The following is a 57,671-nucleotide window of genomic DNA, read 5'->3' as shown; positions in this document are numbered from 1 at the left end:
CAAAATACAGTGGTAGTCAATGCGAGGACCAAGCTGGAAAAAGATTTAAAATAAAGCGAAAGTAACAGGAGATACTGTACCACCGCAAGAAACAACAGTCAAAGTTCCAATTCAATCATTTATACAAATTGAATTCAAAAAATAAATACTGCTAATTTAAATATGAAACTGAAAAACTATTTTGCTCCAAATTTTAGAAAAAGATAATAAAGAAGTCGTGAAATCGGAAAAAGATGAAAGCGATACGGCTATTTTTGAAACACTATGTTTTGAAAAGTACAAGGTGGAGGAAATTCAAGTGCTCAATTAAACATTTAATTGAGAGAAAGGTCTTTTCATCAACTAAAAATAAAAATAAAAAACGAATGGAATATTCAAAAAATGACACTATATTACTGGTCGTAACATTAGTTTTACTTTCCACAAAAGAGGAAAAAATATAGAGACTTTACAAATACTAAGAATAGCAAACTAGATAGTTTTATTACCACATCACATAAAGTGAAACTTTAATCAGTGGGGGTTTTGTTCATCCCCCACTGATTATTAGCCCACACCAATCGGGCTTTTACGGGCAGTAAGACTCCCACCTAACTTCTTTGCTTCCGCTGAATTTTGAGGTGGGGTCTTACTGCCCGGCAAATAGCGAGATAAACTTATTAATAATTTCCAAATACAATAGTTGTTAATCAACAAAAAACTTCAATAACCAAGGTGCACAGTAAATTGACCTCAAATCAATAATTACTACAATATCAGGTTTTGCTTATTCTATAAAAAAGAAATATCACTTAAAAACTATTCCTTTATATCGATTTAGACATAAAACATTTTATTATATCGGCTTAAGTATTATGGAATTAAAATTACAAATAACATCAAAACCCTTTTAAGGGCTTATACATCGTTCGTATCGAATTTATCACCTTTCGATACCTATGTCATTAACACAACTAAAAAAGATTATTACAAAGGAATCTGAGAGGTTTTTTCAATTTCGAAATTTATTTTTTTGTAAATTAAAGGAAAAATAATCCGTATATATACGGATTATTTTCTTAGTGTAATCTGTATTGACCTGTTAACTGTTTTTCAGCCATTCAAACTAAGCGTTTTGTAATCTCTCCACCGATTCGAACCATTTGCAGATGATGTGATGTATCAGGTCCCAGTGTGACTCTTAGTTCAAAAGCAATTTCATACTTCATTTGCTCAATAGTACTTGTAGTAGCAGAAATAAGAATTTCATTTGTATTACTTTCGTATCTTTGAATATTTATAAATAACATGTGCCTAATTATGCTATTTACGTATGAGTAACCTAATTTCTTCTAGTATTTTTATGGGAACCCTTTCCCTCCCCTTATTCCACCAATTAAATTTGAAACACAAATGTACATTGCATTCAATATAACAATAAAAGCTACAAAAGCAACGAATTAAGTACTTTAAAGTTAAGTGTTTAAGCTTGAAGTACTTAATTCTTTTTTCCAGATAAAGCATACATTATATCTTGATGCTTTATTGTCCTCTTATAATTATGTGGTATCGGGAATTTATTTCGGTGTTCTTTCATTATAATTAAAGTTTGAAGCTCTATGCTCAATACTTTTGCGAGAACATGATAGTTATATCCATTGTTTAACAGAGAAATTATGTCATAAAACATAGTTTTTCCGCCTACTAATTTTACTAATCTATTCTTTAACTCATCCCTTTTTTCTTTAGCTTCATTAATTTCTAACAACATGGATTTTTTATTTGTTTGCTTAATGTATTGAGTATATAACTCTGGGAATTCTTTTTGGACTTCTTTGTTTAATACTGGTTTATATTTAATCATATAAGTAACTTGTAACAATGAGCGTTTTAACAAACTATCTTCAATGAGATACGCTACTTTATTAAATAAATGTACATATTCCTTAATATTGGAATAACTATTAAAATGAGCTAATACTCTACTTTTTATACTAAAAGCCTTGCCTACATAAATAATATTGTCATTATAATCTTTAATGAAATAAATACCACTATCAGATTTTTTCAATTTATTATCCAATTCTTCTATACTCATAAAATGCAATTCACTCATACTTCTCTCTCCTTAGCGGTTTTAAATCGTAAAAAACAAGCAAGGTTTCTAAAAAAGTACTTAGCTGCCCTAGCATCTCTTATTTTATCTCTTGCTAAATGTCAAAAAACTGTTTCTATGTTACTCAACTATCAATATGATTATTAATAAAATTTTCGATCGTTATTATCTCGCAATTTTATCATGTAATTTCGAGATCGTTTCCTCATTTAAATTACTGTGTTTTATCGAATAAAGGAAATATATTACTACCCCAATAGTAATCCAAATACTAAAGTACACCCATGTCCTTAACGGTAAATTTAGCATTAAAAACACACAGCATACAATTGCAACGCATGGTAATACAGGTACAAAAGGTACCATAAATCCACGTTTTAAATTTGGGTGTGATTTACGAAGGATAATAACTGATAGACAAACTAACGCAAACGTCACCAAACTACCGATATTAACTAAATTAACTAATTCTTTCAAATCAATAAACCCAGCTATTATAGAGCTCCCAATTCCTGCCAATCCAGTTATAAAAGTGGGTGCTCCAGTTTTCTTATTAACTTTCGCAAATGATTTCGGTAACAATCCATCACGACTCATTGCAAAGAATACTCGTGTTGCCGCATACATATTGGAAAAAATAACAGCCATAAGGCCAATTACAGCACCTGCAGCAATTGCACCAGCGACTTTTCCTTGTCCTACAACTTCCATTACATAAGCCATTGCCTCAGGGACATTTAATTCTTTATAGGAAACCATTCCTGTCATAACAAGGCATACCATAACATAAATAATTGTACATATGATTAATGATGCAATAATACCGATCGGAAGATTACGTTTCGGGTCTTTTACTTCTTCTGCTGAAGTTGCTAATATATCAAAACCCGTAAAAGCGAATAAAATAGCTGCTCCACCCGTAAAGACTCCACTTAAACCGTATGGTGCAATTGGTATCCAGTTCATTGGTTTTACATAGAATATACCAACCGTAATAAACAACAAAATCATTCCAATTTTAATCGATACCATTGTATTATTGATTCGTTTACTTTCCCTCGTACCACGGGATAACATCCATGCTAATATCAATGTAATGATTACCGCTGGTAGATTCACAATACCACCATGCGAAGGAATCGTTACTAGAGCTTTAGGTATCTCTAATCCAAATCCCTTTATTAAATTGTGGAAATAGCCTGTCCATCCAGCAGCGACAGCCGCTGTTGCCACGATATATATTAACAGCAATGACCAACCTACTAGATGAGCAACAAACTCACCAATTGTTGCATATGAGTACGTATATACACTACCAGACGCCGGGAGTGTAGAAGCAATTTCCGCGTAACATAATGCTATAAATCCACATATAATTGCCGCAAGTATAAATGAAAAAACAACTGCTGGACCAGCATTTCTTGCTGCTACTAATCCAGTTAACACAAGAACACCCGTTCCAACTATCGAGCCTACCCCTAACATAATTAAATCAAATGCTCCTAATGTTTTCGTTAAAGTCTTGCTTTGATTATGCTCTAACAATTGTGTAACGGATTTCTTTTTTAGTAAATTACTCATATTTTCTGTATCCCCTTTAAAATAAGGTTTGTTCTTCTCGTTAGTGTTGTATATAAATTTACTTAGTTATTAACTAGCCTCATAATATTTCTTTTACATTAAATAGATTTGAAATATTATATAAATTCGCTTCTCACTTACTAGTTAAACTAGACATTTCCATAGATTTTTGCGTACAACGTTTCATAGCTGAAATGATAGCTGTTCTTAAACCTTTTTCTTCTAGCGTTACTACAGCTTCTATCGTCGTTCCACCTGGAGAACAAACCATATCCTTCAATTCACCTGGATGTATTCCTGTTTCCAATACCATTTTTGCAGAACCTAATACAGCCTGAGCCGCAAATTTATAAGCTTGTTTTCTCGGCATACCGCCAAGTACAGCAGCATCTGCCATGGCTTCTATAAACATATACACATATGCTGGAGAAGAACCACTAATAGATGTAACAACATCCATTAGTTTTTCATTTATGACCTCCGTCTGGCCGAAAATATTAAATATGTTCAGTACCTCTTTTATATCTTTTTCTGTAACCATTTCATTAAAACATAACGCAGACATTCCTTCTCCAACAAGTGCCGGTGTATTAGGCATTACTCTAACAACTTTCAACTTTCTACCAAATTCATTCTCAGTGCTCTTAATACTTTTTCCTGCAGCAATAGTTACAACGATTACATCATTTTTTATTTGATCTTTTATTTGGTTAATTACCGATGAGTATAAATCTGGTTTGATTGATAAAATTAAAATGTCAGCGCTGTTAGCGACTTCATTGTTGTTAGTAGTTATAGTTATGCCATATTCATTACTAGCATTTTTTAAATTAATGACATTTAAATCTGAACAAATTATTTGATCTGGAGAAACTATATTTTTTTTAATCATCCTACCTATCATAGCAATACCCATGTTTCCACATCCGATAAAACCTATTTGTTTATTCATAATAATTTGCTCTTGCTCCTTCTACTCTAAATTTTATTGATTTTGAAATTATTATTCTAAATAAGGGCTATTACAATTACTTGGTTTATCAATAGAATTTCAAAATTCTCCTTCCTATATAGAGCTTACATATACCTCTAATAACTTCTTTGCTTTCGCTGAATTTTGAGGTGTGAGTCTTACTGCCCGGCAAATAGCGGGATAAAATCATTTCTTTAATCTATAATAAGAAGGACATAAAAAAACAAAAAGTTACAAAAATTTTCAAATTAAAACTTTTATAACTTTTTGTTTTGATTCAAATATAATTTCAATTAAGGTATCTCATCGTTTTAAACTTGACGCTCCATAATCTTGTATAGTTACATTTATATGATATTTAATCGGTACTTTACTAAATGTTTGATCCCAATCTTTTTTGACTTTCTCCCATGTTCTCGGGTGTTTAATTCTTAATTGGTTGCCAAAACCCGCAATATCGACTTGATATTCTTTTTGTATTTTTTTTGTAACATGATGTACTAAGTGCTTTACTTCTTTTTCAATAGCTTTTTCTTCCTTTTTTAAAAATTCATTTTCAAAATCTTTTCCTGATTGCATCCAATTTTCAGACAAACGCCCTACTGATTCAATGTTTACATCAAAGGAAATATTATTTCCGTTAACATGTGGTATGATTTTGCTTTTTATTGACTTTATTTCGTATATAATGAGTTTCTTTGATTCTTTATCAAAAGTTTTTACCACACCACCATTCCTTTTTCCGTTTATCCATACTACTCCTTCCAATTCCTGTTCATTTAAAAAGCCCATCAACTTTTTTGTCTTCCCTTTAATTACAGCAGCTCCTGCAAATTTTGTTTCCCCTTTTATCGAGATTACATTTTGCAAAAGAAAACTGGACCCTGACCGCATCTTTCCTTCCAATTTAGCGAGCGATACAGGAGGTAAAATCCTTGTTGTTCTATTTCTATTATCTGCAATTCCAGACAAACGAAATGCTGGAATTTCTCCTTTTTTGTTTGATTCCAGTACCTCCTTCGCTAGCCCCTTGCTAATTAAGAGCATACAGCTAAGCCGAACTTCATTGTCACGGAGATACTGTTCAAGTAATTGTTCTAAACTGTATGTACGTACAAGACTATCACTAATAACAATGTTTTTTAAATGTGGGCTGAACATTGTGCTCTCTCTTTTCAATGAAAACTCACGAACAATTTGATGAATGGAATCACCTGTCTCAGAAACATTAATATAACGTTTTTGTTGTCCATTTCCTTTACTTTGTGCTTGCGAACTAACAATTTGATAAGTAGCTGTTATAAGATTTCTTTTAGGATAACCTCCTTCCTCATCCTCTTTCTCAATTGTTGAATCCTTCCCTTTATCTAGTGCTATACCTGCAGTTAAACTCAACTCTTCTACTTCTTTACTGCTCCAACATCCTGTTAAAAATAGAAGCAAAAGCGTCCATAACAAAGCAAAATAGAACCGCATATAATTAAATTTATTTTTCACACTACTCCTCCTTTTAATCGCGTAATAATAAGAAGAAGCAGTGGCAGTAAACCAAATAAAAATAAAGCAGCATTACCGAGCATATCCCCCAATTTAAGCAAGTCATTTATATTTTTCGAAGTCATAGCAATGATGTAAATGATTGGAATCAAAGCAAAAATAAACGGATGAATACTCTTTTTAAAGAGTTGCGCTAATCCTAATGCAGCTGCATAATAACTAATCGTATAGGTAGCAAATATTTGCATAATCCATATTACAAGCAGTAAAGATTCAAAACGTTCAAATATCAATCCAGAAATTTCAAAACTGCGCATAAGGTCAATTGTCGGCCATGTTCTTGTTACAACCCCATCAATTGATAATGCACCAATGACCATTACAACAGTTATTACATAAAAGATTAACGGAATAGAAATTCCAACTAAAATAGCTTTTACTGCTTTATTTCGTTGTTCCATAAATACCAAAAGAATTAACATAATTTCAGGACCTGTATATGCGAGAGACGTTGTTTTTATCCCATCTAATACTGGTTTAATTCCCAAACCTAATACGGGACGGAGATTATCTATCTCGAATATTCCGATGCTCATAAAGGAAATGATTAAAAAAATAAAAACAGTAATAGGAAATATTATTTCAAACATCCGTGCAATTGAATTAATACCACTCATAATCAAATAGAGACCTATCCACATAAAAGGCATAACAATAGCCCATGTGGGGGTTCCTTCGAGCAAAAAAAAGCTTATTACTTCTGCCATTGAACGAATTTGAAATGCTGAAGTTGTAAGAAAATACCCTATAATAAGAAAACTAAGCAACCTGCCTATCCATTTCCCTACAATATCTTGACTGTATTGGTAAAATGTTTTTTCTGGAAACTGCTGACTTAATTTGACCATAATTACTCCTGAAACCATTGCCAGTATTCCACCTAATATCACACTTATCCATACATCTGGTGTTTTCACTTTTTCCACAGATGCTCTAGGCAGAGTGAGAATTCCTGTCCCAAGTATGTAATTTACAATAATAACAACTGCCTGTGAAGTTGTTATTCGGTCTTTAAGTTTAGTAATCACTGAAGGCCACTTCCTTTCGTCATCAGCTACCTTTTGCGGATATTTTTTTTGGTATGCATTATTTTTGGTCGACGTCTCATTATTTTTAATGGCATGCGAACCATAAAATCTTTCCAGTCACTGAATCGATATGGAACAGCAGGACTGGTATAAGGAACGCCAAAACTTTTCAGTTTCACTAAATGACTGCAAAGTAAAAGAAAGAAGAGAATAACTCCATACAAACCAAATATCGCAGCACAAAACATAGCTACAAAACGAAGAATGCGTAACGTAATTCCTACACTATATTGTGGAATAGTAAAAGAAGAAATAGCTGTTACCGCAACAACGATAACCATTATTGGACTAACAATTCCTGCTTCTACGGCAGCCTGACCAATTATTAAACCGCCCACAATTCCCATTGCAGGTCCAATTGGTTTAGGCAGACGTAAACCTGCTTCTCGCAAAACTTCGATAGCTACTTCCATAATTAACGCTTCTATTAAAGCGGGAAAAGGAACTCCTTCTCGCGATCCGATAATAGAAATAGCGAGCTTAGTGGGAATTAATCCTGGATGAAATGAAATAAAAGAAATATACAGTGCTGGAGCAAATAATGAAACAAAAGCTGTCATGAAGCGTAATAAGCGGAGAAGCGTACCAGGAAGCCACCTTTCATAATAATCTTCTGGTGATTGCAGCAGCATACTAAATGTAACTGGAGCAATTAAAACAAATGGTGTTCCATCTAACAAAATAGCTACTCGACCTTCCATTAAAGCACTAATAACACGATCAGGTCGTTCTGTATTTTGAATCTGTGGAAAAGGACTTAGATAATTATCTTCAATGAGTTGCTCTATATAACCAGATTCGAGTACACTGTCTATGTCAATTTTCTGAATTCTGTTTTTTACTTCATCCACCAATTCTGTACTAGCAAGATCTCTAATAAACGCGACAACTAACTCTTTCTTTGCACGTTCTCCTACTGGTAGCTTTACTAATGATAAACTCTCATCCGCACAATGTCGTCGCAAAAGTGAGGTATTATCACTTAATACTTCAGTAAAACCGACCCGTGGCCCTCTGACTAATGCCTCCGATACTGGTTCTTCAATGTTTCGTTTATTTGCTTTTGTTGTACCAAGAATAAACACATCTGCTAAACCATCAATTAAAAGAGCTGTTGAACCTATCAATACTTTGGGTATTAAATCTTTTATGTAATGGACTTCTGCTACTTCACTAATTGTAAGAACTTTATTTTTAATATATTCTTTTGAAACAGTCCCCTCCACATAAGAAGATTCATTTTTATATTCATCAGAAAAATCATCCATTAGTAATTTCATAATATGTTTGTCAATTATCTCTTTATCTGATAGGCCATCAACAAAAACGATCCCAGCCTGAATATCTGTGCGTCCAATATTAAACTTCCGAAAGCGAACATCAGAATTATGTCCGATTTGTTGCTTTATAAGTTCTAAGTTAGAGGCAAAATCATTTGTGAAATGAACGATTGCATTTTGAGAAGGTTTATGCTCTTGTTTCGTTTTACTTTGAATATTATTTTTTTTCACTTGTTTGTCTCTTGACTTCCACCAACTCATTCTTCCCACTCTTTCTCTGACATACGAACCCAATGAAAAACTCTTGAGATAGTATACGGAATTAAAAACAAGATAAAAGCTTGTACAAAGACTTTCCAATCTGGAAGATAAGAAGTAATTATGTTCCACATTTTTATCACCCAATTTATATACTCTGCTAGGATTGAGATTTCTAAAAAACGATATGTACTTAATAAAAAATAACGATAAGATTAAAGAGCAGAAAAGCGAGACATTATGCTTGTTTAGTACCAATAACCTAATTAGTATAAAAACATTTCTGACCTAAAATACCATTTCCAATTATAATTTGTTAAATATTATCTCCTTTTCCGTTATTTATATGCCCGCATTTGAATTTCAAATAATATAAGGATCAATGATATTTCCTCTTAAAGAAAAAAAGATGCTAGAAGATAGCATCTTTTTTTAAATTCAACTTACTATGTATTTATATTTTATTGTGAAAATACTCGTTTTTTTAATGAATATTAATGTTTAAAAAAATAAAAAATACATATTCTTTTGTTCTAAGTTCATACACTTCTACCAAATCGATACGGAATTTTCTGATTTTAAAACTAATATGAAATAAAGGAGAATAAAAAGAAAAACTATTATCAATCTATCAATTGAAAATAATACTTAGCAAGAGTTTATCATCTTAACTCCAAGTGTATTCGTTTTGCTTCAAAATAAAGAACTTGAATAAATTTTTTCGTATCAATACGAGCAGGTAATGTTGGTTCATTATTCAATTCTGTCATCTTTCTCCTTACGGTAGTAAAATCAAAAAATCTAGAAGCATAATTTTCGAACTTCGGGTTTAAAAAATCAGTAAGTCCAAGGGATGCTAAATGGTTTAATGATTGATAAATTGCTCTCCGAATCCGTTGTTTGGAAGCTTCTATGAACCTTTTTAATTCGGCATCTTCAGCTGAATCCCCAAGTTTTTTTTGAGCCAAATTCATAAAAATCTCTTTTAGTGAGGGAAAGCCTTGTTCCAACGTGTTATCTTGTTCATATTTATATAAATAATCTAGCATATCCATTAAATCTTTACTTCCACTTTCACTGGCTATTCCTAATTCAGACAAAAGAAAATGAATGGAATTTTGAAAATGATTAAAAGTATTTAAATGTTTTTCATTACGGTATTTTTCTTGCGCACTTGAATTACTATCCAATTTTAGTACCATATTAAGCGATTCTTGAATGTTTTTTATTGATTTTTCCAAACGAATTCGTTCAATAACTTTCCGAACAACTGTTAATACTTCAATCCGGTTAATTGGCTTAATAATATAGTATTCAACACCAAGCGAATAAGCTTCAGCAATTAATTCTTTTGATTCTACTTGAGAGACCATGATGATTTTCCCTTTAAACGAAGGGTTTATTTGACGGATTGTTTTTATTCCATCTTGAATCGGCATTAACAAATCGATAAATAAAATGTCTATATTTTTAAGGATTAGCATTTGTTGCTCTAAAGATAAACCATCCTCAGCTTCACCTATAACCTCCCCAAGATCTTCATCCTCGATAATTTGAGCCAACATTGAGCGAACCGCTTTTTCATCATCTACTATATAAAAATACATAGAATCACCCTTTCGAAATTATATGATCAATCCCTAATCTAATTATAAAAATTGATCCTTTTCCTTCGGTTCTGTCCTCAAGCGTAACATCACCTTCAAGTTGTTCGACCATTTCTTTAACATACGATAATCCGATACCTGTCGATGGATTGCCTAAATCATCATATTTAGAAGTAAACCCAGGCTCAAAAATTGAATCTTTATATTTTGAAGAAATACCAGGACCATTATCGCCTATTTGAAATTCAACAAAATGGTGGTCTTTATTAATGTCAATTGTGATGGTTCCCATACCTTGGATAGCTTCTACAGCGTTTGTAACGATATTATTTATAATAGATAAGATTGTGTAAATATGATAATGAGGATGCACACCATCAATTTTATACACAAATTGGATGTCTTTCTCTAGCAACCGTGCATATTTCGTATTTGCCCGTATAATGATATTTACTAGTTCATGTACAGACATATAATCTGTAAAACTTTCATCAGAAATTAGTTTTGAAAGCCCCGCAAAAATACGTTGGTTATCCTTTTTAACGTCATGGACCTCACCAGCAATTTGTAATGCCTGTTGCCTTAAATCCCCAAACTGAAAATCCATCTGTTTGTGCTCAAAAGAGTCTAAGGTTTTATATAAATCATAGGATTTTTTTGTTATATTCTCAGCATCTTGTAATGTTTTTTTTAAATGAACAGCATCTTCATATAAATTAGAGATGAGCATGAGCATGTGTTCATTTTGTTTCTTTATGTGTCTCTCCCTTGATTGCGCTTCATACAATTTCATCATATTGAAAAAGCTTAGAACTATAAAACTATGGGAACATGCGATAACAATGATCTCATTTATTGCCTCGGATGTGATTGATGTTTTTAATACGAAATATTGAATCATTAATTCCACACAGTCTGACAGTATTTCAATCATGCAACCAATAAAACCAATCATTAGTGGTTGATGATAAAAACGTTTAATTTTTGCTAAATGAAAGAGATACGAATAAGTAAAATAAAAGAAAAAACTAGGATAGTGAGTATGAAAAGCGGCTAGCCAATCCATATTTCCCTTTATAATGACATCCATTGAGATACGAAATACTACAACGACTATCGCTGTTAAAAAACCCGGTAAAAATGCTGGAATTCTTCGAAACAATAACAAAAAAAAGAAAAATGTTGGTGCACCAAAGCTCATTCTAAATGTTTCATTTAAAGGAAATGACTTTATTTCACCTACTAAGGGTACTGTAAGTATCATTAAAACGAGAATATAGATGTCTTTTTTTACTAAATTACTAAGATTCAAAATAATCACTTCTCACTTTCGCCTAACAGTCAGTATACAAACCTATTTGCATTAATACAATACTTACTCTATTTTTTTCAAAAACTGATAAATAAGATATAAACGAAAGTATTATAGATTGTGAGTATTCATTACACCCTTCTACTTTAGAAAGATACTTTATAACTCAAAAATGTTCAGACACAATATAAGGTCTGAACACTTTTGGAATCGTTCTTACACCAAAATATCTGTGCTCCTTTTTAAAATATACTTAAATCCCATTCTTTTGCAATATGTTCTAACAACATAATTCCTGGTAAACTATTCCCATATTCATCAATGGCCGGTCCGTAAATACCAATACCACATCCATCTTGGAACGATAAATCCTTCCTAGATTTTGAGGGAACAAGTGTCATAATTCCGCCGGATACCCCACTCTTAGCTGGTAATCCAATGAAAGCAGCAAATTTTCCAGAAGCGTTGTACATTCCACAAGTAAGCATTAAAGCTTTTGTTAACCTAGCTACTTCTTTAGGGAGCACTTGTTCTTTGCGAATAGGATGATATCCATCATGTGCTAGTATAAGCCCTATTAAGGCAATATCTTCAGTATTTATTTCAATCGAACATTGTTTTAAGTAAACCTCTAGTGTCTCCTCCACATCTGATTCTAGAAAACCATTCTCCTTTAAATAGTATGCTAATGCTCTATTACGATGAGCGGTTTCCCATTCTGATTGAAATACTATTTCATTAATAGCGGGACGCTTCTCTATCATTTTTTCAATTAATACGTATAGAGATTCTAATTTTTCTTGCACCGATGTCCCTGGCAAAAGTGAAGCTATCGTAATCGCTCCAGCATTGATCATAGGATTAAAAGGTTTTCCTGGTTTATGTATCTCTAAACGAATAATTGAATTAAAGGCATCTCCAGTTGGCTCTACGTCAACTCGTTCTAATACATAAGAAATACCACGACTTAAACAAGCGGCTATAAAACCGATTACTTTTGATATACTTTGTAATGTGAAAGGTATCTCCCAATCTCCTGATTTTATCATTGTTCCATCTGGCTTTACTATACAAATACCTAACTGCGATACATTTATTTCCCCCAGAGCGGGAATATAACTGGCGCTTCGTCCCTTAGCTGCATACGCTCGATAATGAGCTACCCATTGATCTAAGCAAACTTTTTCTTGCCCCTCAACTTGAACGCTAGATTCCTTTATCATTTAATCATATTCCCCCGTACTATTAACTTTATATAGAATGATTTTTTCTTTACTATAATCAATACTATTTGCACTAGAACCAAGAAAAATATTCAGACATATTGCAGTCTGAATATCCTTCTTATTACACACTTTTCTTTTTTGAAGTTTTCTCATAACTATCCCAACATTCAATATTTTCAAGCCCTTTAATGTTTTCTTTATAAAAAATAGGATCTTTACCAGCTTTTTTCTGGTTTATATAATCTTGTAACGCCGCAAATGCTACTTTTGAAAGTAAGGTAATAGCAATTAAATTAATAATAACCATAAAGCCCATAAATAAGTCCGCTAAATCCCATACAATTTGAATCTTTGCAACAGAACCAAATACAATCATAGCCAACACACTTATTCTGTATATCATTAACCACACTTTACTTGTATGTAAGAAGCGAATGTTTGTTTCACCATAATAATAGTTGCCAATTAACGCACCAAATCCAAATAAAAAAACAAAGATAGCAAGACAACCCGATGCCCAAGAACCGATGTGTTCACTTAATGCTGCTTGTGTAAGTGCAATACCATTTAACCCCGGTTGTTTATATGCATCAGACAGCAAAATAATAAAGGCAGTGCTAGTACAAATGATCAGTGTATCCGTTAATACACCAAATGCTTGAATCAGTCCTTGTTTCACCGGATGACTTGTTGTTGCTGTTGCGGCAACGTTTGGTGCACTTCCCATACCAGCTTCATTTGAGAATAAACCGCGTTTAACTCCATTCATAAGTGCTGCACCAATTGAACCGCCTGCTATTTGTTTAAAACCAAATGCGTTTTGAACAATAAGAGAAAGAACTTCCGGCATTTTTGATATGTTGGTAACTACAACAAATAATGCAACTCCAATGTATAATACCGCTAAAAATACCACCTTGTATTCAGCCATCTTTGCAATACGTTGTACACCACCAAAAATAATCGCAGCGAAAGCAATGGCCATGATTATCCCAACTGTTAGACGATCTGTACCAAATGAGTTTTGAAAAGCAATTGTAACTGTATTTGATTGTACTGAATTGAATACAAGACCAAAAGTAATTGTGATTAAAATAGAGAATAATACTCCCATCCAACGTTTATTCAACCCTTTTTCCATATAATAGGATGGACCACCACGGAAACCAGTTTTATCTTTTACTTTATATATCTGTGCTAATGTGCTTTCGACAAAACTGGATGCTGAGCTAATAATAGAAATAATCCACATCCAAAATACAGCTCCAGGACCACCTAATGCAATTGCAATCGCAATTCCTGTGATATTCCCTGTTCCAACGCGGGCTGCCATACCAATACAAAACGCTTGAAAAGGAGAGATTTGATCTTTAGAACCACTTTTCCCCTCCATTAATACACGGACCATCTCTTTTAACATTCGAAACTGTACAAAATTCAATTTAAATGTAAAATAAATTCCGCAAATAACAAGCATAATAATTAACAATTTAGACCATAAAAAATCATTTGTTGATCCGACTAAGTCTAAAAAAAGCCTTTCCATATCATCACTCCATGCCAAATTTTGTATATCATAATCTATATAAAATCACCTATATTTCCTGGTATAAATACCTCTTTTATATTCAAATACAACAAGGATAAAAATTTTCTATATTAATCGGATTGGCCTGTTTAAGCAAACATCACAACATGTAACCGTAAAACTGAAATTTTGAAGTACTTAACGCTTATACAAACGGATGCTCTACCCCTTTCTGCAAACTAATATTTTTATCCACTAACATTGTTGTACTATTATGTTTGTTTCGTTTACCGGTGATTTAAATCATAATAATCAATAGTGGTTAAGTGTTTTTTTGTTAATTGTCTCAAGAACATGGAAATATCTCCTTTCTCACTACTAATCTCAAAAATAGGCTAGGTAAAAACTTCGCGAAAAATCTATAAAGCGCTTTCACTATTCAACTAAGAAAACCTTGTCTTTAATTTATAATTAAAAGTACAGAATGTTACGAAAAAGTACAGATTTTTATAAAAACAAAAAATATTTTAAGTTTTTTTCATCTAAAAAACACTGAGATTTTGTGAATTTTATACAGTATCCAAACGTCGCAGATTCCGTTCTACCTAGCCTTTGACAAGCCTCTATTTTCTTCATAAAAACATGCATACTTTTCTCTTTTAGAAGTTCATATAAAGGATTTGAAATCAAGAATCAACGAAATATTATAAGAATATTTAAAAAATAAAACATTTAATTTATTTATGGTATCATACAAAAAACATTTGTTTTCTCAATTAATCCCCCTAGTGGGATTCCTCTATATTGCACATATTTACAACATTACAGACACTTAGCAAAAAAGGATTTTGTTGAAGGGATGAAACATTACAAAACTCTTATTTAGGACCTTATGTCATCCTCTTTTCTAGCAATATCGAGTTATCCAAAAATATGATTTTGACAGCTCCACAAATAAAAAACTACTCATATTATTATTTTTTTGAAAACGTTATTAATATTATTCCATTTAAGTTTCAAATTTTAGAACAACCAATTGATAAGAAAAGCTATTAATTTTATTGCAATATAAGAGGATTTGTTGAATATCTATCATTAAATGTATATTTCCTTTGCTTTTCATTCTACTAACATAGATTACAGGTGGTGTATTGTGAAAGAAATAGTATTCGTTCAAAATAAAAAAAGACTCCTTATGAAATTCAAATTTTTAAAAAAGGATTTAATACTTACCATTTCACTGATACTAGCAATTGTAAGCTGCTTAATACATTCACCAAAGATCGAATATATTAACTTTGAAGTGTTAATTAGCTTATTTAATCTAATGGTGGCCATTAAGGCCTTTGAACAGCTAAAAATATTAGACAAACTTGCCGTTTTGATTTTAAATAAATGCAATAACAGCAGGTCAATATCTATTATTCTAATTTTGTTATGCTTTATTTGCTCCATGGTTGTAACAAATGATGTCGCCCTCCTCACTTTTGTACCAATAACACTTGTCATTAGTAAAAAAACACAAATGAACATGATGGATACAATCATCTTGCAGACAATTGCGGCAAACATCGGTAGTAGCTTGATGCCTATGGGAAACCCACAAAATTTATACCTATATTCTTACTATGGAATTAAGCTCATCCCATTTTTAGGTTCAATCCTGCTTTTAGCTGTACTTGGAATTAGTTTGTTATTTATATTTACTCAAAAACTTCAAAAAACAGATTTAAAAATAGAACTACCTGTAATTACCGTGAAAAATCGAAAAAAAGCTACCATCTGGATTTTGATACTTATCACTATCATTGCATCTATTTTTGGTGTCATTGATTATTACATTGCGCTAATAGTCACATTGATAGCAGCATTTACGTTAGATAGAAACTTACTATTTAAGATCGATTACTTTCTTCTAATAACCTTTGTCGGTTTTTTTATTTTTATCGGAAACATTTCCCATTCGGATGCGCTGGAGACATTTGCTCGCGCTAATTTAAGAGGAGATACTTCAGTCTTCTTTAGTTCCATATTTTTGAGTCAATTGATTAGCAATTTTCCTACTTCAATTCTTCTATCAAACTTTACTTCTGATTGGAAAGCTTTATTACTAGGAGTAAATATTGGAGGGCTTGGAACAATTATCGCATCTTTAGCCAGTGTAATCTCCTATAAACTATTCATTCAGGCCAATGTTAAAGAGAGTAAGGCGTATTTAATTAAATTTAGCATTTACAACTTTTTATTTTTAATCATACTTACATGTATACAATACTTTATTTTTAAATTTCTATAACTTTAAAAAGTGATTACTACTAGAATAATAAAAACCAAAACTTTCTCAACATTAAATTGGGAAAGTTTTGGTTTTAAAGTATATAATACTTACAATTAGCATTATAAGCAAGATCCACAAATTGCATCAATTAACTCACCAGTTATCCAACGACTGTCTGATGATCAAAGAAAATCTCTAAAAACTAGTTGATAATCTTTTAGAATTAAACTTTCCTATAATACTATTTGCTATTTCTTCAATATTTTCATTTAGAAAGAAATGATTACCTTCAAAAGAATGAAAAGTACACGTTTTACTTGTGTATCGTTCCCATTTTATTACTTGATCATATGTAGTAAATTCATCATTTTCCCCATTAAATATAAGAAAATCAATATCACATGGTTGTGTATTTTTGTCATGAATATACGTCTCAACGATTTTAAAATCTGCTCTTAGAATAGGGAGAAAAATCTTCATTAATTCTTCTGATTGCAGTACCCCAGATGGTGTACCTCCCATTGCAATAACTTCTCTTTTAAATTGTTCGTTAGAAAGATTATGTCGGATGTTTTTTATTTTACTATTTGGATGATTTCTACCGGATAAGACAAGAAATTTAGGCAATACGCTTTTAGAATCTTGTATTTTTCTAGCTACTTCATAGGCAATCAAACTTCCCATACTATGCCCAAATAAAATATATGGCGAATCATCTATCTGCATAACGATATTATTATAGACATCATTTACCGCTTCTTCCATACTTCCGTACAAACTTTCTTCAATTCTATATCCTCTACCAGCTAACTCTATCGGGACTACCTCAATATATGGATTAAAGTAATTTTTCCATTTTGCGTAACTAAACGCGGATCCCCCAGCATGTGGAAAGCAAAAAAGTTTAGTCTTCTGCATTGATTTTCTCCTTACTTTCAAATTTGTATATAGTTTGGAAAATTGCATAAATGTCTTTAATTATTATCTCTTGCGGAAATTCATCCCTTGTTGCACAAGCAGATACCTTATAATTTGGCTCAATGTTATATTGTCTAAAGTAAAAGTTTTGAGGTATATACTTATATGAAATTAAAGTTGGTGACTCTTTTTTTATAGAGAATGAATTTAACGGGATATAAAGCCCTTTTCCAATCGTTTTTATATAACTTTCTTTTAATGTCCATAAATCATAAAAATAATTAATTTGTTCATCAGAATTTATATTAGATATATCATAAAATTCTTCCTCTGAAAAAAATTCATTTGCTAATTTAAGAGCCTCTATCTCTGAAATCTTTTCTATATCAATACCCACATTAAAATTAGCAGTAGTACAAACCACCCATTCTCCTGAATGTGACAGATTAAAATGAAAGTCAGAAAAGTTTTCAACAAAAGGTTTTCCATACTCATTATATATAAATCTAATTTCTTCATTATTAATTTTATACTTTTGGCAGATTAGAGATCGGATTAGTAAATCTCCTATCAGGGTCCTATTAATGTCGCATGAATTTAATAAACGCTTCATTCGTTCTTTCTTCTCATTTGAAACTAAGTTACTAAGTTGCTTAAACAAATGACTTTCAATATTCTTTGGTATTTTCACAGCTTGAATTTGTATGATAAATCACGTCCTTTTTTAAAGAATTACTTCATATATGAACGTTACATAAATTCAAATTCACATTACTAAATTGCATATACAATAGGAAAGGTGCATATTTACATATCAATGAAAATATGCACCTTTCCTCAGTAATATCATCAGGCATTCGCTTCTATTACAAAGATTTCTATGTCTCTACCAATTACTTTTTACATTATCCCCTTAAAAAGTAATGCTCTTAATATATTCATTATTCCCTACACTTGATATGCATGCAGGTATTGGTCTCCCCTTTTCGTTCATTGCGTTGCATCTTTTGCGCTCTCTACTTTTCAGTTAATGAAAGGGATGTTTCTTTTATCTCTTCAAATTCATTTAATAGGTACTTAGCTATCTTTTCAACTGCGGGGAAGTCTACTATTTCCTCATGTGATCCAGGGACAGAATACTTATTTACTCTTCCTTTTAATAAAGGTCCCCAATCTGTAAACAACTCTTTTCCTTCCTCAGCACTAAAGTAGAGAACTTCTCCAGAGTATGGTATTAAATCATGCTCTGCCATTATATTCAGGCATTTCCTATGAGCATTGATAACTTGCTTCAAATTGATAAGATCTGCATCAGGCGGGAGTACTCCTTCCATAATTAATCGCTCTACAAGCATATCTTGTTTATGGAAGAGGCCTTCTTCCTGCTCAGTAAAATCTCTAGGAATGAAATGCTCATATATATATGAGAGCATATCCTCCGTTGTTTTATAGTCCTGCTCTGAAGGTACTTTAGTATCCATTAGTATCAACAACTCAACTTCCTCACCTTGACTCCTTAGTACAGTTGCGATTTCATAAGCAATCGCACCGCCTAAAGACCATCCTCCAAGACGATATGGACCTTCTGGCTGAACACGTTTTATTTCTTCGATGTAAAGTTGAATTACTTCCGGCAAAGTTAACTCGTCAATTTCTTTCTTTTCTATAAGAGGATTCTGTAAACCATAAAATGAACAATGGCTCTTAAGCAATCTTGCTAGTTGAATGTAACAGAATACATTCCCCATAAACGGATGAACGCAGAAGAAAGGTCTTTTCTCTGATTCTTGTAGTGAAACTAGCGCTGCTACTGATTTCGTCATATCATGCTTATCACGAATAAGGCATGCGATTCCTTCCACTGTTGGATTCTTAATCAATGTAGACACCTTAATCTCTTTTCCAAACTTCTCCCTAATTTTTGAAACTAATTTAATTACAAGGAGAGAGTGTCCTCCTCTATTAAAGAAATCATCATTTACATAAACATCTTCTATCTGTAACACATCCTGCCAGATTTTAATCAACTGATATTCAATTTCATCCCTTGGAATGATTGGTGTAGAGAAGTTATTTTCTCTATGAATAGTTAAATTGTTCAATGCCTTTCGATCAACTTTGCCATTTGTTGTAAGAGGAATCTCGTCTACCTTAATAAAGTGAGCGGGAACCATATAATTTGGTACTTGTGTCTTGAGATACTCACGCCACTCATGCATACTAACATCTCCAACTACATAAGCAACCAATCTCTGCTCTCCTAATTTATCCTCTGTTACCAAAACTACTGCTTCTTTTACCAATGGATGCCTCTCTATACTCGCTTCAATCTCTTCAAGTTCAATACGAAAGCCCCTAATTTTCACTTGATTATCAATTCTTCTCAAGTAATCTAAATTACCATCAGGTAAATAACGAACCAAATCTCCCGTACGATATAAACGTTCTTCTTCATTAAATGGATGACGGATGAATCGCTCTGCTGTTAATTCTGGGCGATTCAAGTATCCTCTCGCTATACCTGCACCCCCAATATATAGCTCACCTGTTACACCAACTGGAACAGGTAACAAATTTTTATCTAATACATAAGTTTGAACGTTCGGCAACGGACGGCCAATTGTTACTCTCTTACTATCTTTTTTGATATGATAGCATGTTGCATCAACCGTACATTCTGTAGGACCGTATACATTATAAAAATCAATTTTTTCTGTCTCTACTAGCTGTTCCCATAATGACGGCATAATTGCTTCACCACCGACTAATATCTTACTTGGTACATGAACATCAGCACTTATTTCTAGCAATCCTCCATCTATAAGTAATTGAAGTAATGAAGGTGTCATATCAAACATTTCCAATTTATTCTCCCTAATATAGGACACAAATTGTTCCGGATTAGTGCGAACTTCACTTGGGATAATATATAAACTTGAACCATAAAGCAACATTTGTAATTGCTGAATAGATACATCAAAGGCAATTGACGCATTCAAACCGACGCGCATATTACTAGGTATGTCATGTGAGAAAACTTCTTTTTGTAAACCATAGGATAGGTTTATTACAGAATGGTGCTGTACTAAAGCCCCCTTTGGATTCCCTGTCGAACCAGAAGTATAGATAACATACGCTAAGTTTTCCCCTGTTACCTCACATATTGGTGAAAGTTTGCTTTCTTGAGAAAGCATTGCTTGGTCCCTATCTAGGCAAACTGTCTTGATGTCTTTAGGTATCCATCCTAGTAATACCCCATTTGTAACTAAAACTTTAATTCCCGTGTCTTGTAAAATATATTGCAGGCGGCTTTCTGGATTCGATGGATCCAATGGAACATAGGCTGCTCCAGCCTTCCAAATTCCCATGAGACCAACAATCATCTCAACTGATCGATCAAAGCAGAGGCCAACTAATGACTCTGTCCCAATTCCACATTTCTGTAAATGATGGGCTAATTGATTAGCTCTTTTATTCAGCTCTCGATATGTTAGTTGCTGTTTTTCATCTACTACTGCCAACGCGTCAGGTGTACGATTTACTTGCTCTTCGAATAGTTGATGAATTACATTTTGACGTGGATAGGATATAGTATTATTATTCCATTCTTCCAATAGCTTTCTTTGTTCAGCTTCCGTAATATATACTAGCTCCGATAGATTTTGATCAATGTTTTTGAGCATTTGCATTAACACTTGGTGTAAATGACCCAGCATTCGTTCAATGGTTACTCTATTAAACTTACTACGGTCATACATTAACTTTAACGATAACTGGATTCCTGGAACTACAGCTAACCCTAATGGGTAGTGGGTTTGTTCTACCCCTTCCAATTCACCAATTTCCAGATTTTCTGAAGACTCCTCTTTCACTGGATAATTTTCAAACACATATAAACTATTGAACAGCGGTATTCCTCTAGGAACTTCACTCCACCCCTGAATCTCTGTCAAAGAAGCATACTCATATTGTCTTCTTTCTATCTCTTCCTCTTGTATCTTCTGCAACCAATCTATTAATTTTATATCATCCATCAATTGAATTCGCGTCGGTGACGTTGTAATGAAAGGACCTACGATGTTTTCAACATCAATAATCTCCGTAGAACGCCCTGAGCTTGTTACACCAAAAACAATGTCATTTTCTCCACTATATCGGCTCATGAGATATGCCCATGCCCCTTGAATTACTGTACTCAAAGTAAGTTTATTGCGTTTCGCCCATCCTTGTAACGCTTGAGTCTGCTCTTCTGATAAATACGTAACCTTCTCTGTGTAACCTTTTTCTTCCTCTTTACTTTCTAAGCCCAGCAAAGTTGGCGCAGTAAAACCTTTTAGCTTCTCTCTCCAGAATTGTTCCGCCTGCTCCTTATCTTGTTCTCTTAACCATTGGATATATTTCTTATATGGTGAGGACTTAGGTAACTTCACAGCTTCTCCATTCATTCTCTTCTGATAGACTGTAAGTAATTCATTAAAGACCAATGGTAAACTCCATCCATCCAGTAAAATATGGTGATGGGTCCAAACAATCCGATATTCTTCCTCACCTTCTTGAATGACTGTTACCCGCATCAATGGTGCTTCATCAAATTGGAAGGCTTGTTTTCGATCTAATGCCAAAAAGACTTTTCTTTTTTCCGCTATCTCTTCACTTGTCATTGTACGCCAGTCTTCTTTGTTCACTTTAAATGGGATATTTTCATACACCACTTGTACAGGTTTTTCAATTTCGTCCCATACAAATGCTGTACGAAAAATTTCATGCCGCTGAATTACAGATTTCCAAGCCTGCTCAAAAGTAGGAATATCCATTTCCCCTTGAATCATAAAACTCAATTGCACTATATACGGTGCAACATGTTCATCCCCTTGATCATGCAATGTGTGGAAGATCATACCTTCTTGCAAAGGTGATAGTGGATATAAATCAGTAATCTGATTTTTCTTTCCACGATGCATTTTATTTAGTACATTTGTCAAACCTTCTTGGCTAAGATTAGCCATTGCAAAATCCGAAATGGTCAGTGCAGATTCTCTATCTGAAGATTGAATCAATCTACTCAGTTGATATAGCATATTCTGTGCAATACTTTGAATCGTTGATTTGGCAAATTGTCCAACATTGTATACCCAAGTGAACTGAAGTTTTCCATCCGTTACAACCCCAATTACATCAATTACATGCGATCGCTTGGAACCGGCAGCATGATCTAAACGCTTAAATTTGTTCTCTGGAATAAACATTGCATCGCTAGAAAACATTTGGTCAAATTGTCCAAGATAGTTAAAACTAATAGACGGTGTATATTGGGAGCTTAATGGCTCACACATTGTTGTGTTCATGTAACGCAACACCCCATAATCAACACCCTTATTAGGAATTTTGCGAACTTGTTCTTTAACTGCTTTTAATGCTGCAATTGGCGTATTAGCATTAGTAATATTTAAATGAACTGGGTAAATACTTGTAAACCATCCCACGGTTCTCGATAAATCAACATCTTCAATAATCTCTTCTCGACCATGTCCCTCTAAATCTACGCTTAATATCGGCTGCCCCGTACATGCTGCTGTAGCTTGTACCAATGCTGCTAATAATACTTCATTGATTTGGACACGGTGAGTGCTTAAAGTCTCTTGCAATAACATACGGGTCTCATTCTCGTTTAACACCACAGTAATTTCCTCAGTTACTGCGCTTACTGGATTACTTATAGTACCATCTACTGGCAGTATAACTACGTCTTGTTCAACCTGCTGCTCCCAGTAATGTAGCACTTCTTTTGATATTCCAGTTTGAGCGTAATGTTGTAATTTCTCCGACCATTCTTTAAAAGATGTACTCTTCATAGGTAATTGAATTTTTTGCCCTTGGACCGCTTGCGTATATGCTGTTTGCAAATCTTCCAATAAAATTCGCCAAGAAACACCATCCACGGCTAAGTGATGAATTGTCCAAAATAATCGACCAGTCTCCTCACCTTCATCAAAATACACCATTCTCATTAAAGGACCATCATGTAAATTCAATCTTTCTTGTGCAACATTAATCTCTTTTTGAATAACTTCATGCCAATCCGCTTCCGGCACTTCGTCTAATGAAATGACAGTCAGCATCAATTGTTCTTCAATTCCTTCATTCCACTGTTCCCAAGTCCCATTAGGTAAACGTTCATATCTTAAACGCAGGGCATCATGATGAAGTAGAAGGTTACGCGCTGCCTTTTCCAGTGATCCTATGTCCAATTTTTCTTTCGTTCTAAAGAACATGGATTGATTCCAATGATGTGGATTAGGATGATTTTGTGCAAAAAACCTTTGCTGAATAGGTGTAAGTATCGTCTCTCCAGTTATAATTCCTTGTTCAGCTTGTACACCTTGTTCTTCTTTGACTACTTGCGCCAACTCAGCAATCGTTTGGTGTTCAAATAGTTGTTTTGGTGTCAACTGTAAACCAGCTTGCTTTGCGCGAGAGACAATCTGAATGCTAAGAATTGAATCTCCACCAATTTCAAAAAAGTTATCATAAATACCAATACGTTTTGAACCTAGCACACGTTCCCAAATGATAGAAAGCTTATGTTCACGTTCATTTCTTGGGGCCGCGTAGCCTTCTTGTATTCCTTGATAATCTGGTATAGGTAACGATTTCCGATCAACCTTTCCATTTATGGTTAGCGGTAATTCTTTCATTTCGACAAAGTAGGAAGGTATCATATGGATTGGCAGTTTTGTTTTAAGATACTCTCGCCATTCTTCTACACTACCTTCGCCCACTACATAAGCTACTAACCTCTTATCTCCCGACTGATTTTCCCTAACTATTACAACTACCTCTTTTACCAAGTCATGCTCTTGTAAAGTCGACTCAATCTCCCCAAGTTCGATTCGAAATCCTCTAATCTTCACTTGATTATCCATTCTTCCTAAGTAGTCTATATTACCATCAGGAAGATATCTCACAAGATCGCCTGTTCTATATAACCTCTCGCCTTCTTTGAATGGATGAGAAATAAATCGTTCGGATGTTAACTCTGGACGATTCAAGTACCCCTTTGCTAGACCTACTCCTCCGATATAAAGTTCCCCCATCACACCAACTGGAACTGGCAACCTATTACTATCTAATACATAAGTTTGGACGTTAGGCAATGGACGCCCAATTGTTACTCTCTTACTATCTTTTTTGATATGATAGCATGTTGCATCAACCGTACATTCTGTAGGACCATATACATTATAAAACTGTATTTTATCAGTCTCTACTAGCTGTTCCCATAATGACGGCATAATTGCTTCACCACCAACCAGTACCTTACTTGGAACATGAACGCCATCACACGTTTCTAACAATCCGGCATCTATAAGTAATTGAAGCAATGAAGGTGTTATATCAAAGATTTCTAACTTGTTCTCCCTAATATAAGCTACAAACTGCTCCGGATCACTTCGTACTTCATTCGGAATAATATACAAACTTGAACCATAAAGCAGCATTTGTAATTGCTGGATAGATGCATCAAAGGCAATTGACGCATTTAAACCGACATGCATGTTAGATGGTATCTCATGTTCGAAAACTTCTTTTTGTAAACCATGCGACAAGTTTAGTACAGAATGATGCTGTATCAAGACACCCTTTGGATTCCCCGTTGATCCTGAAGTATAGATAACATACGCTAAGTTTTCTCCTGTTACTTCACATTTTGGTGAAAGAATGCTTTCTTGTGAAATCATTGCTTGATCCCTATCTAGACAAACTATCTTGATTTCTTTAGGTATCCAGTCTTCCAATGACTCGTTCGTAACTAATACTTGAATTCCAGTGTCCTCCAAAATATATCGTAGACGACTTTCTGGATATGATGGGTCTAATGGAACATAGGCTGCTCCAGCCTTCCAAATCCCCATAATACTAACAATCATCTCAACTGAACGCTCAAAGCAAAGTCCAACCAATGATTCATTCCCAATCCCGCATTGCTGAAGATAGTGGGCCAATTGATTAGCTTTTTCATTCAGCTCTCGATACGTTAACTGCTGTTTTTCATCTACCACTGCTACCGCATCAGGTGTACGATTTACTTGCTCTTTAAACAGCTGATGAATTGTACTTTCCTGTGGATATGCTACAGCATCATTATTCCACTCCTCCAACTGTTTTTGCTGTAATCCTGACAATATAGGCAACTTAGCTAATGCTTTATCAGGATTCTCCACGATTACATTCAACCAGTTCCCAAAATGTTCAGCCATGGATTCAATAGTTAAGCTGTCAAATAAATCAGTTCTATAAACAAAAGTAAGTAATAAACCCTCTTCCACTTCTGCAGCAGTTAAACTTAAATCAAACTTAGCGATAGGAGCATTACTTTCCATTACTTCTATATTTCTTCCATGTAGTTCTGGTAGCTTCTGTCCCGTATTTTGCAAAGTAAACATGGTTTGGAAAATCGGAGAATGGCTTGTATTTCGTTCAGGTTGGATAACCTCTACAATTTTCTCAAACGGAACATCTTGATACTCATACGCCTTCAATGCTTTTATCCGCACTTGAGACAACAACTCTTGAAATGCCGGTGCATTACTTAAATCAGCGCGATAAACCAATGTATTGACAAAGAAACCAATCAGCCCTTCAATTTCTCGATAATTTCGATTTGCAATTGGGCTGCCAACAATAATATCCGTTTGTCCCGTATAACGAGCAAGGAAACTTTGATACGATGCCAATAAGGTCATGAAAAGTGTGGCCCCTTCTTGACGACTTAGTTCGTTTAATTTATCCAGTAATGAGCGCGATAACAAAACATTATGAGTTAATCCATGGTGGGTTTGCACTGGCGGACGCGGACGATCCATTGGCAACATTAAGACTGGTAACTCACCGGATAATTCTTCCTTCCAATACGCAAGTTGTTGATATAGTACTTCATCTTTCAACCATTCTCTTTGCCACTGAGCAAAATCGGCATATTGAACTGGTAGTGGTTCCAGCTCTGCTTGTTTTTCACCAATCGTATTCTCATAAAATGCCATCCATTCTTGAAGCAAGATTTCCATCGACCATCCATCTGAGATAATATGATGCATATTACACAGAAGAACCCATTCTTCTTCTGAAATTCTTATGAGTTTCCCACGGAACAATGGCCCTTTTTCTAAATCAAATGGAGATTCGACTTCAGTTTGAATCCATTGCTCCAACTTTCTTTCTCGCTCCTCTAATGAAAGCTTAGTTAAGTCCATTTGCAGAAGCGGACGGAAAACGTACGGTTGAATCTGCTGCATAGGATGGCCATCCTCTTCATAAAATACAGTCCGCAAAGATTCATGACGCTCTATCAACTGATTCCATCCCAACTCCAATGCCTCAGGTAACCAATTCCCTGTAAGACGGCATGCCATTGGCATATTATAAAGTGCACTATTAGGTGCAAATTGATCAATAAACCATAAGCGCTGTTGGGCATAAGACAGTGGAATATTTCCCCCTCGTTCCATCGGCATCAATGGTGGAATTTCTCGTTTTTCGCTCCCCTTACGTAACTGATCTATTCGTTTCGATAATGCTTCGACCGTTGAATATTCGAACAGTTCACGTACTGGCAATTTGATTTGAAAGACTTCCTGTAAGCGTGAGACCACTTGTGTAGCAAGTAGAGAGTGACCACCGAGCTCAAAGAATGAATCCTGAACATCAATGTCTCTTATTCCTAGCACTTGACTCCACACTGAAGCAATAAGTTCTTCCAGCGGAGTTCTTGGGTATACAGTATTTTCAGCGGATTGTTCACTAAGTATAGGCAATGCCTTCAAATCAAGCTTTCCATTCGGTGTAAGTGGTAAAAATTCCATCTCAATAAAGTTTGTTGGAACCATGTAATTTGGTAAATGTGTTTGTAGATGTTCTCGCCATTCATGGACACTTCCTTCACCAACTACATAAGCTACTAATCTCTTATCACCTTGATTATCCTCTCGTACCAATACAACTGCTTCTTTCACAGAAGAATGTGCCTGCAAAACAGCTTCTATTTCTCCCAATTCAATCCGGAAACCACGAATTTTTACTTGGTCATCTATACGTCCATGGAACTGGAGATTACCATCAGAAAGATAACTTGCTTTGTCTCCTGTATAATAGAGACGTTCTCCTGACTTGAAAGGATGTGGAATAAATTTTTCCTTTGTAAGATCCGGACGATTAGCATATCCACGTGCAAGACTCTTCCCTCCAATATAGAGATCTCCAATTACACCAATTGGTACTAGCTGAAGATGAGAATCTAACACATAAACTTCTGTATTCGCAATCGGTCGACCAATCGATGGCGTACCTGTTGTCACCCCTACAGGTACGTAACAATCTGTAGTAACAACGGTATTTTCCGATGGACCATACTGATTAATTACCGCAAAAGGAATATCGCTAGATGGATACTGCGTTAATTGATCCCCACCAGTAATGATAAAACGAAGATCCATTTTATCTGGCCAAGATAATTTCAAGAGTCTTTCCAGAATAGGCGTAGGTGCAAAACTAGCTGTTATTCGTGAATCAATGAGCCAGTCCCTTAGTGCTTCTGGATTAATTCTCAGTTCCTCTGTTGACAAGTAGAGTGCTGCGCCAGCAGTTAGATACGGCCAAATCTCCTGGACAGCCGAATCAAAAGCAACCCCTGCAATCTGAGTCGCACGATCCTCTGCTGAAATATGATAAACTTCTTGATGCCAAGAAACCATATTCATTAATGAGCGATTTTCAACCATGACACCCTTCGGTTTTCCTGTAGAACCAGAGGTATAAACAATATAGGCTAAGTTCTCTGGATTTATTTGACGTGTAGGTGCGATTACGCTTTCCACTGTTAGTTCTTCTAACCTCACCATTTCGACGTGTGCGAAATGTCCTTCTTGTCCTTCCGCCGTCACTACAAATTGAATTCCTGCATCTTCAATCATGTATTCTAACCTTGATTTTGGATATAACGGATCTAAAACAACATAAGCTCCACCAGCTTTTAAAATGCCTAGTAAACTTGCCATTAGCTCAGCTGACCTCGGAAGATAAACTCCTACCACTGACTCTGGGGCTACTCCCTTTCGCCGTAAAACATTTGCCAACTGATTTGCTTGTGTATCCAGTTCACCATAAGTCCACTGTTTTGTTTGATCAACTACCGCAATCGCATCCGGACGCCTTGCTACTTGCTCCTCAAATCTGTCGCAAATAAGACCCTGATGAGACATTTCCATTACAGTGTCATTCCATGTTTCTAATAACAAAGTACGTTCGGGTTCTGATAGCATGCTCAGGTCATGCAACGGATTTTGTGGGCGATGAGAAACTTCATGTAGCCATTTCTCAAAGTGTCCTGCCATCCGTTCAATAGTAGTAGCATTGAATAAATCCTTATTGTACTCAAAAGTAAAAAGTAATCCCTCTTCCGTCTCAACTGCCATTACACTTAAATCAAACTTTGCAATTGGACTATGGCTTTCTATCATTTCAATACTTCTACTAGATAACACCGGTAACTCTTGTTTCATATTTTGCAAGATGAACATAGTCTGGAAGATTGGCGAATGACTTGTACTTCGCTCCGGTTGCACAACTTCTACAATTTTTTCAAATGGAATATCTTGATATTCATACGCCTTCAATGCCTTTTGACGAACCTGATACAGTACATCTTGAAATGTCGGTCTACCACTCAAATTAGCTCGATAAACCAGTGTGTTAACGAAGAAACCAATTAGTCCTTCAATTTCTCTATAGTTCCGATTCGCAATTGGGCTTCCGACCAGAATATCTTCTTGTCCCGTATAACGAGATAGAAAACTTTGATATGCAGCTAAAAGCGTCATGAAGAGCGTAGCCCCTTCTTTTCGACTAAGTTCATTCAATTTATCATGTAGCGTGCTTGGCAGAACCATAGTGTATGTCGACCCGTGATGAGTTTGTATTGCGGGACGCGGGCGATCCACAGGAAGTTGGAGTACAGGAAGCTCCCCAGACAATTCTTCCCTCCAGTATTGGAGTTGTTGATCAAGCACCTCCTCCTTTAGCCATCCTTTTTGCCACTGAGCAAAGTCGGAATATTGAACCGGTAATGGTTCAAGTTCCGCTACCTTTCCATCCGTTGCTTTCTCATAAAATGCCATCCATTCTTCAAGTAGGATTCCCATTGACCATCCATCTGAAACGATATGATGTAGAGTACAAAGGAGTATCCATTCTTCCTCTCCCACGTGCAAAATACTTGTCCTGATTAATGGACCCTCTGTTAAATCAAATGGCACTTCTGTTTCTTGTTGAATTAAACGTTTAACTTCTTCTTCTTGATCTTCAGAAGAAAGCATAGTTAAATCCGTTTTCGGAATTGATTGAAAAGCATACGGTTCAATTTGCTGTACGGGTTGACCATTCACTTCTTGAAAGACCGTCCGCAGTGATTCATGACGTTCTATTAGTTGATTCCATCCCGTTTCCAATGCTTCAAGTAGCCAATTCCCTGTAAGACGGCATACCATTGGCATATTGTAAAGGGCACTATTAGGTGTAAATTGATCAATAAACCATAAACGTTGTTGGGCATAAGATAGTGGAATAGCTTCTCCTCGTTTCATTGGTATTAGTGGCGGAATCTCTCGTTTTTTATCTCCTTTACGTAACTGTTCTAATCGCTTTGCCAGTGACTCCACCGTTGTATATTCAAATAGTTCACGTACTGGTAATTCGATTTGAAAAATTCCCTGTAAACGTGACACTACTTGAGTAGCTAGTAGTGAATGACCACCGATTTCAAAAAAGGAATCCTGAACACTAATATTTTTTATTCCTAACACTTGGCTCCAAACGGAAACGATGAGCTCCTCCACTGGTGTTCGTGATGAAGTAATATCTTCACTTATGAACTGTTCTTCTAATTCCAATAATGCTTTCCGATTCACTTTACCATTTGGAGTAAGTGGCATACCTTCAATTTGGAAAAAGTATGCCGGAACCATATAATGTGGTAATTGCTTCTTGAGATATTCACGCCACTCCCCAGTATCCCCTTCACCCACTACATAAGCTACTAACTGCTTATCTCCTGGTCGATCTTCCTTCACCAACACGACTGCCTCTTTTACAGATGAGTGATCATGTAAAGCTGCTTCTATTTCTCCCAATTCAATTCGGAATCCTCTAATTTTAACTTGGTTATCTATTCTTCCAATATATTCTAAGTTACGATCATTTATATATCTAACCAAGTCACCCGTTCGATATAATCGTTCCCCGTCCTTAAAGGGATGCGGAATAAAACGTTCAGTAGTTAAATCCGGTCGATTGAAGTAGCCACGTGCTAATCCTACTCCTCCAAGGTAAAGTTCCCCTGCCACACCAATTGGGACCACTTGTTGATATTGATCTAACACATACAACTCTGTATTATCAATCGGACGACCAATCGGAATAAGCATTGGTTCTTTTTCTAAATCACAATCGTAATAAGTCACATCCACAGTTGCTTCAGTAGGACCATACAAGTTAATTAACTTTGTTTGCTGAGCATTGTAAAAGATCCCCTTAAACCGGCGAACCTGTTCAGTGTTTAACGCTTCTCCACTAGTAAAAACTTGAATTAAAGACGATACATCCCTTTTCGAATTATATAATTCCATATAATCTAAGAAAGTAGATAACATCGACGGAACAAAATGCATGGTGGACACACGGTATCGTTCAATATACTCCTCAATCACCGCAGGATCTTTCTCTCCTCCTGGTGGAAGTAAACAAACACGTGCTCCTACAAATGACCACCAAAATAATTCCCAGACAGAAACATCAAACGAAAACGGTGTCTTTTGTAGGATTGTATCCTCCTCAGACAATGGGTATTTTTTCTGCATCCACTGTAGGCGATTTATAACAGAATGATGTTCAATCATTACCCCCTTTGGATTTCCTGTCGAACCCGAAGTGTATATAATATAGGCTAAGTTATTTGCTGTTACTCCACTCACCGGAGCTAAATTACTCTCTTTAGAAATCATTACTTGATCCCGATCTAAACAAATTGCTTGAATATCTTTAGGTAACCAGTCCTGTAGTGCCTCTTTTGTTAACAGCACTTGAATTTGTGAATTCTCCAAAATGTATCTCAGGCGGTTTTCGGGATAACTTGGGTCCAGTGGGACATAAGCCCCACCTGCCTTCAAAATCCCAAAGAGACCGATAATCATATCAGGAGAACGTTCAATACATATACCAACCAATGATTCAGGTCCGATACCTCGTTTTTGTAGAAAATGTGCCAATTGATTCGATTTTTCATTTAGTTCTTGATACGTTAGCTTTCCACCCTCATAAACTACCGCCACTGCATCAGGTGTCCGTGCAACTTGTTGCTCAAATAGCTCATGAATCATACAATCATGACCATAAACTACGTCCGTATCATTCCATTCTTCTAGGAGTTGTTTTTGCTCAGTATCTGATAACATTGACAGCTTTGTATATGATTCATCTGGATGATACGTGATTTCATTTAGCCAGTTCTCAAAATGTCCTGCCATACGTGCAATGGTACTACTATCAAATAAATCCGTGTTGTATTCAAATGAGACGAATAGACCTTCTTCCACTTCATAGGCAGTTAAGCTCAAATCAAATTTAGCAATAGACATATTACTTTCTACCATTTCAATACTTCTATCAGGCAAATCTAGTCGTTCTTGTTTTATATTCTGTAGCGTAAACATGGTCTGAAATATAGGGGAATGACTCATGCTTCGTTCAGGTTGCACAGCTTCTACCACTTTTTCAAATGGTATATCTTGATATTCGTAAGCTTTTAACGCCTTTTTCTTTGTTTGGTTCAAAATCTCCCGAAAGGTAGGGGTGCCACTCAAATCTGATCGATAAACCAACGTATTAACAAAGAAACCAATTAATCCTTCTACTCCCTTATGGTTCCGATTTGCAATCGGGCTACCAACTAGAATATCTTTTTGTCCTGTATAACGAGCAAGAAAGCTCTGGTATGCGGCCATTAAAGTCATAAATAAAGTAGATCCTTCTTGTCGGCTTATATCCTTCAATTGACTAAGCAATTTATAAGGAAAAATCACATGATGCGTAGCCCCAGAGTAAGTCTGCTTAACCGGTCGAGGTCGATCCACTGGCAGTTGTAAGATAGGAAGTTCACCAGACAATTCTTCCTGCCAATACGTAAGCTGACGATTTAGCACATCACCTTGCAACCACTCCTTTTGCCACTTCGCAAAGTCTGCATATTGAATGGATAGTGAACTTAATTTAGCAGGATTTCCGCCCGTTTCTTCTTCATAGAAAGCAAGTAATTCATTCATGAATATACCAATGGACCAAGCATCAGAAATAATATGATGCATCGTACACAGTAATAACCATTCATCCTTCTCTAATTGAACAAGCTGCTTACGAATTAAAGGACCATTCATTAAATCAAATGGTTCTTGCGCTTCTCTCGCAATTAAACTATCTACCTCTTTTTCTTTTACTTCTAGAGGAAGTTGAGAGTAATCCCTTACAGGTAATGCTCTAGGAAGAAATTCGAGAATTTGTTGCACAGGCTGTTCTCCTACTTCTTTAAAAACAGTTCGTAATGATTCATGACGTTCAATGAGTCGATTGAATCCCTTCTCTAATGCTTCAGGTATCCAATTTCCTTTTAGATGCCATACTGTTGGAATATTATATAAAGAACTGTTTGGGTTAAATCTGTCCATAAACCACAAACGTTGTTGCGCATAAGACAACGGGAGTGCTTCTTTATTCTCCTTTTTTTGCATTTGCTTCTGAAGCCATGCTCTCTTCTCAGGAGAAAGTGAACTCAGCTTTGCAAGTAAATCACTTCTCATTTTTTTACCCCTTCCTCAATCAAATTACTCTCGAATATCCCTTGTGCTTCTTCCTCTGATAGCTCCTCTAATTGCTTAAGTAGTTCCAGTAATTCTTCATCATTACTCACTTCTGCTTCTTTTTGAACATAGTCTTGAAGACTTACATTCTCCTTACTATCATTCTGCATTTCTTGATTTTTGTTATCGAGCAATTGATCAATCTGTTCTGCCAATTGCTGCACCGTATGAAACATAAATAAATCATGCAATGGTATCTCGATTCCAAAAGCCTCTTTAAGATTGGAAACAGCTTGCGTAGCGAGTAGTGAATGGCCACCAATTTCAAAAAACGAATCTTGAATTCCGATGTTTTCCATACCTAAAACTTCATGCCATATCGAAACGATTGTTTTTTCCGTGGACGTACGAGGAGCAATATAACCACTTGCTATCTCCTGTCTCTCTGGTGCTGGTAAGGCCTTCCTATCAATTTTCCCATTAGGAGTGAGTGGAAATGCATTTAATCCAACAAAATAGGCTGGGATCATATAATTTGGTAGTTGATCCTTGAGATAATCACGCCACTTTTGAGCATCCCCGCCTCCTACAACATAGGCGATCAAACGTGGATCGCCAGGATAATCTTCCCGCACCATCACAATAGCTTCGTTAACTAATGTATGCCTTTGTAATGTCGCTTCAATTTCTCCTAGTTCAATCCGGAACCCACGAATTTTTACTTGATGATCGATTCGTCCAACATACTCCAAATTTCCATCCGGCAAATACCTTACTAGATCTCCAGTCCGGTATACTCGCTCGTCTTCTTTAAACGGATGCGGTATAAATCGATTTTCCGTTAAGTCAGGGCGTTTTAAATATCCACGCGCTAACCCTGATCCACCAATGTATAGCTCACCAACTACACCAATTGGAACCATTTTTCGTTCAGCACTCAATACATATACTTCTGTATTGAAGATTGGTTTACCGATTGGTGGTACCCTATGCATGACACCCTTTTCTAATTCCATATACGTGGAATACGTAGTATCTTCAGACGGTCCATATAAGTTGAACACCTTCTCAATCGTACTTCTCTCGTATAAATCTTGAACAAGCGGATATGGTAACGGTTCTCCAGCCAAATTTATTACCTTTACTGAAGAAGGAATTGTTTTTGCTCGAACCAGTTCCTTTGCTGCCGATGGCACAGTATTAACCAAAGTCACACCTTTGGTAGACAACTTGTCTAGATGTAGAGCATTTTCAGCGACAATCACCTTACCACCCATCGTTAAGGGAACAAATACTTCAAAAACGGATAAATCAAAAGATAGTGAAGTTGAAGCTAATACTCCCGCTAATTCCTTTCGAGAATACGTGTGATGCGCCCAATGAATCATTGTTACTGTATTCCTGTGCTCAATCATTACTCCCTTTGGATTTCCAGTGGAACCTGAAGTATAGATAATATAGGCTAAGTTATCGCCCGTCACTTCACTCGTGCATACCGTAGTAACTTCTTGTTCTATTTCTGCTCGATTACGATCAATACAAATGACGTTGACGAATGGAGGTATAACCATTTTTTGTTGTAACTTTTCCTGTGTCACCAGTACCTTTATTTGAGCATCTTCTAAAATGTACTGCAGTCGACTTTCCGGATACGCTGGATCAATTGGGACATATGCTCCTCCCGCCTTCATAATTCCTAAGAGACCGACAATCATCTCGGATGAACGTGTAACGCAAATCCCAACTAATGATTCGCATGTTACACCATTTTTTTGCAAATAATGTGCCAACTGATTTGAGCGTTCGTCCAACTCTCGATATGTTAGTTCTTCATCTTCGCACACTACTGCAATTGCTTCTGGTGTTTTTTCCACTTGTTCTTCAAACATTGTATGAATCGTACTATCTTCTATATCTATAACGGCTGATTCATTCCATTCCTCTAGTAGTTGCTTATATTCTACTTTCGATAACATATTCAGTTCTGATAGTATACATTTTGGATGAGAGACAATTTGATTTAACCAATGTTTAAAATGACTTGCCATACGTTCAATGGTTGTATCATTAAACAAATCAGTATTATATTCAAAGGTTAGTGATAATCCTTCTTCCGTCTCAGAAGCAAATAAACTCAAATCAAATTTGGCAACAGAAGCATGGCTTTTCATGAGTTCCATTTGTCTTTCAGATAGCTGAAGAAATTCTTGTTTCGTATTCTGTAAAGTAAACATAGTTTGGAATATTGGTGAATGACTTGTATTCCGTTCAGGTTTTACGGATTCTACCACTTTCTCAAATGGGATGTCCTGATACTCGAATGCTTTTAGCGCTTTTTTTCTTACCTGCGACAATAGTTCTTGGAACGTCGGATTTCCACTGAAATCAGCTCGATAAACTAACGTATTTGCAAAGAATCCTATTAATCCCTCAATCTCTTTCACATTTCGATTAGCGATTGGGCTTCCAACTATAATGTCGTCCTGTCCTGTATAACGAGAAAGGAAGCTTTGATACGCTGCCATCAATGTCATAAATAAAGTGCATCCTTCTTGCAAACTTAAATCTTTGAGCTTTTCCTGTAAGGAATTCGCCACTATTAAGGACTGACTTGCACCACGATGGGTTTGAACTGCAGGTCGAGGACGATCCATCGGTAATTGTAAAACCGGTAGTTCCCCAGATAATTCTTCCTTCCAATATTGAAGATGCTGATTCAAACTCTCCTCTTTTTGCCATTCCTTCTGCCACATGACAAAATCTACATATTGGATAGATAACTCCTTCAATTCCACTGGTTTTCCGGTTAGTGCTCCTTCATAAAAAGCCATCCATTCTTCAAGTAAGATTCCCATTGACCATCCATCTGAAATAATATGATGCATCGTACAAATGAGAACCCATTCTTCCCTGTCCACTTTCAATATTCGTGTTCGAATCAGAGGACCTTGTCCAAAATGAAATGGTTCCTCCGCCTCGTTTTGAATAAGGCGTTTCATTTCTCTTTCCCTATCTTCCAAAGAAAGATCTGTTAGATTCGTTTGAGGAATATGCCTGAACACATGAGATTGAACCTGTTGAAAAGGTTCACCCTCTTGTTCTAGAATTGTCGTCCTTAATGATTCATGACGCTCCAACAATTGATTCCATCCGACCTCCAATGCTTCAATTGACCATTTACCTGTTAAGCGACACGCTGCATGAATATTGTACATAGCACTATTTGGCATTAATTGATCAATAAACCATAGACGTTTCTGCGCATAGGAAAGTGGGATAACTTCTTCTCGTTTCATAGGTACAAGAGGAGCAACCTTTCGTTTTTTATCTTCCTTTCGTAACTGATCCACTCGTTTCGCCAATGCTTCCACTGTATCGTGCTTGAAAAGTTCACGTAATGGAATTTTAATTTGGAACAGTTCTTGCAATCGAGAGACGATTTGAGTAGCAAGTAGTGAGTGCCCACCACGTTCAAAGAAGGAATCCTGAATGCCAATATTTTCTGTTCCTAACACTTGACTCCAAACTGAGGCAATAAGCTCTTCCGATGGCGTCCGAGGTAGCACATTTAAATCTTCAATAGCTTGCTCATCAGGTGCTGGCAAGGCCTTTCGGTCAATTTTCCCATTCGGAGTAAGCGGAAAATGTTCTAACTCTATAAAGTGCGCTGGAATCATATGATTCGGTAATTGGTTTTGTAAATACTCTCTCCACTCTTCGGTATTTCCATCGCTTATTACATATGCAACCAATCGTTGATCACCTGGACGATCTTCTCTAACTAATACGACAGCCTCTTTAATAAACGAACATTTTTCTAAAGTTGCTTCAATTTCTCCTAGTTCAATCCTAAAACCACGCATTTTGACTTGATGATCCATTCTACCTATAAATTCTATATTTCCATCATTTAGATATCTTACTGAATCTCCTGTTCGATATAGTCGTTCCCCCAATTGAAATGGGTGCGAAATGAATTTTTCAGCAGTAAGATTCTGACGATTTAAGTATCCACGCGCTAAACCAACACCACCAATATATAACTCACCTTCAGTTCCTATTGATTGCAAGCGTTGATTTTGGTCTAATACATATAATTGCGTGTTCTGTATTGGCTTCCCAATAGAAACAAATTCTTGATTAGGCTGAATATCAAATGCATTCACATAAATAGTGGCTTCAGTTGGCCCATAAAAGTTGGTTAATTTCACTTGTCCACTATAATCCCATTTCTGTTGAAAACGTCTAACTAACCCTGAACTTAGTTCTTCTCCACCAGAAAATACATGGCGTACGGACGAACAATTCATGTTCAATTCAATATGATTGAAGTAATCTAAGAAAACAGATAACATCGAAGGTACAAATTGAACTATAGTAACCTGATGTTGTTTAATCACTTCAGCTATAATAGAAGGATCTTTTTCTCCACCTGGAGGTAGGAAAGATACACTTGCACCAACGTGAATGCCCCAAAATAATTCCCAAACAGAGACATCAAATGAGAATGGCGTTTTCTGCAAGACCACATCTTTTTCAGAAAGCGGATATTTATGTTGCATCCATTCTAGATAATTAATTACTGAATGATGCTCAATCATTACTCCCTTTGGATTCCCTGTAGATCCTGAAGTATACATAACATACGCTAAATTTTCTCCTGTTACACCACTTATACATGGGGTTGTTTCTTCTTTTTCAATTGCAGTGTAATCTTTATTCATACAAATCGTTTCTATATTTTCAGATACAAACAAATTTTTAGAATTCTCTTCCGTCACTAGTACTTCGATTCCAGCATCCTCTAATATATATCGAAGTCGACTCTCTGGATAAGTAGGGTCAAGTGGAACATACGCTGCTCCTGATTTTAGAATACCTAATAACGCTATCATCATTTGTAATGAACGTTCCATATATACCCCAACTAGAGACTCTGGGCCTACACCATGCTTTTGTAAATAATGAGCTAACTGATTTGCACGCTTCTCCAACTCTTTATAGGTAATTTGTTCATTTTCGTAACTAGCCGCGATTGCTTCCGGTGTTTTTTTTACTTGCTCCTCAAACATCGTATGAATCATGCCTTCAGCCGAATAATTAACTTGAGTATGATTCCATTCCTCTAGTAACTGTATTTGTTCTTCTTCTGTTAAATGAGTAATTTCAAATAGTTTTGAATCTAGGCTCTTCGTCATCTGAATTAATATTTGCAATAAGTGATTCTGAATCCGATTTATTGCTTCTTCATTAAAATAGCTTCGATCATACATCAACTTTAAAGTAATTTTCTTACCGGGCATTACAATGAGTGTTAAAGGATAATTTGTTTGTTCCGTGCTTTTAACATCTAGTAATCTTAAATCATCATTTCTCTCACCTTGAATTGGATAATTTTCAAACACATACAAGGTATGAAATAAGGAGCAATTTCGCGGAACCTCACTCCAGCCTTGAATATCTATCAACGAATTATACTCATACTGTCTTCGTTCCATGTCTTTCATTTGTATTTTACGAAGCCAATCTACTACTGATGTATTATCCGTTAATCGAATTCTGGTAGGTAATGTGTTAATAAATAGCCCCACCATATTCTCTGCTCCTATTAAATCAGTAGGACGTCCAGCGCTAGTTACGCCAAATACGACGTCACTGTCACCGCTATACCTACTCATCAAATAAGCCCATGCACCTTGTACTAACGTATTCAACGTTAATCGATTATTTCGTACCCACTTTTGTAAACTCTCAGTAAGTTCCTCAGATACTTGATAAGCACACTCTCCATAACCCTTCTCTTGTCCTTGATCCTTTCTTTCCATTGCTAATGGAGTAGGTGCATAGAACCCTTTTAATTCTTCTTTCCAAAATTCCTCTGCTTGACTTTGATCTTGTTTATTTATCCATTGAATATATTTTTTATAAGGAAGAGATTTAGGAAGATTCAACAATTCTCCCTTTATCATCTTGAGATAAACTTCCATCACTTCACTAAAGACCAATGACACACTCCATCCGTCTAGCAAAATATGATGATGTGTCCAGATAATTCTCGTTTCCTCTTTTGCTTCTTTAATCGCAGTGACTCTCATCAATGGTGCTTCATCCAATAAAAATCCTTTTCTACGATCTACATTCAAAAAATGTTGTAATTTCTTCGCCCTTTCCTCATGTGGATGGGTGCTCCAATCCTCTTGATGAATAGTAAAAGGAAGACGTTGGTAAACCGCTTGTAATGGCTTTTCTACTTCCTCCCACACAAATACTGAACGTAAAACCTCATGTCGATTAATAACATATTCCCAAGCCTTTTCAAAAATATCAACATCCAATTGCCCCCCGAGCAAGAAACCTACTTGTACAATATAGGAAAAAGAATGTTCATCATCTTGATCGTATAAAGTATGAAACAGTATTCCTTTTTGCAAAGGTGATAAACCATATATATCAATAACGTCTCCCATTTTTACACCCTCTTCTTTGTTAATTTAAGTAATACTTTGCTCAAGCTTTCTTCCGTAAGATCCTCTGCATCAGCAAAATCTGATACCGTAAAAGCAGACTCTGTTGTTGGTTTATTTATAAGTTGACGGAGATGCCTTAACATACCATCTGCTATCAATTGAATTTTCAATTTAGAAAACTGTTCTCTACTATACATCCAAACAAAATGTAACTTTTCATCTTTCACCATTCCGATAACATCAATTAGATGAGATGGTTTGGAATCTGGAGCATGATCTAAAAATGTAAATCCTGTCTCTTGCATAAACAAAGAGTCCCTTGAAAACACCTGATCAAATTGGCCCAAATAGTTAAAGCTTATTGAAGGCTTTTGCTGATAAAACGGAAGTAATCCTTTATTCAAGTAACGTAAAATACCATAGTCAACTCCGCGATTTGGAATTCGACGTAATTGTTCTTTGACAGCCTTTAACCCTTCAATAGGTGTTTGAGTTCCTTGAAAATTGAGATGAACGGGATAAATACTCGTGAACCAGCCCACTGTCCTTGATGAATCAATACCTTCAATCATCTCTTCTCTTCCGTGTCCTTCTAGATGAATAGAAACGGTTTGCTGATTTGTACAATCGACGATAGCTTGTCCTAATGCCGTTAATAGTACCTCATCAATCCTTGTCTTATGAGTGACTAGAACTTCGTGTAACAATGTTTGTGTTTCTTCTATTCCTAAAGTCCTCGTCACTTGATCAATCGATTCTTCTGTTGTTTCTTGTATTGGATAGTCCATTGGAATTTTCATCGTTTCTTTTTCTACTTGTTCATTCCAATAATTTTGTACTTCTTTTGAAATACCCGAATCACTGTATGTCTGGAGTCGTTCAGACCACTCTTTAAAAGATGTACTTTTCGCAGGTAAGCGAACTTCTTGACCTTGTTTCATCTGGTTATATACCACCTGTAAATCTTCCAATAGAATCCTCCATGACACTCCATCTACTACTAAATGATGAATCACCCAGAATATTCGATCATTTCTAGTCAAGTTATCTTCAAAGTACACTACTCTCATTAACGGACCATTAACTAAATTGAAACTAGCTTGATTAATGTTCATCTCTTCTTGTATTATTTTATTCCACTCTTTTTCATTAACTTGATTACGTTTTACAACATGGAGTACTGACAGCTCATCAGTCCCTTCATTTCTCTGCCTCCACGTTCCGTTTGGTAACTGTTCGTACCGGAAACGTAAAGCATCATGATGTTTCAGTAAATTTAATATCGCTCCCTCTAGTAATTTCACATTCAATCTTTCTTTTACTCTTAAAAGCATTGATTGATTCCAATGCTCTGTATGTGGATGTTCTTGCTCGAAGAACCAGCACTGAATTGGAGTAAGAGGCACATCACCTATCACAATTCCCTGCTCCGCTTGTACTCCCTGCGTTTCTATAGCCACTTGTGCCAGCTCAGCGATAGTTGGGCATTCAAACATTTGCTTTGGAGTAAGTTTTAACCCCACTTGACTTGCTTGAGATATGATTTGAATACTGAGAATCGAGTCGCCACCAATTTCAAAGAAATTATCATAGATTCCCACCTTTTTAACACCTAATACTCGCTTCCAAATGGTAGTCAGTATCTGTTCGTTACTATTCCGAGGGCCAACACATTCACTATTAATCTGCTTTTCCTCTGGCATAGGTAAGGCCTCACGATCAACTTTACCGTTAGCTGTAAGTGGAATAGCTTCCATCGCCACAAATCCCGAAGGAACCATATAACTTGGTAGTTTCGCTTTAAGATACTCTCTCCACGCATCTACATTTCCATCTCCTACAACATATGCTATTAATCTTTTATCGCCCGGCTGATCTTCTCTTACAATTACAACTGCCTCTTTTACATATGCATATGTATGTAAAGTAGACTCAATTTCCCCAATCTCAATTCGGAAACCACGTATTTTAACCTGATGATCAATTCTTCCACGATAATCTAGATTCCCATCTGGCAAATACCTCGCTAAGTCTCCTGTCCGGTATAATCTTGCTTTCAGATCACTACTAAATGGATGAGATATAAAACGCTCTGCTGTTAATTCAGGTCTATTTAAATACCCACGTGCAAGCCCTGCCCCGCCAATATAAAGTTCACCATCGACACCTATAGGAACAGGTTGTTGATAAGCGTCTAGTATATACACTTCTAAATCGGGAATCCGCTTTCCAATATTACTTCTTGAAGCATGCTGCACATCATCTAGAGTAATTGGATAATATGTAACATGAACTGTAGTTTCTGTAATTCCATACATATTAATTAACTGTGGATTTTTCTCCCCATACCTTTGAAACCACGGTAACAAGCTAGTAGGTTCTAACGCTTCTCCGCCAAATATGACATAACGCAGCTGCAAATTTTTATTCTTATCTTCTTGTTCACACACTCGTATTAATTGTCGAAATGCGGAAGGTGTCTGATTTAGAACTGTGACTTCTTCCTCCACCAATAATTGATAAAAATCCTTAGGTGATCGACTAATCCAGTACGGAACAACAACTAATTTTCCACCATATAATAATGCTCCCCAAATTTCCCATACTGAGAAATCAAATGCATACGAATGAAAAAGCGTCCAAGTATCTTTTTCATTAAACTGATACCAACAATCCGTCGATTTAAATAACCGAATGACATTGTGATGCTCTATCATAACGCCCTTTGGATTTCCCGTTGATCCCGAAGTATAGATTACATATGCCAGATTTTGGGGACCGACACTAGAAACCGGCAAAGTCTTACTTTCTTTCCCAATCTCATCTTGATCACGATCCAGGCAAATCGACTCAACATTTTCTGGTAACCAGTTCAATTCTTTTAAACTTTCTTGCGTTACGAATAACTGAATGCTAGCATCTTCTAAAATATATTGAAGTCGTTGCTCTGGATATGTTGGATCAAGTGGGACATAAGCCCCACCAGCCTTCAAAATCCCTAAAATACCTACAATCATCTCGTGGGAACGTTCAACGCACAGTCCAACTAAAGTATCAGGTCCTACTCCTTTTTTCTGCAGATAATGAGCTAACTGGTTTGCACGTTCATTAAGCTCCTTATAAGTAATTTTTTCTTTTTCATACGTAACTGCAATAGCATTTGGATAAATCATCGCTTGCCGTTCGAACATTTCATGAATAGTTACTTGAGGCGGGACATCCAGTTTAGGATTGTTGAACTCAACTAAACTTTTTCTTTTATCTTCCTCAGAAATGATTTCTATTTCAGCCACCTTCTGCTTTGGGTTTTCAAAAGTGTTTTCCATTATCGCTAACATCACGTTAAAAAACTGTTTTATCTCTTCCTTAGAAAATAGCTCCTCACGATAATCAATATGTACATGTAAAGAGTCTATATCAATTAGATTTTCAATATGCACTGCAAAATCTTGTACTTCTTCACGGTTTGGAATCCATAGTGAGTCACCACTTTCATCACGATCCCTATAATCAATCGTAGTTCCGAAAAGTCTCACATTACTGTTATTCTCTTTATTAATCCGCTTTAATAACAAATCAAATGGATATTTCTGGTGTCTTAATGATTTACTTTGTTTTCTGGACACTCTACTAATAAATGAAAGTACTTCTTCTTCTGGATCAATATCCATTCTTAAAGGAACTGTACTCACCATCATTCCAATCAATTTTCGTTCCATTTTAGTCATACGGTTGCCGTAAGCCATTCCTAAACCAATATTAAGCGATGAGGTCCACCGATACATGGACAACGAGAAAGCAGCAACAAAAAGGGTGTATAAACTAAATTTGGAATCTTCAGAAAATTTTTCTATCTTTCTCTTCAAATGCTCCGTTAATATAAACGTCTCACGTGATGCTTTGGTACTAACTTGGTACGTATTATAAGGCTTCAATCCAGTCGCAGATGGCAGTGTTTTAAATTCCTCTAACCAGAATTTTTGATCTTTTTGAAAGCGACTACTATTCAAGTATGTTTGTTCATTGGTCAGAAATTGAACATATGAATTTTTAATTTCTCCTTCTTCATTCTCGTTATGCATGTCATAATAATATTTTGCAATCTGCTCAGTAAATATTTGAATTGATAAACCATCCATAATAATATGATGAACATTTCCAAAGACTGCACATTCATTATCGTTTAATTTTATTAAAGCGAAATAGTATAAATTCGAATTAAATAATGTAAACGTTTCTTTTGTTTTCTGCTCAATCCATTCCTCAAGTAAATTTGTATTCTCCACATTACTGAAATCAAAAAACTCAAATTCTTGTTCTTCATGTTTAATAAAATATTGTTTCGGTTCCTGATGCCCATTTTCTTTTAACCTAATGCACAGACCGTCATTTTCACTGATAACGCGATTCACAACTTGGTTTAATTTTGAATAATTCATTTTTCGATGAAGTTTAAATAAAAATCTTAAATTACATATTCCTTTATCAGAATGAATAACTTCTGTATACCATATTCTTCGCTGCGGATGGCTTAATGGATAACATTCCTCATTGGTCATAAAAATCTTCCCTTCAAAAATTATTTGCTCTTATAGGTTCGTGTTTATGTTTACCCCATAAATATTTCTGCATTGAAACTCCAATTACTCCAATAATAACAAGCCCAATCCCTCCATAAACATAGAGTTGAGTTACTCCAAACAAATGCACTAATGGGCCACTCATAGCAGGAGAAATAATTAAAACTGCGTTTGTTAAACTACTTTGAATACCAAATACTCTTCCTACTTGATCTTGATCGGATTCTATTTGTAATATGACTTGATTAGATACAAGCATCAGCCCACTTCCGATACCAGCGATAAAACTAATTAAATAGGCTAAAACGAAGACCGTACCGGGCGTTATCAAACCAATCCCCCCAAAACCAATTCCCATTAAAACCATACCTCCACATACTACCCAGCCATATTGAAATTGTTTTAATTTCTGAGTTAGTAATGCACCAAGTATCCCGCCAAGACCAATAATAGAAATGATATATCCCATTTTACTTTTATCATGTGGGAATAGGCTCTTAAATAAAGTTGGGAATTGTGAGTCTACTAATTGTAATACTGCCATGGCTATTGTAACGAAAATCATGGTTGATAATATTATCCGATTAGATAACACATAACCCCACCCTTGTACCCAAGCGGTCCAAGTACTTTGTTTTTGCTTTTCAACAAATTCTTTCGATATAGTTTCTTTAAATTTTATTGTGGGTATGAGAACTAAGGTAGCTAATAAACAACTTATAGCTCTTATAATGAGGCAGAACTCTGGTTGAAACCAGCTCAGCAACATACCCCCTATAAGTGGGCCTACTATTTTGGTACCCTGCTCTACTATTCCGTTGATACTTACTGCTTTAGTAAGCAAATCCGGGGATACAATCTGTCTTGTTAGTGTTTGCTGTGCAGGATAATAGAAAACAATAAAAATGGAACGAATCATTAATGCCACTAAGAGCCAGTGGATATCTTGTACAAATAAAAGAGCAATCGTTATTAGACCAACCATTAGATTACAGAACATCATAATTGGAATTTTTCTAAAACGATCTGCAATAACACCTGCCCATGAGCCAAAAATAATTCCTGGAAGTGCATATGCAACAGGAATCAATCCAATCATAGTAGGATCTACTTCCCATTCAAACCCAACTATAGTCATAATCGCTAACATATCAATAAAAACACCAAGCATAAGCAATGAATAGGCAGAGAAAACTTGTAAATATACCCTATTTCCTAATAGGCCTTTTGAATCGGTAGTTTTCATAAAAGCAAGCTCCTTAGGTTACTAATATAAACGCTTTTGCGTATAAGGTACCTCTTTATTAAACCAAATTAATCATTATTGACATCTCACCTAAAATTTAACTTCGTCAAAACTTAAACTATTATTTTTTTATATCTATAAAATAGTCAGATAAAATAAAGCGTACCCATTTCTTCATTTTTATATCAACTGTTACAAAATATATCTTTCCCTTACACTAATAACAGCTAAACGTTGCCTTAATATAACCCTTTACAGTCGTTTGCACATTCAATTCACATCCTTTTTAAAGTTGGCTTTTTTCTATCTCAAATACTATCACACAAATATTTCACCTACTATATTCATAAAGTTGAAATATTTGAATCAGAAAATTCGGATAAAAAAACCAAATCCAAAAATCATACCAAACAATTATTTAGTTATATTGCCATTTTATAGATGGCTTTAGCCATAAGGATATCAAAAATTAAGTTTTTTAATTTTATTAACATAATAGTTTAAAGAGGCTATAAATCCTACTAAACAAAAAGATAAATATACAATAAAGTATATTTATCTTTTCTTATCCTACATATTTTCTATGCAAATTAATTCCAATAACTAAAATTGATAATAAAAATATAATACTACCAATTACTAATGTACTCATAACAGAATTGAATAATATAGTATTAATACTTCTGCACCTACTACCTATTTTATTTATTGGATATTTATACTTCAAAAAAATTACACATTATTCACAATTAGGATACATACCCAAAATATGATTTGAATATGTTATTATATTTTAAGATAATATAAAATCAGTTTTTCTATAAGAGAACTTAATTTTTATGTAGTACGAAATTGTTAGTAATACAGTATATATTTTAATTTAGTTATAAAAACGTTTAAAGATCACCTATTTCCATAAGTGATCTTTCTTTGTGATTCTACATTTATGCACTACTGTAGAAATATATCGTAGATACGCTTTGTTTGCTAAATGTTTAGTTCTTTCCATTTACTAAAAAACATAGCTTAATACAATTAATACCATATTCGTTACATTGCAAACTATTATTTTGTCTTCTGTACAGGCAAACTACTAAAAATTAATTCAGCAACTTTTACATATCCTTTTGAGTTTGGATGAATTAAATCCTTAGACCAAAGCGTATTGTCATTAACTAAATGATGATTCCAAAAATCAACATGATGAAGCTTATACTCTCTGCTCAATGAACGTATAACTTCATTTGCCTCTAATAATTGTTCTTTTATTACTTGTTTTTTTTCAAAAGCAAAAGGAAGCCTAACTGTAAAATCCGGAAGGTTTGCTATAATAATATCAGCCCCTGCTTTACTTAATGTATCTACCATAAATTCCATATCGTTCTTATATGCATCATGATTCCAACGTCCTTTTAAAACATCGTTTGCCCCTGCAATGAGACTAACCAAATCTGGATTAAAAGTTAGCGCCTTTTCCAATTGCTGCGAGCGAATTTCTTCAGTTACTAACCCACGCTTTGCAAAATTGGCATATTCTACATCGTTTTCACACAGTTGAACAAAATGATCTACCCAGCTTTTTAATGCAATTCCCTCAACTTCATCCCCTATCCCCTCTGTAAAACTATCGCCAATTGCTACAAATCGCTTCCACATATGTATTCCCCCTTTATTATTAACCATATCTATACTATACAATAGCTCACACCGTAATTGTTATTTCTAAGTGGTTTTCGATTTCAATTATATTCCACTTTACTATATTTACATTTAGAATCTAAAATTGACCGATTCCTAAGTATACTTAGGAATCGGTCATATTCATATATTTACTAAAGAAATACAATCTATCTAGGAATTATACTTTTTTCAAAAAATTTGTTGTTCTTTGTTTTGCCCAGTTGATACATTTCTTTTCGATTAAATGATATGAAACTATAGAAAAAAGTAGTGTCATTGCAATGCACAAAGTAAGAAGGAAAAAGATAGGTATATTTGTATACAAAAGTTTAAATAGTACCATCATGATTGGAAAATGACATAAATAGATACTGTATGAAATTTCTCCTAAATATACAAATACACTCTTATTTAAAAATGCTTTTACTTTTAGGTTACTCATAGCCATTATAATAAATATACTAACCCCCATTACGACACCCCAATCTTTTATTAAGAAAGTTGTATCATTACGGGAAAAACCATAAATTAAAATGGAATATAAATATAGAATAACCCCTAATGTAATAAGAAATCCTTTTTTAATTTTTTTCATATTCCTATATGAGTAGATAAGTTTTTCCTGATACTTAAAAAGTAACATTCCAACCATAAACATAGATGTAAAATGCAGTGTATCAGCATAACCATTATAAAACCCTTCAGCTTTCCCAATATGCAACATATTAAGAACAACACTAATTAATGAAAAGCTCAAAGCAAATAGTATCGTTTTCTTCCAATTCAGTTTATAAAAAAGAAGGAATAACAAAGGAAACACAATAGATATACGCATTTCTTGAGCCAATGACCAAATAACTGGATTATAATTTTCCGTAAAAAAGTTATTAAGAAGCACAAAGTGGTTTAGAATATCTAATTTTGTTATAGACCCTTGCCACCTATCATAGAACCAATCCCGTAATCCTACCACTTCATACGACGAAAATAAAATAAATAAAACAAAGGTAACGATTATCCAAAAATAATAAGGAATATAGATTCTTACAAATCTCTTAATTAAATATCCCCAATAATTTGTTTTTGAATGATAAAGTGCCATAGATAACACAAAACCACTTAGTACATAAAAAACGATAACAGCTTCCCCACCCGCCCATAAAAACCTAAGCGGGGAAAATTTAATAGAATTAGGCAACGATGGTAGCATTAAACAAAAATGTCCAAATACCACAGTAAGTGCCGCTAACCCTCGTATGGAATCTAATTCTTTTATTCTGTTACTCATAAAATGTTCTCCTTGTAAATTGTAAATTTTGCTGTTCATAAAGGCCACTATAAGAATGTAGTGGGAGAATTGTACATATTGTTTCTTTAAATTCCTAATATAAGCAGTACAAAGTTAATTTGACCTCCATTTCTTTATATACATAATTTAAAACAAAATATTTAATACAAAGAAAAGATTTTATTAAATTTTTATAAAGTGAAACATTTAGTTGTATCCTATAAAATTAGCTTTTTACTATATCAATCGCACTATCCCACATACCACTAAAAAAAGATCCTGTTTTACGTATAAAACGTGTAAACCAATTTGCTTGTTCCACATCAGATTTTGTTACAAGGTCTATTTGTAATGATTTACCTGATAAGAACCCAGGATCTGTATTATCTTTAGGCGAGATAATCATTTTGCTAATTGTTACACCTTTTTTAATAGGCGCTTCTTGTTCTTTATTCAATACTTTAAATTCTTTTTTATAAATGTCTTTATTGCCCTTCGGCATTGGAAGTGAAACAGCTTGCTTCGTTTGAACTACTACATCTTTGTCTTTTGCATTTGCCACTCGAACTGTTTCATATCCTTTTATTACTGAATCTTTTCCGTAGACATTCTTCACTTCAAAATTCGCAAATCCATAATCGTATAATTTCTTTGTTTCATCAAAACGTGCCGTATGAGATTTTGCTTTTATCACTACAGAAATTAGGCGCATACCATTTCTTTCTACTGTACCAGTGAAACAATCTCCCGCTTCTGGAGTCGTTCCTGTTTTCAAACCATCTACACCTTCATATTGCTTAATTAAACCTTTTAACATCCAGTTAAAGTTCGCCATATCAATTGGATATTTACCACCCTCTTGGAATGTTTTTTTAGGAATTTTTGCTGTATTTAATATTTGGGGGAAATCTTGAATAAGACGTTGTGCTAAAATTGCACAATCCCTTGCAGACATTTTATTTTTCTCGTCTAGAGTTGTCCCTTCTAGGTGATATCCTTTTAAATCTTGATTTGTTAAGCCTGTAGAGTTTACAAATTTATAATCTTTCATTCCAAACTCTTTCGACTTATCGTTCATCATTTTTACAAAATTAACTTCTTTACCAGCAATCTGTTCAACTAAAGCAATTGTTGCACCATTTGCAGAGTAAATTGCCATTGCCTCATATAACTCTTTTACCGTATAAGAGCCACCATTTTCTAATGGAACGTTTGATAATGAACGATCTTGCGAAATCTTATGTGCATATTCAGAGATTTTAACTTTTTGATCCCATTTAAGTTTTCCTTTATCCACCGCTTCATGAACTAAGTATTCGCTCATCATTTTTGTCATACTAGCAATTGCCAATGATTCATCTACATTTTTTTCATATAAAATTTTTCCGGAATTTGCTTCTATTAAAATTGCTGATCCCGCTTCAACGTCTATAGCAGAAACTGTTTCCGCTGCTGCTCTTCCAAATGTAACGAACATGCTAAAAAATAGTGTAAGCACTGTTACTATTGCAATAAATCTCTTGCAAAACATACCTTTCACTTCTGTTACCTCCAATATCTTTGTACTCAAAAAAGCGTTATTCTAACATAATCTCAAAAAAACAGACAGTGTTCTCAAATTGTATATACATATAAGACATTAGAATCGCTTTCATATAGACCATCTCACCCGACACTTTTAGATGCCCTGATACTTTGTATTCCCACACATATCCCTATTTTTAATCCCCTTATATTTTTCAAAATGATTCGCACTTTCATATTTTTTAGGATTACAATTAATAGACAATCTAGATATTACATTTGTTCCATATTTACAAAAAATAAAGTGAAACTTTAATCAGTGGGGGTCTTACTGCCCGTTAATGCTTTATTAGCTATCAAGGATTTTAATTATTCAATTCAGCTATTTGCTAGACTTATATTAGAGATGAATTTTCTTTAGTCTAAACTATTAGTTTTTTGTAATAAAAAAACTACACCCTATACTGGATGTAGTTTTTCTAACTGATTTATTTATTTTTCACTTTATTTTTATAAAAAGCAAATAATGGTTCGATGGATGGACTAGATAACAGCGGAATTGCCTTCTCAATCAATTTCCTATCCCAATCAAACCAACGCATTTCCATTAACATATTTATTTCTGTATCAGTAAATCGTTTCTTTATTTCCTTAGCAGGATTTCCACCAACTATTGTATACGGCGGAACATCTTTACTTACGACAGATCCCGCAGCAACAATTGCCCCTTCACCAATAGTAACGCCAGGCATTATTATAGCATTCATTCCAATCCAAGCATCACTTTTTATGACTGTATCGCCCTTAGGTTCATATGATTGTTCAATTTGCTCAGCAAATGGATATACTGTAATCCATTCTGAGTGATGATTATGGTTACCACCCATTAAAATGACTACTCCACTTGCAATGCAAACATAATTCCCAATAATGAGTTTATCAAGATGCCATCCCATCTGTTCAATTGGATTGAAAAGTGCTTGAGACTTAGCATCCCCCCACAAATACCTTACACAGCCATCTTCAAAATTTTGATGACTATAATAGCCTGAATAATAGGAGTACTCTCCCACTTCAATGAGTGGATTTGTTACTATATCTTTTATATACTGTGTTTCTGACCAATGATTAAATAATGGATACTTCATAACTTTATTCCTCGCTTCTAAGTATTATATATTTTGCTATTTACTTAGAAGCTTACTACGACAGCTACATTTTTTAGCTTTCTCAAACGACGAATCATTATCTTCAAGCCTTTCTTTTATACTAAAAAAAGCATAACGCAATACATTACACTAGTCAAATTGTGTAATTTTGAACACATCTTAAACAGCGTAATACTGCAATAAGAACATGAAAACACTCTAACTTTGATCCAAATAATATTTTGATTACATTTAGTTCATATTTTGTAAAAAAATTTTAATTGCCATGACAAAGCAAACAATAACCACTATTGGTCGTATTAATGACGTCCCTTTTGTAAGCACCATCTTCGCTCCAATATATGATCCTATAATTTGACCAAGCATCATAATCAACCCAATTGTCCAATCGATTTGGCCAAAAATAATAAAATATAACAAAGCGGCGAAATTACTTGTAAAATTCAAGATCTTAGCATTTGCAGTTGCTCTTGTAGCACTATATCCACATAAAAGAATGAATGCTAAAGCAATTAAACTACCTGTTCCTGGGCCGAAGAAGCCATCATAAAATCCAAGGAATGGAGCCACTGTTAACGCAAACAACAACATACTTATTTTTCTCGGTCGATCTTCGTTTGCTATATTTGGAGATAATAGAAAATAAAGACCAATAATAATAAGTAAAAAAGGTAATATCATGATTAGATATTCTGCCCGTATCTGTAAAACAAGCCATCCACCGAAAACGGATCCCAAAAAGGTCATTAAGATGGACAAACGCATATCTTTGAGATTAATTTCTTTCTTCTTAATAAAAATCATTGTTGCCATGAGGGTTCCGCTACTCCCTTGTAGTTTATTAGTTGCTATCGCTACAGAAGGAGACATACCTACTAATAACATTATCGGGATAGTTATCATACCGCCGCCCCCAGCAATTGTATCTATCCATCCTGCTAATACAGCTACTAAAAATAGTAGTATGAGTAATTCAATAGTAAAATCCATACAAAGAATAGGGGCAGGCTTGAGCTATTATAACCCAAACCTCCCCATCGCCCCTCCTCTCTTTAAACTAGTTAATGATATCTGTAAAGTAACTTTCTTTCTGATCACGTAATCGGCTGGAAACGTACTGCCTGCAAACAATTCTTCTTCCGTACTTATTATCTCCAATCGGGATTTTATATTCTTCCTCAGATAACCTTTCCCTACCATGAGTTACATTTGTTTGTTTACCATAGTATGAATTTGGGATAATTAATAAATCTTCAGATGTAAGTGGAACCTTATAAGTAGGCGTTGTTCGTAAGAGTTCTAAAAACATGTCAAATTTCAATTTTTCTTCTTCACTTTCTCCCACATAAATCAATCTATTTTCTGCTCCATTCAAACAAGTTGCAATAATATCACCATTATCATCCAAAAATATAATTTGGTTTATTTCCCCTACAAATCCAGATATTTCACCATCCGCCATTCCTGCGATATGAGCAATAGGCATTTTACTTATCGCCAATATATCATCTTTACTGAAGTGATTTTCTTCAAGATGCTTTTGAAGTAATTTTGGCGTTCCAATATGAGTTTGAGTTTTTAAATTTAACACTCCTTTTAATAAAAGAGCATCAACTCTAGTAAATTTTCCACAAGTAATTTCAGACACTATTCGTTCCACGGATTTATTAAGTCTATTTGATACAATTTCTAAATTTGTATTGAATGTTTTCAATCTTGCTTCAATATCTGATTGGTCTTTCATATCTGTAAACACTGTGGCATCGTTATGTTGATAAAAATTCCCACCACCGGTGCTTGCACCGACATTTCGCAAAACTTCATCGTTGTTCAAAGGGGAAATGAGGTGAAATCTATTTTTCCCTGCATGTTCGGATGGGTGAATTAAAGCATCATAATTAAAAAGTGTGGCAAAAAGCCATGTGACCCATTCTGCATAAAAATATTTTTTCATTCTATCGTCTTCGTCTTCACCATAATTAAAACCTTTGCGATTCTCCCCAGGTAATAGTGTTTCCATAGGATCACATGGAATATTTTTAATAAGAGTAGGTGGTACGTTCCCACCACAATTCGCTACTTTTATCATATGTAGTAGTTTTTTTATGTCTGAATTCGAAGTTTTCTTTGAATAATCAATCAAACAATTAAGCCACTCTCTCGAAAAGCTTGCAGCTATTTCTTGATCACAAGTATACGGATTATGAGTTTTTAATTCATAGTCTATTAGATTCTTGATTTTATCCTTCAATACATTAGGAATGCTAATTTCTTCAATTTCTGTAATCTGCAGTGTTCCTTTATTCATTATAAAACCTCCGTTGTTTTATTTTTTCACACCATATCTTCTATTAAATGAACTACCTACTTCTTTTTTGCTCCTTTGCTTTTCTTCAAAGCTATTAGAACTACCAATTTACAGATAAAAAACGTGGAGTATAAGAGATTTCTTCTTAGTCACATTTCCCCCACGAATCTCCGTTAAATTGGCAAATTTAATTTGAAAATCTGATTCATTTTCATACTTTACTTTCAAACTATGTTTATATGATTTTCAATTCAAGTAAGAGTATTTCATTTTCTAAAGTTTTCCTGAGTTTAAAATCAGAATTTTCAAGATAAATATATTGACACTAAAAATATAACACGAAACCAAAAAATGTAAATAAATAGTATTTTTATAAAAAATAGTCAGACTATTTATGAGTTAATTCGTATTTCATTGAACCAACTACGGCCTCTCAATTTTATTGATAACAATAAAAAGGTCCCCTAAATGGTGATAGAGGACCTTTTTCCAAGTATATTCTATTTTAAATTTCTTACTTACCTTTTATTTTAAAAGATATTGCTGTAACTTCTTTATTAACAGTTCCATGCCGTTTGGACTTACAATAATCTTCCCATTCGCTAACGAAATATTGCTGTCTGAAATATCCCCTGTAAGTGCACAAGCTCTTGGAGATTGATATTTTCGTAAAATAATCTGATCCTCTTCTATAAACATTTCAAGAGAATCTTTTTCTACAATTCCTAAACTCCGTCTTATTTCCATTGGAATAACAATACGCCCCATGCTATCTGCTTTACGAGTAATCCCTCTTGTTTTCATAAAATGCCACCCTTTATTTTTATCTAATATTACGGTACTTATTTTAGCAATAAACAACAATTAGGAATAGTTCGTATTACAGCACTTTTTTTAGGAATAAATACCAATTAGGAATCACTTATGTTAGAATTATTTCTTGTTTATTCTTGATTTTTAATATATTTATCCTTGATCATTTTTATATATTGTTTTCTTTCTGTTAATTCAAATATAAATAATGCCTTTTTTATGTATGTTAAACCAACTTCATTAGAGTGCTGAACTTTTAATAAAATTGCACCTTTTTCAAAGAATAATTCACCTAATAAGTATAAAGTATTCATATTTATGGCTAATTTTATGCCTATTTCACTATACTTTATTGCTTCTTCATATTGATTTGCAAGGTGTAAACATTTTGTTAACGTATGAATGAGTCTTAATTTGATTTCTTTTTCTCTAGGAAATTCTATCTTATTAAAATTAATTAAACTTTGTTTTAATATATTTATACTTTTCTCATACTCTTTATTTTCTGCATGTATTATAGCAATTGAATTCATTATGCTTATTTCTTTTTCTGATAAAAAGTTACTACTACTTAAGGTTTGTTTTAGTGCTCTATTTAAAATGTCAAAAGCATTAATTGTTGCTCCATTTACATAATATATAGCAATCGCTTCATGCCATAATAGAAATTGTTTATCTTCTTTTGATTGGAAATTATTTTCGTTTTTCTCTTTTTTCACTATTTCGTAAAGCTCATTATATTGTTTTTGTTTCACACAATCTCTCATTACATATTTTACATTTTCAATATATTTTATTTTTTTGTTTTTGGTTAGTGCAAATATATAATTTGGATCAATACCAAGTCTTTCAGATAATTGATACAACAATATGCTAGATGGATAAATAATACCTTTTTCTATCTTACTAATTTGACTTTGTGAACATATTCCATGGCATAATTCAGATTGTGACATGTTTTTTTTCTTTCTAAGTTCTTTAATAATAATACCAAGATTGTAGAATTCCATCTTTCCTCCCTCAAATGTAACACTTTATGAGTATAAGAATATTTTCCAACTTTTAATGTAATGTAAAATTAATATAGTTACAATTACTAATTATATGGATTTATAGTTTCTTTTACAAACTTGTATCACAATACGAGAAATTATTAAAATATGGTTCACTAATAATCAATGGGAGTTTTATTCATGCCCACTGATTATTAGTCCACTCCAGGCAGGCATTTACAGAGAGTCCGACTTCTTTGCCACAGCTAAATTTTGAGGTGGGTATCTTACTGTCCGCAAATAGCGAAATTAAAAGAACTAAATATGATTTTCCACCTTTATTTCTTTTAATAGTTTCTTTTGATTTTTATATAAATCATTTCGAAGGAGCGTATTTTATGAAAAGAATGTTGACCGAAAGAGAGTTAGAAGTGGCTATTTATGTAGCAAAAGGATTTACAGATGTAGAAATTTCAAAAAAAATATATGTTACCCCTCGAAGAATTTCAACGATAATTAATCATATTAAAGAAAAATGGCATATTAATTCTAGAGTAGAATTAGGTATTTTAGTTTATCATTATGGTTTTATAGATGCACCCTTATTTTCAAATAAAGAAAATCATTTATTCGAAAAGGTTGCACAATAATTGACCAAGTATAATGTGGTTCATTTACAAATAAAAACAGAAAAGTCGCTGAACTTTTATTATTTAAGGTAATTCTGTATTCTGAAGGTAATGGGCATGTATGGCTTGCTAAAAGAAAAAATATAGATTGTATTTAGATATTTTAGTAAGACTAATTGTACCAGGAACTTTTAAAAGGTAAAAACATACCTTTAGACAATGTTTCTTCCGTAACAGCAAGTATAGCTTTTAATGTAGAAAATCCATCCATTTTGATTAAGCTTTTTCAAAAAGGGTGGGTTTCTTCAGTTTATAGGAAAGGTATACTTAACTTATAAACTGAAACTTTAATCATTAGAGCTGCCCGTTAATGCAGGATAAAAAATAAAATAAAATAGGTAAACAGGTTCTCATAAGAAATAGAAAACTTCCCTAAACACTATAAATATATTATTTTAAATTAATTGGTTGTTGTTGAGTAATACAATGGATCATACCACCATTTTTATAAAGCTCTCTTACATCAACCCCCACCACTTTACGATCAGGATAAAGTTTTTGAATCGTCTCATTTGCTATTTTATCATTAGGGTCATTATAGTTAGGTACTAAGATAACTTGATTCGCTATATAATAATTAATATATGAACCTTTATAATCAAGTTGCTTTCCGTTTTCTAATGTAACATTATTCTTGCTTAGCGGCAGATATACATACTTGTACTTATTACCCTCAGCATCTTTTGCCTGCAACAACTTGTTAATATCTTTATCAGACGTTCCCCATTCAGCTAAATCTTTTTTGTTTAATGTTATAATAGTAGATTTATCGTGGAATTTTGCAAATCCATCAATATGAAAATCAGTAATATCTAAGTTAGGTACTCCATCTAACCAAATAAAATTTGTTACCCCAAGGTCACTAATATATTTTTCAATATATTTTTCTGACAATTTTGCATTTCTATTTTTATTCGTTACAGCACTTCTAGTTAGTAAAGCAGTTCCATTACCATCTAATTCAAATGCGCCACCTTCAAGAACAAATTTATTCCAATCAATTCTTTCAATTCCTAACTGTTTACTAAGATTCTCACGAAGACGAGCATCTTTCTTATATGGTGTTTTCTTTCCCCATCCGTTAAATCCTGGGTCTAATATCTTTAGATTTTTGTCATTATCATAAACAAAAATTGGTCCAGTATCTCTCGCCCATACATCGTCAGTAGGTGCGATAAAGAAATCAATTTTCCCCATATTTACCCCGTGATCTATTAAAACCTCAGTAATTCTTTCTTTTTCTTCTTGATCATATGCAACAATATGAACTTTTTCGCCTTTGCTTAAAGCATTTGTCATTTGAATCCAAATTGGC

At 34.5% G+C, this 57,671-nt stretch carries 29 protein-coding genes (1 of these 29 cut by a window edge); 3 read left to right on the top strand and 26 right to left on the bottom strand.

Annotation, left to right across the window (positions count from 1 at the left end):
* The first annotated feature begins 181 nt into the window (after nt 1–181).
* A complete protein-coding gene (locus AC1Q51_RS03625; RefSeq protein ID WP_071714849.1) occupies nt 182–310 on the top strand; it encodes a peptidase in 129 nt (42 codons plus the stop codon).
* Nucleotides 311–1,100: 790 nt separating this feature from the next.
* Here the strand turns inward: AC1Q51_RS03625 and AC1Q51_RS03620 are convergent.
* The 11 genes from AC1Q51_RS03620 to AC1Q51_RS03570 form a co-directional block, all read right to left on the bottom strand.
* Nucleotides 1,101–1,289 carry an alpha/beta-type small acid-soluble spore protein gene (locus AC1Q51_RS03620; protein ID WP_000897404.1) on the bottom strand — a complete coding sequence of 63 codons (189 nt, stop codon included), beginning with the start codon at nt 1,287–1,289 and terminating at the stop codon, nt 1,101–1,103.
* A gap of 188 nt (nt 1,290–1,477) precedes the next feature.
* Nucleotides 1,478–2,095, bottom strand: a complete 618-nt coding sequence (locus AC1Q51_RS03615) for a GIY-YIG nuclease family protein (protein WP_002094012.1) — start codon at nt 2,093–2,095, stop codon at nt 1,478–1,480.
* A 165-nt stretch (nt 2,096–2,260) separates the two neighbouring features.
* Nucleotides 2,261–3,676 (bottom strand): amino acid permease, encoded by a 1,416-nt coding sequence (locus tag AC1Q51_RS03610; protein WP_000067460.1) that lies wholly within the window; start codon nt 3,674–3,676, stop codon nt 2,261–2,263.
* A 133-nt stretch (nt 3,677–3,809) separates the two neighbouring features.
* Nucleotides 3,810–4,628, bottom strand: a complete 819-nt coding sequence (gene proC, locus AC1Q51_RS03605; RefSeq protein ID WP_001041313.1) for a pyrroline-5-carboxylate reductase — start codon at nt 4,626–4,628, stop codon at nt 3,810–3,812.
* 324 nt (nt 4,629–4,952) lie between these two features.
* Nucleotides 4,953–6,146 carry a Ger(x)C family spore germination protein gene (locus AC1Q51_RS03600; RefSeq protein ID WP_000790793.1) on the bottom strand — a complete coding sequence of 398 codons (1,194 nt, stop codon included), beginning with the start codon at nt 6,144–6,146 and terminating at the stop codon, nt 4,953–4,955.
* Nucleotides 6,143–7,234: a spore germination protein gene (locus tag AC1Q51_RS03595; protein ID WP_000628928.1), complete on the bottom strand. Its 1,092-nt coding sequence runs from the start codon at nt 7,232–7,234 to the stop codon at nt 6,143–6,145. Before AC1Q51_RS03595 ends, AC1Q51_RS03600 begins: the two co-directional genes overlap by 4 nt.
* Before the next feature lie 26 nt (nt 7,235–7,260).
* Nucleotides 7,261–8,835, bottom strand: coding sequence for a spore germination protein (locus tag AC1Q51_RS03590; protein ID WP_000119223.1), 1,575 nt, complete (start codon nt 8,833–8,835; stop codon nt 7,261–7,263).
* Between the two features lie 659 nt (nt 8,836–9,494).
* Nucleotides 9,495–10,439: a response regulator gene (locus tag AC1Q51_RS03585; protein WP_000274080.1), complete on the bottom strand. Its 945-nt coding sequence runs from the start codon at nt 10,437–10,439 to the stop codon at nt 9,495–9,497.
* Nucleotides 10,440–10,443: 4 nt separating this feature from the next.
* The gene (locus AC1Q51_RS03580) at nt 10,444–11,760 is read right to left on the bottom strand and encodes a sensor histidine kinase (protein ID WP_000584793.1); all 1,317 of its coding nucleotides are present in this window, start codon (nt 11,758–11,760) and stop codon (nt 10,444–10,446) included.
* A gap of 233 nt (nt 11,761–11,993) precedes the next feature.
* Nucleotides 11,994–12,974 carry a glutaminase GlsA gene (gene glsA, locus AC1Q51_RS03575; protein WP_000588988.1) on the bottom strand — a complete coding sequence of 327 codons (981 nt, stop codon included), beginning with the start codon at nt 12,972–12,974 and terminating at the stop codon, nt 11,994–11,996.
* A gap of 124 nt (nt 12,975–13,098) precedes the next feature.
* The gene (locus tag AC1Q51_RS03570) at nt 13,099–14,523 is read right to left on the bottom strand and encodes an alanine/glycine:cation symporter family protein (RefSeq protein ID WP_090976616.1); all 1,425 of its coding nucleotides are present in this window, start codon (nt 14,521–14,523) and stop codon (nt 13,099–13,101) included.
* A gap of 1,135 nt (nt 14,524–15,658) precedes the next feature.
* On the opposite strand from AC1Q51_RS03570, the gene AC1Q51_RS03565 reads away from it, so the two are divergent.
* Complete coding sequence (locus AC1Q51_RS03565) at nt 15,659–16,801, top strand: anion transporter (RefSeq protein WP_016512826.1); 1,143 nt, start codon at nt 15,659–15,661, stop codon at nt 16,799–16,801.
* Nucleotides 16,802–16,978: 177 nt separating this feature from the next.
* Here AC1Q51_RS03565 and AC1Q51_RS03560 read toward each other — a convergent pair whose 3' ends face one another.
* The 14 genes from AC1Q51_RS03560 to AC1Q51_RS03495 all read right to left on the bottom strand — a co-directional run bounded on the left by AC1Q51_RS03560 (nt 16,979) and on the right by AC1Q51_RS03495 (nt 55,685).
* Complete coding sequence (locus AC1Q51_RS03560) at nt 16,979–17,701, bottom strand: thioesterase II family protein (RefSeq protein WP_090976614.1); 723 nt, start codon at nt 17,699–17,701, stop codon at nt 16,979–16,981.
* Entirely contained in the window at nt 17,688–18,392 is a 705-nt protein-coding gene (locus tag AC1Q51_RS03555; RefSeq protein ID WP_090976612.1) for a 4'-phosphopantetheinyl transferase family protein, read from the bottom strand. The genes AC1Q51_RS03560 and AC1Q51_RS03555 overlap by 14 nt, the downstream gene beginning before the upstream one ends.
* Before the next feature lie 325 nt (nt 18,393–18,717).
* Nucleotides 18,718–33,600, bottom strand: coding sequence for a non-ribosomal peptide synthetase (locus AC1Q51_RS03550; protein ID WP_492331378.1), 14,883 nt, complete (start codon nt 33,598–33,600; stop codon nt 18,718–18,720).
* Nucleotides 33,597–40,067 carry an amino acid adenylation domain-containing protein gene (locus AC1Q51_RS03545; protein ID WP_492331377.1) on the bottom strand — a complete coding sequence of 2,157 codons (6,471 nt, stop codon included), beginning with the start codon at nt 40,065–40,067 and terminating at the stop codon, nt 33,597–33,599. The genes AC1Q51_RS03550 and AC1Q51_RS03545 overlap by 4 nt, the downstream gene beginning before the upstream one ends.
* 2 nt (nt 40,068–40,069) lie before the next feature.
* Nucleotides 40,070–44,626 (bottom strand): non-ribosomal peptide synthetase, encoded by a 4,557-nt coding sequence (locus AC1Q51_RS03540; protein ID WP_097997634.1) that lies wholly within the window; start codon nt 44,624–44,626, stop codon nt 40,070–40,072.
* A gap of 13 nt (nt 44,627–44,639) precedes the next feature.
* Entirely contained in the window at nt 44,640–45,893 is a 1,254-nt protein-coding gene (locus AC1Q51_RS03535) for an MFS transporter (RefSeq protein ID WP_000858616.1), read from the bottom strand.
* Nucleotides 45,894–46,958: 1,065 nt separating this feature from the next.
* Nucleotides 46,959–47,549 carry an SGNH/GDSL hydrolase family protein gene (locus AC1Q51_RS03530; RefSeq protein WP_139213231.1) on the bottom strand — a complete coding sequence of 197 codons (591 nt, stop codon included), beginning with the start codon at nt 47,547–47,549 and terminating at the stop codon, nt 46,959–46,961.
* Between the two features lie 202 nt (nt 47,550–47,751).
* On the bottom strand, nt 47,752–48,900 hold the full coding sequence (locus AC1Q51_RS03525) for an acyltransferase family protein (RefSeq protein ID WP_098840022.1): 1,149 nt from the start codon (nt 48,898–48,900) through the stop codon (nt 47,752–47,754).
* Nucleotides 48,901–49,087: 187 nt separating this feature from the next.
* Nucleotides 49,088–50,401, bottom strand: a complete 1,314-nt coding sequence (locus AC1Q51_RS03520; RefSeq protein WP_000677652.1) for a D-alanyl-D-alanine carboxypeptidase family protein — start codon at nt 50,399–50,401, stop codon at nt 49,088–49,090.
* 472 nt (nt 50,402–50,873) lie between these two features.
* Nucleotides 50,874–51,533, bottom strand: a complete 660-nt coding sequence (locus tag AC1Q51_RS03515; protein WP_000876940.1) for a CatB-related O-acetyltransferase — start codon at nt 51,531–51,533, stop codon at nt 50,874–50,876.
* A 252-nt stretch (nt 51,534–51,785) separates the two neighbouring features.
* A complete protein-coding gene (locus AC1Q51_RS03510) occupies nt 51,786–52,544 on the bottom strand; it encodes a TSUP family transporter (protein WP_000347984.1) in 759 nt (252 codons plus the stop codon).
* Between the two features lie 67 nt (nt 52,545–52,611).
* Nucleotides 52,612–53,862 carry a hypothetical protein gene (locus AC1Q51_RS03505; RefSeq protein WP_090976595.1) on the bottom strand — a complete coding sequence of 417 codons (1,251 nt, stop codon included), beginning with the start codon at nt 53,860–53,862 and terminating at the stop codon, nt 52,612–52,614.
* Between the two features lie 525 nt (nt 53,863–54,387).
* The gene (locus AC1Q51_RS03500) at nt 54,388–54,666 is read right to left on the bottom strand and encodes an AbrB/MazE/SpoVT family DNA-binding domain-containing protein (RefSeq protein WP_016512834.1); all 279 of its coding nucleotides are present in this window, start codon (nt 54,664–54,666) and stop codon (nt 54,388–54,390) included.
* Nucleotides 54,667–54,806: 140 nt separating this feature from the next.
* Nucleotides 54,807–55,685: a helix-turn-helix domain-containing protein gene (locus AC1Q51_RS03495; protein ID WP_016512835.1), complete on the bottom strand. Its 879-nt coding sequence runs from the start codon at nt 55,683–55,685 to the stop codon at nt 54,807–54,809.
* A 380-nt stretch (nt 55,686–56,065) separates the two neighbouring features.
* Here AC1Q51_RS03495 and AC1Q51_RS03490 point away from each other — a divergent pair, with 380 nt between their 5' ends.
* Nucleotides 56,066–56,317 carry a response regulator transcription factor gene (locus tag AC1Q51_RS03490; RefSeq protein WP_000827555.1) on the top strand — a complete coding sequence of 84 codons (252 nt, stop codon included), beginning with the start codon at nt 56,066–56,068 and terminating at the stop codon, nt 56,315–56,317.
* A gap of 429 nt (nt 56,318–56,746) precedes the next feature.
* Here AC1Q51_RS03490 and AC1Q51_RS03485 read toward each other — a convergent pair whose 3' ends face one another.
* Nucleotides 56,747–57,671, bottom strand: the 3' portion of a protein-coding gene (locus AC1Q51_RS03485) for an agmatine deiminase family protein (protein WP_061661054.1). It continues 257 nt past the right edge of the window; 925 of the gene's 1,182 nt are visible here — the last part of the coding sequence; its start codon lies beyond the right edge, outside the window — the gene reads right to left on this strand; the stop codon is at nt 56,747–56,749.

Source organism: Bacillus sp. MT94, from assembly GCF_058792475.1.
The sequence above is the reverse complement of the archived record's forward strand: the minus strand, read 5'-3'. Positions and strand labels throughout refer to the sequence as shown.

Excerpts from the sequence above, each read along its gene's own strand:
- AC1Q51_RS03620 (WP_000897404.1), bottom strand. The coding sequence starts at position 1,289 with ATGTTATTTATAAATATTCAAAGATACGAAAGTAATACAAATGAAATT.
- AC1Q51_RS03615 (WP_002094012.1), bottom strand. The coding sequence starts at position 2,095 with ATGAGTGAATTGCATTTTATGAGTATAGAAGAATTGGATAATAAATTG.
- AC1Q51_RS03610 (WP_000067460.1), bottom strand. The coding sequence starts at position 3,676 with ATGAGTAATTTACTAAAAAAGAAATCCGTTACACAATTGTTAGAGCAT.
- proC (WP_001041313.1), bottom strand. The coding sequence starts at position 4,628 with ATGAATAAACAAATAGGTTTTATCGGATGTGGAAACATGGGTATTGCT.
- AC1Q51_RS03590 (WP_000119223.1), bottom strand. The coding sequence starts at position 8,835 with ATGAGTTGGTGGAAGTCAAGAGACAAACAAGTGAAAAAAAATAATATT.
- AC1Q51_RS03585 (WP_000274080.1), bottom strand. The coding sequence starts at position 10,439 with ATGTATTTTTATATAGTAGATGATGAAAAAGCGGTTCGCTCAATGTTG.
- glsA (WP_000588988.1), bottom strand. The coding sequence starts at position 12,974 with ATGATAAAGGAATCTAGCGTTCAAGTTGAGGGGCAAGAAAAAGTTTGC.
- AC1Q51_RS03570 (WP_090976616.1), bottom strand. The coding sequence starts at position 14,523 with ATGGAAAGGCTTTTTTTAGACTTAGTCGGATCAACAAATGATTTTTTA.
- AC1Q51_RS03560 (WP_090976614.1), bottom strand. The coding sequence starts at position 17,701 with ATGCAGAAGACTAAACTTTTTTGCTTTCCACATGCTGGGGGATCCGCG.
- AC1Q51_RS03550 (WP_492331378.1), bottom strand. The coding sequence starts at position 33,600 with ATGAGAAGTGATTTACTTGCAAAGCTGAGTTCACTTTCTCCTGAGAAG.
- AC1Q51_RS03545 (WP_492331377.1), bottom strand. The coding sequence starts at position 40,067 with ATGGGAGACGTTATTGATATATATGGTTTATCACCTTTGCAAAAAGGA.
- AC1Q51_RS03540 (WP_097997634.1), bottom strand. The coding sequence starts at position 44,626 with ATGACCAATGAGGAATGTTATCCATTAAGCCATCCGCAGCGAAGAATA.
- AC1Q51_RS03535 (WP_000858616.1), bottom strand. The coding sequence starts at position 45,893 with ATGAAAACTACCGATTCAAAAGGCCTATTAGGAAATAGGGTATATTTA.
- AC1Q51_RS03530 (WP_139213231.1), bottom strand. The coding sequence starts at position 47,549 with ATGTGGAAGCGATTTGTAGCAATTGGCGATAGTTTTACAGAGGGGATA.
- AC1Q51_RS03525 (WP_098840022.1), bottom strand. The coding sequence starts at position 48,900 with ATGAACAGCAAAATTTACAATTTACAAGGAGAACATTTTATGAGTAAC.
- AC1Q51_RS03515 (WP_000876940.1), bottom strand. The coding sequence starts at position 51,533 with ATGAAGTATCCATTATTTAATCATTGGTCAGAAACACAGTATATAAAA.
- AC1Q51_RS03510 (WP_000347984.1), bottom strand. The coding sequence starts at position 52,544 with ATGGATTTTACTATTGAATTACTCATACTACTATTTTTAGTAGCTGTA.
- AC1Q51_RS03505 (WP_090976595.1), bottom strand. The coding sequence starts at position 53,862 with ATGAATAAAGGAACACTGCAGATTACAGAAATTGAAGAAATTAGCATT.
- AC1Q51_RS03500 (WP_016512834.1), bottom strand. The coding sequence starts at position 54,666 with ATGAAAACAAGAGGGATTACTCGTAAAGCAGATAGCATGGGGCGTATT.
- AC1Q51_RS03495 (WP_016512835.1), bottom strand. The coding sequence starts at position 55,685 with ATGGAATTCTACAATCTTGGTATTATTATTAAAGAACTTAGAAAGAAA.
- AC1Q51_RS03490 (WP_000827555.1), top strand. The coding sequence starts at position 56,066 with ATGAAAAGAATGTTGACCGAAAGAGAGTTAGAAGTGGCTATTTATGTA.